Here is a 57,671-nt window from a genome sequence, read left to right as displayed (position 1 = left end):
CAGCGAGTCGCATATCAGCTTCTGACCGGCCGCTACCGGAACCGAAGTATGGGGGAGTTCCACTACCGCCGGTCCGGGCACCTCGTTACCGGGTTGGAGAAGCCTGCCGTCATACACCTGGGTTTCCAACCAGGTCAGGCTCTCCGGCCAAAGCACCGGCCGCGATTCCCGCCGGGCCTGCTCCGGTATTCCGGCCTCCGTCTCCTCCCGACCCGCCAGCAGCGGACGGCCCAGTCGCGCCCGGGCCCGCACCCGGACGGTAAACATTTCTATACCCTGGGAAACCAGGCCCGCGCCCTTTCCGTAAAGGCGGTCGTAGGTGGTGCGAAAGTCTTCCACCACTTTGTCCGCCTCGTCGGGCCCCAGGTATCCCCCGGGCAGGTGTATCAGTAAGTGGTGCAGCCACTGGCCCCGGTAGCGCATCAGGCCGAAGCGCTCCAGTTCCACCCCCCCGGGGTCCTGGCCTATTTGGGCCATGGCCGCCAGGGCCTCGGCCTCCAGGCGGCTCAAGACCCGGTTCAGCCCGTCTAGGTCAAAGGGATGGGAGAACAGCTCCTCGGCCTCCAGCACCCGCACCAGGTCCGAGGTGGCGCACCCGTAGGCGGAAAGGGTAGAGGCGCCGTTGCCCAGGGGGATCACTACCTCCTTAACCCCCAGTTCCGGCGCGAAGGCGAAGGCGTGCAGCGGACCTGCACCCCCATAGGCGTAGACTACAAAGTCGCGGGGATCGTAACCGCGAACCACGGTCCGCTGCCGGATCAGCTCCGCCGCCTTGGTGTTGTTTATCCGCAGGATGCCGGCGGCAGCTTCTTCCGGCTCCAGTCCCACCTGCCGGCCCAGGGCGGCCAGGGCCCGCACGGCGGCATCCTTGTCCAAGGGCATGCGCCCTCCCAGGAAGCTCTCCGCCGAGAGCAGGCCCACCACCAGGTCGGCGTCGGTGACCGTGGGCTCGCTCCCGCCCCGGCCGTAGCAGACCGGCCCGGGGTTGGAGCCCGCACTCTCCGGCCCCACGCGCAGGGAACGGCTGTAAGGGTCCACCCGGGCTATGCTTCCGCCCCCGCAGGCAATAGAGGTCACCTGCAACTGGGCCAAGCGGTAGCGGTACCGGTTGATTACGTTGTCCTCGGTGCCCAGCGGCTCGCCCTGGACGATCAGGCCCACGTCGAAGGAGGTGCCGCCCATGTCGGTGGCCACCACGTAGTCGTGGCCCAGCCGCCGCGCCAGGGCCGCCGCCCCCATTAGGCCGCCCACCGGACCCGATCCCAAGGAGGTAAGGGGAACCGAGGCCGCCGCCTCTGCCGGCACCACCCCGCCCGAAACCTGCATCACCAGCGGCGGGGATTTCAGGCCGGCTTGTTTCAGGCGCTCGGCAGCGCCGGCCAGGTAGGCGGCCGAGGGCGGGTCAATGTAGGAATTGATGACCGTGGCCACCGTGCGCTCGTACTCGCCCAGCCGCGGTGCCACCTCGTGCGAGCAGGACACGTACACCTGCGGGGCTACGCGGCGGACGATTTCCGCCGCCTGCCGCTCGTGTACCGGGTTCTTGAAGGACCATAGGAAAGCGATGGCGATGGCGGTTACTCCGCCCTCTTCGACCAGGCTCCGCACCGCCGCCTCTACTTCCTCCGGGTTCAGAGGCACTATTACCCGGCCGGCGTAGTCGATGCGCTCGTTGATCTCCCGGATGAGGTTACGCGGTACCAGCGGCTCCGGCTTGTCCGTGGTCTGGGGGTGAAAGTACATTTCCGGCTCCAGCCCCACCGTGCGGCCCGAGCCCCGCATCATAAGGATGGCGTCGCCATGACCGGCGGTAGCCAGGAGCCCGGTGCGGGCGCCCTTGCGCTCCACGATGAGGTTGGTGCCGATGGTGGTGCCCAGGCTGAGCCGAACGGTTGAGGCTAGAAACTCCTCGCGGCTCAGGCCGCACTCGGCGGCCAGTACCGCCAGAGTGTTGAGCATGCCCGCCACTGGGTCCTCCCGGGTGGTAGGAGACTTGGCGTGGTAGAGCCTTCCGGCATCATCCAGGGCCACGCCGTCGGTGAAGGTCCCGCCTACGTCCACTCCTACGTAGAAGCCCATTCTCGCGCCCCCTTTGGCGTACCAGGTATTCCCACCGCCGAAACGCGCTATATCGGCACCAGGTACTTTCGCATCAGCCGCGCCGCCTTGAGCGGTTCGGCCTGAGCCAGCAACCCCAGGGCGAACATTATATAGTGGTGGTCCACCAAGAACCGGGGGGCCTTGGGCTTGAGCAGCATGGGCTCCTCCGGCCGGAAGAGCGCCCCTTCCAGCACCCGCCGGGGTGCCGCCGAGAAGGCCACCGGACCGCCGGTGCCCACCACCCAGCCCACCCCGGTTAGGTCCTTGCCCCGCTGCAGCAGAAACTCGCCCTGAGGCGAAACCCGCGCCTCCAGCCGGCCAGCGTGGCGGTCCACCGCCGTCTTTACCGCGGCGCGGGCCAGCATTATCTGAGTCTCTACCTCTCTCTCCGTCCGGGGAATGCCGCTCCGGGCCGCCAGATCGCCGAGAGCCTCGGCAAAGCCCTCCGGCTCTTCCCCCGCGCCCACGATTTCCCTTAAGGTTTCGAGATTATGCACCATTCCGAGGTCGCCTTCTACGGTGCGCTTGACGTAGGGCTCGGCCAGACCCACGGTAACCACCGCCGGGTTGGTGGGCAGCCCCCTGGCCACAGAGTAGACGTCGGTGGTGGCGCCGCCCACATCCACTACCAGCAGTTCCCCCAGGCCGGGGCAGTCGCCCGCGCCCTCCGCCAGAAGCCGGGCCGCCTCCAGCACCGCCGCCGGGGTGGGCATGACCACGCCCCGGATCAGGCTTCGCACCCGGGCTATACCCTTGGCCTCGGTAATGCGGCTTAAGAAGAGTTCCCGGATGGTGCGGTTACAGGGCTCTACCTCCAGCCGGCCGAATTCCGGCATCACGTTGCGGGTGAGAATGACGTTTTTTCCCGCCCCGCCGAGGATCTGCCTGACCTCGTCGTGGGCCGCCTTGTTGCCCGCCACCACGATATTCTTTATCCGGTCGCCTGTCCGGGCCAGGAGGCGGGCGTTGTGCAGGATGACCTTCCGGTTGCCGCCGTCCGTGCCCCCGGTCAGGAGGACGATGTCCGGAACCAGCTCCTCCACCTCCGCCGCTTCCGCCTCCGAAAGCTCGTAGGAGTACACGCCCACGATCTTCGCTCCGGCGCCCAGGGCGGCCAGGCGGGCGGCCTCGGTGGTGTATTCCGGGACCAGACCCACGCAGGCCACCCGCAGGCCTCCGGCGGCGCTGCTGCAGGCCACGGCCTGCCTTAGCTCTTCTTCGCCCAGGCCCACCTCGGCGCGGACCAGTCTCCAGGCCTCCTCCAGCCCGATGGTGATGTCCCGGTCCACGGTAGAGGGAACCTGAACCCGCGCCAGCAGCTCTTCTTTGCTCAGGTCAAAGACCACTACCTTGGTGAAGGTGCTGCCGAAGTCGATGAATACCCGAACTTCGCCCATACCGGGCTCCCCTTTAAAGCTTGCCCCTGGCCTTGAGATCCCGGCGCAGGTCTTCTATGGCCGCCTGGATGTCCACGTCCGGCGGGTAAACCCGGTCGAAGCCCAGCTTTTTGAACTTTTCTTCGTCTTCCTTGAAGTCGTGCCGGGAAATCCCCAGGATGCCGCCGATGTAGAGAATCACATCCTCCAGCCCCGCCTCTATGCACTTCTCCTTAAAACCCTGGAGGTCGAGTTCGGCCATGCCGTACAGGGAACTCATCAGGATGGCGTCGGCGTCCGTCTCCTGGGCGGCCTTGATGAACTCCTCCGGCGGAGTCTGGGCCCCCAGTTCCACCACGTTGAACCCGGCCTCCCTAAGAGCGCGGGAGAGGATCTTGGTTCCGATTACGTGGGCGTCTACTCCTACCGTGCCGGTCACTACCGTGGGCCGATCTTTCACCGTTGCGCACCTCCCCTACCGCCGGGGCTACTTGCGGGCCGGTACCCCGAGGATCCTTCCCTGGCTGAAGGCCCAGAAGTCTTCTACGGCTACGTAAAAGTCCATCTTCCTACCCTCCGCCCGCTCCCTTTCCGCCACCTTCTGCCGGTGAAAGTCCTTGATCTCCTCCGGGATCGGCAGGTTGCCGAACTCCACGTAACGGCAGGCGCCGCGTAGGTCTCGCACGCCCAGCACCCGGTCCCTGGCATGCACGTTCAGCGGGAAGGGCGAGTCTAAGACCCCGGCCTCTACCGCCTTTATCGCGCCCACCACTATGTCCCCGTCGCCCAGGTCCAGCACCCGGTCCAGGATGGCGGTGATCTCGGCCTCGGTGATCTTTTCTTCCAGCCGGATGTCCTCGTCGTCTAGATCGGCCAGCTTCTGGGTCCGCACCACCTCGAATATCCAGTTGGCCGCCCGGTAGCTGCTCTCGTGGGCCTCCTTGGTGGGCACGCCCACCCCCTCGTCCACCGTCCGCACCGAAACCGCTTCCACTTTGGCCAGGGCGCCTACCAGGGCCGTGTAGGTGAGATAGCCGAAGGCCATGCCCAGGTCCTGGGGCACGGCGTACAAGGGCACCTGGCAGGCGATGGTGCCCGGGATCATTACCTCAGTGTACCCGAGCCGGTCCAGATAGGTTCTAAGCAGTCGCGGCACGGCCCGGATCCAGGCCAGGTCCTGGGGCAGGTAACCGTGACACTCCACCAGGGGGATAACGCTTTTTGCCCCCTGCTCCGCCGCCACCAGGGCCTCGATTATCAGGCAGGCGGCGTTCACGCTTATGGGGAAAACGCCGTTGGGTAGCCAGCCGTGGCAGTCGGTAGAGATGATTACCCCCCGGTCGGCGTAATAGCCCATGAGGCGGAAGGCGTACTGAGCGGTCTGGATACACTCCTCGATGGTGGCCTTTTTCTCGTAGCTGCCGAACCAGGCGAAAAAGCTAGAGGGCATGGCGGTCATGCCCGAGGCGAAGGCGATTTCCGCCACCAGGCTGTTTGCCTTCATGGAGCAGCGGGGATTGAAGGCGCCGTCGCAAGCCCCTACCACCCTGCGTGTAGTCTTAACCCCGTGGTTAATAATGGGGTAACCGTTGAGCATGGGCTTGCCCCGCTTCTTGCTCTCTTCCAGGGCCTGCTCCACTTTCTCAAACTGCAGGTTCCGGGTGTAGCTGTCGGTGGTCACAGGTATGAGCGGCACCCCGGAGGCCACCAGGGCCTGAACCAGCTCGATTTCGTCTTCCACCAGCGGCGTGCCCGCCCGGGGGAAAACCACCGTCTTTCCTTGCGCCCGCAGCCGCTCCAGCACCTTGTGAAACCGCTTGCTGTCCGGAAGGGACTTCTGGTACTCCACCGCCTCGTCCAGGTCCACTTCCTTGCCGGTAGGCCACAAGGAGAGCACACTTTCCCGCATCTTCAAGAATTCATCTTCGTCGATGCGCTTTTGCCTTACCCTTACTTCCATATGCTTCCTCCCTGCTTCGGCTCTGGTTAATATCCGCGGTCCCTCGTGGTCAAGCGCCGGCCGCCGCTCGTGGCAGGATAAATTGTAATGCAAGAATATTAAGGCGTCTATTACAGCTTGCTCTAACGAAGTAGTAACCGATTGCTTACCTTTTGCGCTGCCGTCAGCCTTCCGTATCGGGGCCCTTCCCCAGGGACCGGCCCCCTAAACGCTCACGGAGAAACCGGCAGAACTCCTGGACGGGCACTCGAAAACGGGTGCGGGGGCGTACCACTTTGTATTCGTACGCAGGAAGAGGAGCGGGAGGCTCCACTTTAACCAGGCCCCCTAGCGCCAGTTCCTCCTCCACTACTACAGCATGCGTTACCGTGGCCGCGGCGCGGCCTTTCACCGCCTTGCGTGCGTCTTCGGGGTGACTTACCTCGGCCACCAGGCGGGGCTCTATGCCCAGCGAAGCCAAGTAGGCGTCCAGTATCTGTCGCAGCGCGGTTCCCCGGGACGGCAACACCATGGGCAGGCGCGACCAATCAAGGACCCCTTCGGAGCCCACCAACCGCGGGTTGGCCACGGCCACAAGCTCTAGGCTAAGGCTGCCTTCCACGGCACAGCCAGGGGTAGAAAGGTCCGCGGGAACCACGCCCAGGTCGCATCCTCCCCGGCGCAAGACTCCCCAGACGGCCTCCAGGTCGGTATCGGTCAGCACCCGCACCTCTACGCCCGGATGACAACGGCGGAACTCCGCGCCCAGCCGAGGAAGGAGATACAGCCCCACCAAGGGATCGGCCGCCACTGCAATCCGCTCTCCCGGCAGTTCCTTCGTTATTCCGGTCTCCAGTCCCTTGAGCTGAGTTGCCAGACCACCGACTACCCTGACCACTGTGGCCGCCGCCTTGTAGGTCAGCCTTCCCGCCGGAGTCAACTTGGGTTTACCTACCCCCGCCCTCCTTGCCAGCAGAACCTGCCCCAATTCCTTCTCCAGGGCCTTGATTTGGGCGCTCACAGCAGCCTGGGATATGTTCAGCCTACGGGCGGCATTCGAGAAACTACCTTCGTCCACCACGGTGAGAAAGACCAGGAATTGGTGAAGCGTCACCGTCTACCACCTCTTTCTTAAGCCGGGCATTCCCGGTCTGGGCAGGGTAGAGCAAAGTGGCAGCCGTCCCGGGCACTGGGCCGTAGAGTAGACCGTCCGCCGCCTCATGCCCCGCTATGGCAGTTCCTTGTTTAAACAGGATGTTAATTCAGGAATATTGAAGCGTCTATTGCAATTTGTTATAATGGGATCGGTAACCAAAAAGTTACCTTTGTAGAGGTAGCCGACATGACCCTGCACCAGCTGGCCGTATTCTGCGAAATTGTGCGCACTGCGAGTTTTGGCCGCGCCGCCGATAACCTGCACATCTCGCGGCCCGCCATAAGCGCCCAGATTAAGGCTCTTGAAGAAGAGCTAGGCCATCCGCTGTTCGCGCGCCACCGCGGCACCAAAGGAGTAGAGCTGACTGGCGCCGGAAAACTGGTGTACCAGGTAGCCACCAAAGTGCTGAACAGCCTGGAGCAGCTCACTACCGATCTCCGCTACCTGAACGCCGTGGGCGAGGCGGGCGGCCGCACCATTACCGTAGCCAGCAATACCACCATAGGCATCTACCTCCTGCCCAAGCTTTTGGGCGAGTTTCAGGCCCGCTTTCCCAGCCTATCCGTCCGGGTGATAGTGGAAACCGACGCCGCCACTATGATGACCGCGTTCCGCCAGCACCGGTACGACGTCGCCGTGTTCCCTACCCAGGTGGCGGTTCCGGACGTGATCCAGGACTTCGTGTTCACCCAGGCGCTCACCGTGGTGGCCAACCCGGCCCTGGCCGATTCCGATCCCTTCCTGTCCCCCCACTGGGAGCAGCTTCCCCTGGTGCTCCCCATCGAGAACACCTTCGTTCGCCGGGTAATCGACGCCTATTTTGACGGCCTGGGGGTAAGGCCCAAGGTGCTCCTGGAGGCCAGCCACCCGGAGGCGGTGAAGGCCACGGCGAAGACCTCCAAAGTGGCGGCGGTGACCCACCGTATCGCCGTGGAAGAGGACATCCGCCATGGCCACCTGGTAGAGTTGCGCCCACCCGTAGATCTCCCCTTGCTGGCCTACCAGGTGGTTCGGCCCCGGTCCCGACAAAGCGAGGAGGGGCGCCTTTTGAGCATGTTCCTTCAGGAGGAAATCGGTAGGGAGACCACGCAGGAGCGCTGAGCCAGCCGGCCCTGCCTGTTGACTTGATGACGGCGGGAAGGAGCCAAGGGTTCGTCTGCCCCGTGACGGTGGTAGGCGGGGTGAGGGCGTGCTATAATGCCCTGGGGTGAGACTAGGGGAAGTTCCGCGCGAACACGTCAAAGCCCTTATTGATCGGCTAGCCGATGAGCAGGTGCAGGCTCTGTGGATCATCCTGGAATCCATGGTCTGGCCGCTTGAAGAGATCAGTCCCGAAGAGGCAGCAGAACTAGCAGAAGCACGGGCTCAGATAGAAGCAATGCATCAGACCAGGATCGTTCCCTTAGACTTTCGGCTAAGCCTGGCCGCCACCGAAACCTCGATCCGGTGGAAACTGCCTCTGGCCGACGCGGTGGTGTACGCCACCGCCCAGGCTCACCAAGCCCAGGTCATAACTAGCGACTCTCACTTTGAGGGGCTTCCGAGCGTGTTGTTCGTTTCCAAGGGGGCAAGCTAGGCGGACGGGTTGCCCTTCCAGGCCGGAGAGGCTAGAATAGCTTTGGAGGTGACGCCATGGGTCGGTTTGTGCTGAAAACCGATCTGGCGCCCCGGGGGGACCAGCCCAAGGCCATTGCCCAACTGGTGGAGGGGTTAAGAAAGGGTTACCGCATGCAGACCCTTCTGGGCGTCACCGGCTCGGGCAAGACCTTTACCATGGCCCACGTCATCGCCGAGATGCGGCGGCCCACCCTGGTAATCGCGCCCAACAAGACCCTGGCCGCCCAGCTCTGCGGCGAGTTCAAGGAGTTCTTCCCCGACAGCGCGGTGGAGTACTTCGTGAGCTACTACGATTACTACCAGCCCGAAGCCTACATCCCCCAGACCGACACCTACATCGAGAAAGACTCCTCCATCAACGAGGAGATAGACAAGCTGCGGCATTCGGCCACGGCAGCGCTTTTCGAGCGCCGCGACGTGATCATCGTGGCCAGCGTGTCCTGCATCTACGGCCTGGGTTCGCCGGAGGACTACCGCGACCTGATGCTCTCGCTGCGGGAGGGCCAAAGCTACGACCGGGACGCGGTCCTAAGGCGGCTGGTGGACATCCAGTACCACCGCAACGATTATGACTTCAAACGGGGCACCTTCCGGGTGCGGGGGGACGTGCTGGAGATTTACCCGGCTTCCTTTAGCGAGCGGGCCCTGCGGATCGAGTTCTTCGACGACGAAGTGGAGCGCATCCTGGAGTTCGACCCCCTCACCGGCGAGGTGCTGTGCGCGCTTCGACACGCGGTGGTTTTCCCGGCCAGCCACTACGTCACTCCTCAGGACAAGATGGAGCGGGCTCTGGCGGCCATAGAAGAGGAACTGGAGGAGCGTCTGGCCGAGCTTCGTGCCCAGGGCAAGCTGCTTGAGGCCCAGAGGCTGGAGCAGCGCACCCGCTACGACCTGGAAATGATGCGGGAGATAGGCTTCTGCAAGGGCATCGAGAACTACTCCCGCCACCTCACCGGCCGGCTGCCGGGGGAGCCGCCCTACACCCTGCTGGACTACTTCCCCGAGGACATGCTGCTGTTCATCGACGAGTCCCACATCACCGTGCCCCAAATCGGCGGCATGTACGAGGGCGACTACTCCCGCAAGAAAACCCTGGTGGACTACGGCTTTCGCCTGCCCTCGGCCTTAGATAACCGGCCTCTAAAGTTCGCAGAGTTCGAGGCCCGCATCAACCAGGTAGTCTTCGTTTCCGCCACCCCGGGCCCTTATGAGCTCGCCCACAGCCGGCAGATCGTGGAGCAGATCGTGCGGCCCACCGGCCTGGTGGACCCGGAGATCCACGTGCGGCCGGTCCGGGGCCAGATAGACGACCTCATAGGCGAAATCCGCAAGCGGGTGGCCAAGAAGCAGCGGGTGCTGGTCACCACCCTGACCAAGCGCATGGCCGAGGACCTGACCGAGTACCTGCAGGAGGCCGGCATCCGCGTGCGCTACCTGCACTCGGAGATCAACGCCCTGGAGCGCATGGTGATTATCCGGGACCTGCGGCTGGGAGAATTCGACGTGCTGGTGGGCATCAACCTCTTGCGGGAGGGGCTGGACCTGCCCGAGGTAGGCCTGGTGGCCATACTGGATGCGGACAAAGAAGGCTACCTCCGCTCCGAGCGCTCTCTGATCCAGACCATGGGCCGCGCCGCCCGCAACGCCGAGGGCACGGTGATCATGTACGCGGACACGGTTACCGAGTCCATGCGCCGGGCCATAGAGGAGACCGAACGCCGGCGCCGGCTGCAAATGGAATACAACCGCCGGCACGGCATTACCCCCCAAACGGTGCAGAAGGGCATCCGGGACCTGTTGGAGATCTCCAAGGTGGCCGAGCCCCGGGTGCACTATCTTACCGAGGCCCGGGAGGCTAAGGGCCGGCAGGAGTTGCTGGCCCTAATCAAGAAATTGGAGCAGGAGATGCGCCAGGCGGCAAAGAACTTAGAGTTTGAGCGCGCCGCAGAGCTGCGCGATGCCATCATCGAGCTGCGGCATCAGGCCGAGGAAGCCGGCCGGGCGCAAAGAAAAAGCGGGGGTCAGGCCCGCAGGGCCGCCGGTGGCCGGCGACGCTAGCAGGGCTTCGGCGGGTGGGAGACCGGGCCGACGCTCCTAAGTTTTCCCGGTTTTGGGTCGGCGGGCGGTTACGGGTCTCCCCGGAGTACATTGGAACCTCGCCGGGTGCCGAGCTTGGCGAGGGCAAGCTCAGAGGCGGGCCGTAGGCCATGGATGGCCGTAGCGGCGCGGCGCTACGGACGGCGCCTGCGCCGGAAGCCCGCCGGAGGGCGAAGACCGAGCGCTAGCTTGGCCGGCGGGGTGACAGTACGAACGGGGAGCACCCGTAACCGCCCCAGGCGAGACGGTGACCCGCCAGTGAGCCAGGAGCGCCGGCCGGGCAAACTCAAGGAGCGCGTGCGAACCGACCTTGAGAATCGGCAGGGGAAAGAGGGGGAACCGGGGTGAGCCTGGCCATTGGCTTTTTCACCGACAGCTACCGGCCTTATACCAGCGGCGTGGTTCGCTCCATCGAAACCTTCACCGCCCACCTGCGTCGCCTGGGTCACCGGGTGTATATCTTCGCCCCCCGCTACCCCAACGCGCCGCCGGAAGAAGGAGTGTTCCGGTTCGCCAGTGTGCCCGCAGTCACCCAGCGCGACTTCCGCCTGGCCCTGCCCCTATCCCTGAGCCTGGGAAACACGGTGCGCCGGCTGAAACTAGACCTAATTCACGTGCACTCGCCTTTTCTTCTGGGCTCCCTGGGAGCGGACGCCGCCCGGCGGCACGGTCTTCCCCTGGTCTTTACCTATCATACCCTTTACGATCAGTACGTTCACTACGTGCCTTTCTTCCCCGAACTATCCCGGCGAGTGGTGCGTCAGTATACCCGCCGCTTCTGCAACCGCTGCGACCTGGTGATCACCCCCACTACCCAGATTGCCGACCTGCTGCGCCGCCAAGGAGTAACCGCGCCGTTGGCGGTAGTGCCTACCGGGATCGAGTTGGAACGCTTCCGCCGGGGCGACCGCAATCGACTGCGGCAACGCTACACCCTGCCGCCGGAGGCCAAGATCCTGCTCTACGTGGGTCGCCTGGGCAGGGAGAAAAACCTGCCCTTCCTGCTGAAAAGCTTCGCCCGTCTGCGGCGCCTGGCCGGCCTTCCGCCCTTGCGGCTGGTGCTGGTGGGAGGTGGCAACGCCGAGGAGGAAACCAAGCGGCTGGCGGCGGAGCTGGGAGTGGCGGAGGAGACCGTTTTCACCGGCACCCTTCCGCCGGAAGAGGTGGTGCACTGCTACGCCGGCGCCGATCTATTCGTCTTTGCTTCCGTCACCGAAACCCAGGGGGTGGTCCTGGCCGAGGCCAAGGCCGCCGGTTTGCCGGTGGTGGCGGTGGACGCCGCCGGGGTAAGAGACATGGTGAACTCGGGGGTGGACGGCTACCTTACCGCCCTCAACCTAGAAGAATTTACCGCCCGAGTGGCAGAGCTAGTAAGCGACGAATCCCGGCGCGCGGCCATGGCCCGGCAGACGCAGGTCACGGTAGAAGAATTCTCCGCCGAACGCACGGCGCAGCGCCTGGCCGAGCACTACCAGCGCCTGATTTCGGGTGCCTCGGTCGCCCTTCTCCGGCGGCCGGGTTAGGTTCAGCCCCTGACGAGCTGAAGAGTGTCGGCCACCGCTATCCGGCTCTTTTGGCGCTTGGCCCGGGTGCAGGCCAGGCTGGCCAGATTGAGCAGCTCTTTTACCCCGAAGCGCCAGTTTCCGTCCGGCCGTGCCGCGGCGCGCCTTCCGCCGACAATGCCCACGGACAAGCTGATCCTTATTCCCAGCGGCCACTCGGCTTCCTCCACCCGGGCCACCGCCCGCAGGCCCAGCTCCCGAGCCTGATCCAGCGTAGCGCCGAGCACAGCGGCGAACTCGTCCCCGCCGTAACGGCAGAGGCCGGCCTCCGGGGGCATCAGAGCCTGCAGGAGCCCGCCGGTCTGGCGGATGACCTCATCCCCCACGGCGTGGCCGTACAGCTTGTTCACCCGGCCGAAATCGTCCAGGTCGAAAAACAGGACCGCTATCTCCCGTCCCTGAAGCAAGAAGCACCTGGCCCTTTCCAGGAGGTACTCGCTCTTGCTCAGGCCGGTGAGGGCGTCCCAATACTTGCCCAGCTCCGCGTAAAGGGCAGCCTTGGTGACGATGCCCACCAGCCGGCCGCCCTCGACCACGGGGAGCCTTTCGATCCGGTTCTTTTCCAGCACTTCCTTGGCTTCCCAAAGGGAGAGTTGGGGGGAAACGACGACGGGATTGCGGGTCATGGCATCCGTCACCAGGCGGTTGGGGTGGGAAGCGCGGACGTCCCGGGAGGTGATGATGCCGACCAACCGGCCGTCTTCCAGCACCGGAAGCCCGCCGATCCGGTGGGCGCGCATCAGGCCCTCCGCCCGGGCCACGCTCTCCAGGGGGCCTACGGTAATGACTTCCCGGCACATGATATCGGCTACCGAGGCGCTCATAGCTCCACCGTCCTAGTGGCCTCGACGGTTACGGTCACCTGGGCCTTGACTATGGCGCTTTCGTGGGCGATCTTCCCCCCTTCTTCCAGCAGGAAGGGCAGGAGCTTCTCCGCCGGCACCATGCGCAACAGATTCTTGCGGATAACCGCCGCCTCGAGCACGGCGTGATCCAGGGGCAGAACCTCGTACTGCTCGGGCGAGAGGGCGTCTACCATGCGTCTGGCCGCCTCCGGCCCGATGGGCGCCCGTTTGCCCACCAGAAGCACGTCCTGCATGGGCGGGAACTCGAATTCCGAGAGCCGAAGGGTGATCTCCGCCCGGCGCTCGGATGCGCTGGCTTTCATCAGGTTGACTCCTTCCAAAATTTGATGCCGTACCAGCCCTAAATATATCCACAAAATGCCTCGGCTTCAACCCCTGCCCAGACCGGTCCGACCTCGGCCGGCGGCCTCTGGCCCCCGCAGCGCCGTATGCGGGGCGGGAAGGCGGTGCCAGTGCCGAAACCGCCTGCTGCTGCCGATAGCCCCGCCTGTTCGACACCGCACCCTTAGAAAAAGGGGGGGCCGTATTGAAAACGGCCCCAGGATCTAGAGGCATGAGAGGGGTGAGGTTTACTGTAAGGCCTTCTTGAACTCCTCGGTCAGCAGGGGCACGATCGTGAAGAGGTCGCCGACGATGCCGTAGTTGGCCACCTGGAAGATCGGCGCCTCCGGGTCCTTGTTGATGGCCACGATATACTTGGAGGACTGCATTCCCGCCAGGTGCTGGATGGCACCGGAGATCCCGCAGGCGATATACAGGGTGGGAGAAACCGTCTTGCCCGTCTGGCCCACCTGGTCATCGTGATCCCGCCAGCCAGCGTCCACTGCGGCGCGGGAAGCTCCCACCGCGGCGCCCAGCACGTCGGCCAGTTCCTCCAGGATCTTGAAGTTTTCCGGACCCTTCATGCCCCGGCCGCCCGAGACTATAATGTCGGCCTCGGTCAGCTCGACCCGCCCGGTGGCCTTCTTGACGATGTCCTTGACCAGCTGCCGCAGGCTGCCCGGATCGAGCTGTACCGGCTGGCTCACCACTTCCGGAGTGCGGGCACCCACTTCGGCCACGCCCAGCACGTTCGGCCGTACCGTAACCATGGCCGGAGGACCCGAAACCTCACCCTGGGTAATGGCCTTGCCGGCGTAAATGGGGCGCACGAAACGCACCTTGCCGCCGGCCAGTTCCAGCCCGGTGCAGTCGGTTACCAGGCCGGCGCCCAGCCGCTGGGCCACCCTGGGAGCCAGGTCCTTGGCCAGGGCGGTATGACCGAAGAGTACCAGCTGCGGCTGCAGGGACTTTATCAGGTCGGCCACCACCGAGGTATAGGCGTCGGTGGTATAGTTGGCCAGGCGCTCGTCGTCCGCCAGGTAGACCTTGTCCACGCCGTACTGACCCAGGCTCCCGGCCATGCCGGCCACGCCCTGGCCCAGAAGCACGGCCCCCAGTTCGCCGCCCAGCTGGTCGGCGAACGCCCGGCCCCGGGTGAGCAGCTCGGCGGTGACTTTCCGCCACTGTCCTTCCTTGTGCTCTGCGAAGACTAATACTGCCGTTGCCAAGCTCCCCTACCCCCTTTTAGATAACCTTCGCTTCTTCGCGCAGCAGGCGCACCAGTTCCCGAGCCTGATCCTGCGGCTCTCCCTCCAGCAGCCGGCCGCCCGCCCGCTTGGGCGGCAGGGAGTAAGAAGTAACGGTGACCTTGGCCGCCGCGGCTCCCACGGCGTCGGCGGAAAGACCCAGATCGGCCAGGCTGAGCTGCTGGATGGGCTTCTTTTTGGCCTGCATGATGCCTTTCATGGAAGGATAGCGCGGCTCGTTGAGCCCTTTCTGAGCGGTGATGAGGGCGGGCAGGGGAACCTCCAGGATCTCGGTAGCCCCCTCTCCCTCGCGGTGCACCGTGGCCCGGTTGCCGTCCACCTCTACCTTGACCGCCAGGTTGACCTGGGGAAGGTTAAGGATTTCCGCCACCCGGCCGGGAACCTGGGCGGCATTGTCGTCTATGGCCACCCAGCCGGTCAGGATGAGGTCGTAGGAGAGGGTGGAAACCGCCTTGGCCAGGGCCTGGGCCACCCCGGCATGGTCGGCGCCTTCCAGGGCGGGGTCCTGCACCAGCACCCCGCGGTCCGCGCCCATGGCCAGCGCCTGGCGGATGGCGTCTTGGGCCTGGGCACCGCCCACGCTGACTACCACTACTTCCCCTCCGAACTTCTCCTTAAGCTTGAGGGCTTCTTCCACCGCGAATTCGTCGTAGGGGTTTATGATGAGGTTTACTCCCGCGCTGCTGATCTTTCCGTCGGCGGTTAGTTCGATTTTGGCTTCGGTGTCGAAGGTCTGCTTGAGTAGTACTACGATATTCAATACCCTTCCCTCCTTTTGTGAGAAGAATACCGCCCGAAACTAATGCAAGAAATATACCACCGGACAAAGGCGATCAGTGCACGTCTACCCGGACCTGCTACCTCCTTTCCCATGTTTACTTCCTGAACAACCGCCGCAATAGTGAACCCGTCCCCCACTCCACCAGGGGAGGATCCCCCGGCTCCGGAACCGGAATTATGCCCAGCGGCCGCCTGGCGTCGCCGCGCACGTGCAACCGCTGCCATTTGCCCCGGGCGTCCGTGTACTCCAGTTCCAGATACGGGCCGGAGACCGCCAGGGCCGCGGCCAGGTCCGCACGCGAGCTTACCGGCCGGCCGTTAACGCCCCTCAGCACGCTGCCCGCCTCCAGCCCCCAGCGCCGGGCCTGGGAACCCCACACCGTGTCCAGCACCATTACTCCGCCGGGCCGGGGCGCGAACCTTGGCCGGCCGAGCATCTCCGCCCGCCGGCCGAGGACTATGGTAAGCTCGTGTCCGAGGGGGGTGAACACGGCGGCCGGGAAGGCCCAGAACGGCGAACGGGAGGCAGCCACGGCCAGGACCAGGACCGCGAGACTGTAACCGCACAGTATCAGTGCGGAACGCCGGCTCTTGCCCCGGGGCAGCGAGGACACCGCTATATCCCCGTACCCCAGGGCGGCCACCACCGGCAGCAGCACGTACACCGCCTGGTCCGGAGAGGCTATGCCCTCGGGCCGGATGAGGGGCCACCAATCGGGCATGGCCACGCCGTAGGGCACCAGTTCGGGCAGTTCCAAAAGGGCTCCTGCCACCAGGGGAATGGGCCAAAAACGTTGGAGGTTAAAAGCGCCTACCACCTCGCCCCGAGGGAGGCGCAGGTACACGGGCATGCCTCCAAGGTGCCCGCTCAGCAGGATAAGCAGGCTTTCTACCAGGTGGAGGGCCCCCACCAGGGCCACCAGCTGCGCCACTTCCAGGCGCGGAAAGCCAAAGAGCAGGGAACTCAGGGCCAGCAGGCCCCCGGCGTAAGAGAAGCACAGGAGGTGGGGGCTGATCAGCATCAGGAGAATGGCCAGCGGCCACAGATAGGCCAGCCCGGTATTGCTGAGGGAGACACCCAGCAGCACCAGCAGAACGCTGCCTACCAGTCCCCCCACTATTCCCAAGAGGGCGGAATACAGGGTCGGCAGCCAGAAAGGCTCGGTCGGCACCCCCAGGAGACGGCTCTTGGTGCGCGCCAGCCGGAAATGCTGGGCGGCTACCAGCAGCATCACCAGCCAGAAGAAGGGGTTGGCCAGGGCACGGAGCAAGGTCAGCAGCACCAGGGACACCAAACTGAGCCAGGACAAGGGAGGCGCTCCTTCCCCTAGGATTTGGCACCCTCGAGGATTTGCACCGCCTTCAGCAGCTGCCGGTCGCGCGCCGGATCCGGCGCGGCAAGAAGGGCCTGGGCGGTTTCCTCCGCCGTCATGGTTACCACCAGGTCGGGCTCGATGCCCTTCCCGTCGATATCCCGCCGGGCGGGGGTAAGATACTTTTCGGTAGTGAGCTTCAGGCCCGCCCCCCCGTCCAACCGGAACACCTTCTGCACCCGTCCCTTACCGAAGGTCTTCTCTCCCACCAGAAGGCCGGCTCCGGTATCCTTCACCGCCCCGGCCACGATCTCCGCCGCGCTGGCCGTACCGCCGTTGACCAGCACCACCAGCGGCAGGTCCAGCTTGCGGCCGGAGGCAGGGTAGGGGGTGGACTTCTGGCGGCTCACGGTGTACACCACCGGCCCGGCGGGAACGAAGTACCCCGCTACTTCTACCGCCGCCGTGAGTTCTCCCCCGGGGTTGTTGCGCAGGTCCAGTACGATCCCCCGCAGGTTTTCGGTACCTATCTCCTTCAAGGCGGCGGCCAGAGCCTGCGGTGTCTGCTCGCTGAAGGTAGTGATGTTGAGGTAGGCGATGCCGGGGTGCCCGTCCAGCACCCGCGCTTCCACGGTGGGGATGACGATTCTTTCCCGGACTATCCTGAACTCTCGTATGCCGTCGCCCGGCCGCTGGACGGCCAGGGAGACCGGCGTGCCGGGCTCACCCTGTAAGAGGCGGGCCGCTTCCTCCAGGTTAAGGGTGCGGGCATCGCGATCCTCTATCCGCACTATCAGGTCCCCGCTCTGAATGCCGGCCCGGTGGGCGGGCGTACCCTTGAAGGGAGTAATTACCTTGATTCGGCCCTCCTCGTCCACCCCGATCACCAGGCCCACCCCGCCGTAACTACCGGTTATCTGCTGGGTCAGGCTGCGGTACTGCTCCCGGTCCAGGTAGACCGAGTAAGGGTCGTCCAGAGCTTCCACCAGCCCCCGGGTGGCCCCCTGGAGCAGCCGACCGGTATCGGCCGGCTCCAGGGCCTGGGTCTGTATCAGGGAAACCACCCGCAGCAACTGGGTTACTTCCCCGTAGTGGGCAAAGACAAAAAAAGTCAGGCCCGCCGCCACCAACACGCACCAGGCCAGGACGATGGCCAAAACGATCTTACCCGCTCGCCGCCACTTCTCCAGAGCCGCCTCACCATCCCGTACTTTAGGAATACCCTTGCCACCTTATGGTACTTATGCCCCTTGCGCCGCGCTTATGAGCCTTTACACCTGAAGAAAACGCCGAATGGAAATCAGGCTGCCCAGAGAGCCCAGGACCAAGCCCCCCAGAACCAGGGCGGCCACCAGTTCCCACACCTGGCCCGGGTTGGTGAGCAAGGGCAGGAAGGCGAGACTTACCTTCAGCCGGGCGATGAGCACCGAGTAGGCGGCGTGCAGGCTCAAGCCGGCGATCCCCGCCCCGATAATCCCCAGGAACATTCCCTCCAGAAAGAAGGGCCAGCGGATGAACCAGTCGGTTGCGCCCACGTACTTCATGATGCTGATCTCCCGCCTCCGGGCGAACACGTTCATGCGAATGGCTATGGCTATCAGGCCCACCGCCGCCGCACCCAGCAGCACGATTACCGAGGTGCCCAGCACCCGCACCCAGCCGGTCAGCTGGAACAGGCGCTCTACCAGGCCCTGACCGTAGCGTACCTCTTCTACGTGGCGCAGCTTCTCCGCCGCCCGCGCCACCGTGGGCACGTCCTCCGGCCGGGTGGTGCGAACCCGGAAGTAGTCGGGCAGGGGATTATTGCCGCCTAAGGCCTTAATCAGGTCGTGCTGCGGCCCGAACTGCTCGGCCAGGCGCCGCAAGCCCTCCTCCTTGGGGACCAGTATGACTTCCTTCACGCCCGGCAGCCGTCGCAGGGCCGCCTCCAGTTCCGGCAGCACCTCCCTCGGCGCATCCGGGCGGATGAACACCGCCGCCTCCACTTCCGATTCCAGTGAACTGACGATCAGGTTAAGATTCAGGACCAGGAGCACGAAAAGCCCCAGCAGGAAGAGGGAAATACTCACGGTGGCGACGGCCGCCACGGTGAGCCAGCCGCTCCGGCGCAGCCCCAAACCGGCCTGACGGAGATAGTAGCCCAGGGTGCTAAGCCTCAAGGCGTACCGCTCCCCTCGGCTCGTCCCGGACCACCCGACCGCGCTCCAGGGTTATGACCCGGCGCTGCATGGCGCCCGCAATCTCCCGATTGTGGGTGGCCACCACTACCGTGGCTCCCCGCTTATTTATCTTGTCCAGCAGGCCCATCACTTCCCACGCCGTCTTGGCATCCAGATTGCCCGTAGGCTCGTCCGCCAGGACTATGGGCGGGTTGTTGGCGATGGCCCGGGCGATGGCCACGCGCTGCTGCTCGCCGCCGGAAAGCTGGCGGGGAAAGGCCCGGCCTCGCTCGGCCAGGCCCACCATTTCCAGCAGGGCCGGCACCCGGCGCCTGACCTCCTCCCGGGGATACTCCAGTACTTCCAGGGCGAAGGCCACGTTCTCGTACACCGTGCGCTCCTCCAGCAGGCGGAAGTCTTGAAAGACCATGCCTATACTCCGCCGCAGAAGCGGCACCTCGCGCGGCTTGAGCCGGGCCAGGCTGCGTCCTCCCACCAGTACCTGGCCCCGCGTGGGCGTCTCCTCCCGCAGCAGCAGACGCAGCAGGGTGGACTTGCCCGCACCGCTGGGTCCCATCAGAAACACGAACTCGCCCTTGTCTATGTGCACGGTGACGTCCAGTAACGCCTGGATTCCGCCCGGATAGATCTTGGAAACGTTGTAAAGCTGGATCAAGGCGCCATTCCTCCCGTGTTCCTCCCCGGTTTAGGTCTGTTTTCGACACCCGGCTCCAGAATCCTTTTCCCTGCCCGACAAGAAAGGCGGACCCTGCCGCCGCCTTCCGGCGATCGCGCAGGGTCCGCCTGACAACCCGCCGGCGCCCCGAGATCTCCCGGGTCGCGCCCCGGCGGGCACGTCCACTCGTTCCGCTTCCCGGCGATCCCGACCTGTTCCCCGGCAGCCCTGGTTCCCCCTCGTACCGGTCGCTTCGTCGACCGAACTAGGGCTCGAGCTTCGGGCTCCGGCGGGCTCCCGGCGGAGGCGCCGTCCGTGGCGCCCCGCCGCTTCGGCCGTCCATGGCCTCCGGCCCGCCTCCACCCTTGCTCTCGCCAAGTTCGGTGCCCGGCGAGACTTTAGGTTCTCGGTGAAACCAGGGCTGCCGGGGTACCAAAAAGCACACCGTTTGGTCCCGGGTCCGGGTTTTGCTCACCGGCCCGCCTTGCGCGCCAACACCCGGCGCACCGCCTCTACCAGGTGTCGGGCGGATAGACCGTACTTCTCCAGCAGTTCCTCGGGACGGCCGGACTCCCCGAAGACGTCGGGCAGCCCCACCCGGAGCAACGGAGCCGGGCAGTGCTCCGCCAGAGCCTCGGCCACCGCGCTGCCCAGGCCGCCGATTATGCTGTGCTCCTCGGCGGTTACCACCGCGCCGGTGCGGAGGGCCGCCTCTACCAGGGTAGGGACGTCCAGGGGCTTGATCGTGGCCATGTTGAGCACGGTGACTTCAATGCCTTCTCGGGCCAGGGTCTCGGCCGCCTCCAGGGCGGCGGCCACCATCAGCCCGCAGGCGACCACGGTGGCCTGTCCGCCTTCTCGCAGCACGTCCGCCTGGCCCCACCGAAAGCGGTAGCCTTCTTCGTATACCTGGGGAACCGCCATCCGCCCCAGGCGCAGGTACACCGGCCCCTGGTAGGCGGCCACCGCCCGCACCGCCTGGGCGGTCTGAACCGCGTCCGCGGGCACGATCACCGTCATGTGCGGCAGGGCGCGCATGAGGGCGATGTCTTCTACGGCCTGGTGGGAGGCGCCGTCTTCTCCGACGGTGATGCCGGCGTGGCTGGCCACTATCTTTACGTTGAGGCGGGCGTGGCAGATGGAGTTGCGGACCTGCTCGAAAGCCCTTCCCGTGGCGAATACGGCAAAGGTGCTGGCAAAGGGGATCTTGCCCGCCAGGGCCAGGCCGGCGGCCGTGCCCATGAGGTTCTGCTCGGCAATGCCCACATTAAAAAAGCGCTCGGGAAACCGAGCGGCAAAAATCTCCGTACGCGTAGATTTGGAGAGGTCGGCGTCCAGCACCACTACATCCGGGTTTTCCGCCCCCAGCTCGGCCAGGGCCAGCCCGTAAGCCTCGCGCGTGGTCATCGCCGGGCTCACTCGTACAGCCACTCCTCGCCGGCGCGACGGTACTCCACCAGTTCCTCCGGCCGGAAGTAAATGGCGATCTCCCTTTCCGCGCTGGCCACCGAGTCCGAGCCGTGCACCACGTTGCGGCCCACGTCAACCGCCAGATCGCCCCGCATGGTCCCGGCCGCGGCCTTGGCCGGATCGGTGCTCCCCATGAGCTGCCGCACCCCGGCTACCACGCCCCTGCCTTCCCAGACCATGGCCACCACCGGACCGGAACCGATGTAGCGCACCAGGCCTTCGAAGAAGGACTTGCCCCGGTGCTCGGCATAGTGCTCTTCCGCCATCTCCCGGCTGAGCCGGAGCATCTTGATGCCCACCAGCCGGTAACCGCGACGTTCCAGGCGCGAGATTATCTCCCCGACCAGGCCGCGCTGCACGCCGTCGGGCTTGACCATTACCAGCGTCCTCTCCACCTTTCTTCCCTCCGTGTTCGGGATTATGCGTAGTCGAAGCCGGGTTCGTAGCTGAACCAGAGCTTGAGGAAGCGCTTGGGCGTCTCCCGCGATTCCAGGGCCACCGGCGCCGGACAGAAGGCCGCGGTTTCCTTGGTGCGCTCCGCCGGCTCCGCCTTCTCCGCCTTCTCCGCCTTCTCGGGGAGGGAACTGGTCTCGATTAGGGCCTCGAATTCCTCCGCCTCCAGAGTCTCCTTCTCCATCAGGGTCTGGGCCACCAGGTGGAGCTTATCCATGTGTTCCTCCAGAATCTGCTTGGCCCGGTTATAACACTCGTCCATAATGCGCCGGGCCTCGCGGTCGATGGAGAAAGCCACGGCCTCGCTGTAATTGCGGTCCCGGGCGATGTCTTTGCCCAGGAATACCTGATCGTTCCGGTGGCCGAAGGTCAGGGGGCCCAACTCCTCGGACATGCCGAATTCGGTAATGAGCTTGCGAACCAGCTCGGTGGCCCGCTCCAGGTCGTTCTGGGCGCCGGTGCTGATCTCTTTCAGCACCAGAGCCTCGGCCACCCGTCCGCCCAGGAGCATGGTTACCTGATCCAGGATCTGGGACTTGGTCATGTAACGCCGGTCCTCTTTGGGCAGGAGCAGGGTGTAGCCTCCCGCCCGGCCCCGCGGAATTATCGATACCTTGTGCAGGGGATCGGTGTGGGGCAGGTAGTGGCCCAATAGGGCATGCCCGGCCTCGTGGTAGGCCACCAGCTTCTTTTCGAACTCGCTGATCACCCGCGATTTCTTCTCCGGTCCGGCTATGACCCGTTCGATGGCGTCTTCCAGCTCCTCCATCCCTACGCGCTTGTGACCCCGGCGCGCGGCCAACAGCGCCGCCTCGTTAAAGAGGTTGGCCAGGTCCGCGCCGGTAAACCCGGGCGTACGCCGGGCCAGCACGTTGAGGTCCACGTTGCTCTCCAGGGGCTTGCCCCGGGCGTGTACCTTCAGGATCTCCTCCCGGCCGTGAACGTCCGGAACGTCTACCACTATCTGCCGGTCAAAACGACCGGGACGCAACAGGGCCGGGTCCAGAATGTCCGGCCGGTTGGTTGCGGCCATGATAATGATGCCTTCGTTGGGATTGAAACCGTCCATCTCCACCAGGAGCTGGTTGAGCGTCTGCTCCCGCTCGTCGTGACCCCCGCCCAGTCCTGCGCCCCGGTGGCGGCCCACGGCGTCGATCTCGTCGATGAATACGATGCAGGGGGCGTTGCGCTTGGCCTGTTCGAAGAGGTCTCGCACCCGGGCCGCGCCTACGCCCACGAACATTTCCACGAAGTCCGAACCGCTAATGCTGAAAAAGGGCACCCCCGCTTCCCCGGCCACCGCCTTGGCCAGCAGGGTCTTGCCCGTGCCCGGCGGGCCGAAGAGCAGCACTCCTTTGGGAATCCGGGCCCCCAGTTCGGCGTACTTGCGGGGACTGCGCAGGAATTCCACTACCTCCTCCAGCTCTTCCTTGGCCTCGTCTACCCCGGCCACGTCGGCAAAGGTTACGCGGCGCTTATCCTCGCTCAGAAGGCGAGCCCGGCTGCGGCCGAACTGCATCACCCGGCTACCGCCTCCCTGCGTCTGCTGCAGCATGAATACGAACAGACCCACCAGGAGCAGCACCGGCAGGAGGGTACCCAGAAGACTGCTCCACCACGGCGTGCCTCCCGCCTTCGCGGAAGTTACCTGCACGTTGTGGTCCACCAGATCGCGGACGAAACCCTCTTCTCGGGGAACGTTGACCGTAAAGGGTTTGCCGTCGGTCATGGCGCCTTCCAGGTGATAAATCCCTTCCTGGGCGGTAATGGTAACCTCGCGGATCCGGCCCTGAGTCACCGCCTGGTAGAAGTCGCTGACGCTCAGTTCCTGAACCGCAGGCACTACCGGAGTGCCCATCATCCGCATTGCCGATACCGCCATTAGTACCAGCAGCAGGTAGATGGCGACGTTCTTAAAGACGCGGTTCAAACATATCCTCCTCTCGCCTTATGGCGCTTCTCGCTCCCCATTGGGAGATTATTATAGCACAATTCGAGCCCGTTTTCAAAAACTGCCGCTCCCTGAGTTATACGCCGTTTGCCTCCTTGGGTGGCACCGGGTGCTCCCCGTTCGTACTGTCACCTCGCCGACCGACCTAGGGCTCCGGCTTCGCCCTCCGGCGGGCACCCGGCGGAGGCGCCGTCCATGGCGCCCCGCCGCTTCGGCCGTCCGTGGCCTCCGGCCCGCCTTCGCGCTCGCCCTCGCCAAGCTCGATATCCGGCGAGGTGCCAATGTACTCAGGGGAGCACCCGGTACCACCCGAAGCAAGATGGGAATACACCGCCTACCGTTCCGCCTCCTCCACCTGCCGGGCATACAGGCGCAGCACCTTGACGGTAGCCGGTCCTACCTTCCAGCGTTCGTCCGGCCGCAAACCCACCACCCATACGATTCCCTCCGGGCAGACCACCAGGGGTATCCGGTGGCGCTCGGGCCGGGGAACCTTGGCGTCCACGAAGAAATCCTGAAGCTTCTTCCTCCCGCCCAGGCCGAGGGGCCAGAAGTAGTCGCCCGGCTGCCAGTAACGCACGAACAGCGGCCGGGGAAGGCGCTCGAAATCGCATTCTACCTGCCACCGGCCCCCGCCGGTCCCGCCCTCTTTCCCCCTCTCCGGTATTTCCGCCCCTATCTCCCACGTTCCCATCTGCACCCTTCCCGGTACCGGCAGCCGCCGGCAGGGCGGCCAAGGGGGGTCCTCCCGTAGAGGCGAGGGCCGCTCCCGGCTCAGCACCAGGCGCTCTCCCTCGCTCTGGGCGGTGACTCCTTGGGGTAGGGAAAGCTGCTTGCCCGCACAAGGCAGCAGGACGGCAAGCACCTCCTCCACCTGGCGGTAGGTGAGAAAGTTGTTTTCCCGGCCCACCAGGAGGAAAAAGGCACGCCGCACCGCCCGCCGCTGCAGGGCTTGGGGAAGCGCTGCCAGCGCCGGCCGCCCCAGTGCCACCCGCCCGGGCTCCACCTCCGGAGACAGATCCGGCCAGATGCGATCCAGTTCGGCCTCCAGAAAACGATCTTCCTCGGCCAGTACCTGTGCCGTCTGGCCCAGAGCCTCGACTATCCGCGGATTGAACCGGTTGCGGAGCAGGGGGAGAAGCTCCCGGCGGATGCGGTTCCGCCAAAAGGAAGGATCGAGATTGGAAGGGTCCCGAACGAAAGGGAGACGGTGCCGCAAGCAGTAGCCGTCGATTTCCGCCCGCGTTACCTCCAGCAGCGGCCGGACGAAAGCCCCCTGCTGCCAGGCCATTCCGGCCAAACCGGTAACACCGCCGCCACGCAGGAGATGCAGCAACACGGTCTCCGCCTGATCCTCGGCGTGGTGGCCCAGGAGCACCTTTTCCGCACCCACGGCCCGGGCCACCCGGAGCAGGAACTCCCGCCTTACCCGGCGGGCCACGTCCTCGACCGAATCGCCCGGTTGCACCCGGGCCCGGACCTCTTCCCGGCCCAGGCTGATCCCCAGGCCCCAATCGCGGGCCAGACTCCACACGAACCGGGCCTCCTCCTCTGCCTCCGGCCGCAGGCCGTGATTGAGGTGACCCACGTGCAGCCGCCAGCCCCACTCCTCCCGGAGACGGCAAAAAAGGTGGAGCAAGGCCACCGAGTCCGGTCCCCCGGACACGGCCACCACCAGCCTCTCTCCACCCCTAAACAGCCGGTGCCTGGCGAGCGCCGCCCTGACCTTTTCTTCCATGAAGCAACTTTTCTACGCCGCTTACGTTCCTCCTCCCGCCTAGGCCACCCTTTCCAGTCGGGCGGCAAGTATGCTCATATCGTCCCGGAGCCGGTTGCCGGCCAGGGCCACGGCCTGGTGCAGCAGGAGGTCGGCCACCGCCTGGGGCTCGGTCATCCTCAGCTCGGCCAGGGCCTGGCGCAGCCATTCCTCACCCTTTACCAGCACCCCGTCGGTGACCAGCAGCAACAGATCTCCGGGCTCCAGCCAGCGCGTGAGCACGGAAAAGTTCACCTCGGGCAGGATCCCCGCCGGCGGCGTGCCCCCTTCCAGGACCCACACCTGTTCCCCGCGCTTGAGGAAGCTGGGTGCCGCACCCACCTTCACCAGTCGCCCCTCACCGGTGTAGAGATTGATGAAGGCCAGATCCATGGTGGCGTACTTGTCTGCCTCACCCGGTTGCAGAAGCAGGCTGTTCACCGTTCGCACCGCAATTTCCGGGGAAAAGCCCAGGCCCAGCAGCCGGGTTACCAGGGACATGGCCTTGCCGCTCTCCAGGGCCGCCTGACGGCCCGAACCCATGCCGTCACTCAGTCCCAGGAAGTAGTAGCCGCCGGGAAGCGCCATGGCCGCCCAGGTATCGCCGCAGAAGGCGCAGCCGTCGCGCGCGGCCTGCGCCAGGCCGGTACCCAGTCTGAGGGCTCCCGCCGGCAGAAGGCGGAGGTAACAGGTCTTGCCCCCCACCTTCCAAGGGCACTGGGCATCGTCTACCGCCAGCCTCTGCTCCAGCACCCGGCTTAGGAGTTCCCGTAACCGCTGCCGGCACAGCCCCCGCGTTTCGCAGCGGGGTAGGACCAGGCGCAACTCCGGGCGTCCGTCACGCCCCAACAACACCTCTACCTCCTGGACGGCAATACCTTCCCGGCGCAGGATTTGGTTAACGGCCACGGCCGTCTGGCGGTCGCCTTCGCCGGGCAGGGTGACGCGCCTTTCCAGTTCGCCGATCAGACCCGCCACCTGAAAGAGTTGTTCGGAGACCAGGTCCCGGGTCTGCTCCATTTGCCTCTGCCACCCCAGGTAGCGGCAGTACGTTTCCCAGGTCCGGTTCAAGCCCGCCACCAGTTCTCTCGGCCGGATGCACTTCCCGCGCAGCACCGGCGAAAGGTCCTCCACCTCTACCCGCTGCTTGTCCCGCAGTACGGGCAGAACCTCCTGAAGGGCCTGGTGGGTAGCCGCCCCCTCCCGCTCCATACACAGTTCCTGCGCCGGACAGCTGGCGCAGACCTTGGCGACCATTTCCGACCACTGGGGAATCGGCTCGACCGCCTCCTTGCCGCCCCGGCGCTGAGCCTGGCGGAAGCTTTCGCCCAGGTCCCGGAACATCACCTTGAGCTGACCCAACTGCTCCCGTACCAATTCCTGCCCCCGCCGCAGCCGCCGCCGCCAGTAGTCCTCCGCCCGCTCTCCCGCCAAAGGCAACCAATCGACTTTCTCGATCAAAGATTCCGGCAACAGACAAAAGATCGCCGCCGCCGCCAGAGCCGCTTCCAGGCTTTCCACGATGGCCGGCCGCTCGAAGAAGTATACCGACATGATCAGCACTCCGGAGAGGAAGCCCAGGACTACTCCTGCCCGCCGAAAGGAGGCCAGCACTCCTCCCAGCAGACCGCTCACCGCGTACAGAGAGATCCAGGTCGGCGGTTCCAGGAGGGTCAGAAAGGGTACCACTCCTACCGCAACCCCGGCAACCGTGCCTCCACCCGCACCCCCGCTCAGTGCCGCCAGGAGCACCAGTACCCCGGCGCCCACCTTGGTCACCGGCACGCCCAACAACTTCAGCTCGTCCAAGCCCACCAGAAGTCCCAGCAGGAAAAGCAGCCAGCAGGCCACCTCTTCGCCTATAGGCGCACCGACCTCGCGGCGGGCGCCGCTGGCCAGCACCACCCCGAAGGCCAGGCTGAGGAGGCCGGCCAGCACCGCTTCGGTACCCAGGGCCAGGACCTGCTCCAGTTCCGCTCCCGCTGCGGCCAGGTATATACCCCTGGGCACCAGGATCCCGGCCGCGGCCACGCCCACAGTGGCGCCGGCGGAGACCCCCTTCTCCCGCCGCCCGAGGCGGCCCAAGGCCAGTCCTATCGCCGCCAGTCCCACCACGCCGCACCACCAATCCGGACCCCGGACGGCAGTGGCCAGTCCGAGTGCCACCGCCACACCCAGGCCCCAATGGCCGGGCCGGGCGGCCATCAGGGCAGCGTAAAAGGCGGAACCGAAAGGATGAAGCTCGCCGAACACCGTGGCCCGGCCGAGCAGAAAGGCGGCACCGCACCAGAAGAGCGCGGTCAGGCCGGGCATTACCGCCACCGGCCCCACCCGGCGCCTTCGGGAACGCGATCTGCCCGTCAAACGCCGATAGGGATAGACCTCTATGCCCTCCGCCACCGTTTCTCCTCCTCCAACGTAGGACCGTTTCTCCCCGAAAGACATTATAAGCCGGTCCCGAGGACGGTGGCTGTCGAGGGGAGCCGAAGGCCGAACAACAGAGTGCGACAAGAAACAAGAAATAAGTAAGCCCGGCCGCTCGCCGGGCCCGTCTTCGTTTGGTAGCGGTGGCAGGATTCGAACCTGCGACACCACGGGTATGAACCGTGCGCTCTAACCAACTGAGCTACACCGCCACGTTTCCATACAAGATTATGTGCGACCTCGGCCGCTTTGTCAAGCGCATTTGCCACCCGCATCAACCGAGCAGCAGACGCGCCCCGGCGGCCAGCAGGGCCAGGCCGCCGAGCTTAACCCAGGTGAAGGGCACCTTCTGTAACCCGAAAAACCCGCAGTGGTCTATGATTGCCGCCAGCCCGACCTGGCCGACGATTATGGCCGTGGTGGCCGTGGCCACTCCCAGCCTTGGTATACTGGCCACCACGGCGTACACTATCAGCACCCCTAAAAGCCCGCCCAGGTAGGTATACCAGGGAGCCTGCGGCAGGCGGCCGAGGTTGCCCCCTCCCACCGGAAGCAACAGCAGCAGGCCGGCGCTGACCGCGCCCACCGCATGCACCACCAGCGTGGCCTGCTTCGGCCCGATCACCTTGCCCAACACGCTGTTGATCGAGCCCTGCAGGGCCATGGCCGCACCGGCCAGGCCGGCCAGAACCAGGAACATCATCCGGACACTCATCTCGTGGCTGCCTCTCCTTTCGCTCCTAGTATTACCCGGAGGCGGGCGGCTCACCCGGGCCCGGCATAATCTGCTCGGCGTAGGGTTATCTTAGGTACCGGGGTGGTAACCGCTTGCACTTCAGTCGGGTTCGCAGCCTGGCCATTTCCGGCCTTATCCTTATGATTGCAGGTTTCAACTTCCTTGCGGCCCCTGCGGCTGCGGCCACCGGGCTTTTCACCTTCGGCGGCTGCCCGGAAGTCCAGCAGTTCCTGACCCCCCCTTCGGCGCTTTCCCCTGCCGGCCAGGCCACCGGGGAACCAAAAAGCGGCGCGGAAAAACCGGCCGCCAAAGGCCCGCAGGGCGAGATCAGTCTGCTTATCGACATCAGCCGCCACACCCTGACCGTACTGGCCGACGGCAGGCCCTTCAAGACCTATCCGGTTTGCGTAGGCAAACCGAGCACCCCCACTCCGGTAGGAGAGTGGCGCATCGTGCATAAGAGCCTGAGCTGGGGAGGAGGCTTCGGAAGCCGCTGGCTGGGCCTGAACGTACCCTGGGGAATCTACGGCATCCACGGAACCAACCGTCCGCAGTCGATCGGCCGCGCCGAATCCCACGGATGCGTACGTATGCATAACCGGGACGTAGAACAATTGTATTCCTGGGTCGCCCTGGGCACACCGGTAAGAATAGTGGGCGAGCCCAAGCTGCCGCCGCGTTTCTCTCCCCGCCGCCTCAAGAACGGCTCGGTGGGGCCGGACGTGGTGCAGGTACAGACGGCGCTAAAGGCCCTGGGGCTCTACTGGGCATACGCGGACGGTCGCTACGGCGCCCAAACCGCACGGGCGGTGTCCTACTGGCAGCTGCTGCGGGGCCTGGAAGCCAACGGGGAACTCACCCCGGAGTTGCAGCGTCAACTCCGATCCGATGCCGAGGCGGCCGCTTCCGGCTCCAAGAGTAGTGCGTAGAGCAGGTCGGCCTCGCTCACTATTACTTCCTCTCGGGACAGCAGGGCCAGTACCTCCTGCAAGATGGCGATTCCCGCCAGAATGATGTCTGCGCGCTCCGGTTGCAGCCCCGGCACCCGCCGGCGTTGGGCGAGATCCAGGGCGGCCAGCCGCGCGTAGAGCCGGTCTATCTGCCGGACGCTGAGGCGGTGGCCGTGCACCCTATCCGGGTCGTAAGGCGTGAGGGACATTTCTACCGCCGCCAGGGTGGTCGCCGTGCCCCCTACCGCTATCAGGGGAAGCCCCTGGGGGACTCCGGCGGTCAGGAGTTCGAGCTCCCGGGTAATGTCTGCCCGCGAGGACCGCGCCTGCGTACAGCGTACCGCCCCCACGGGACGGGAACGCGATACCAGCGTATCCCCGGCCGGATAGGTCAGCTCGGTACTGCCACCGCCGATGTCCACCACCACCGCCCGCTCCCAGCCCAGGCCGCGCACCGCGCCCAGGTAGCTCAGCCGGGCTTCCTCCTCCCCGGTCAGCACCTTTACCGGCGCCCCCAGGACCCGTCCGGCCGCGGCCGCAAACTCGCTACCGTTGGCCGCCTCGCGGACCGCACTGGTGGCCACCGCGGTTACCTCGTCCGGAAGGTAGGCGGAGATGATGCGGGCGAAACCCCCAAGGGCCTCCAGGGTGCGACGCCAGGCATCGGACTCCAGCCTGCCCGAGACCTGTATTCCCTCGCCCAGCCGGGTGCTGGCCAGTTGCCGGCAAAGAGGGGTCAGGGCATCCTTTTCCACCCGGGCCACGAGCAGGCGAACGGAATTGGTGCCTATATCCACCGAGGCCCGGATCTCGCTACCCACCAGCATTCCCGCTCCATTACACCTTGCTCCGGAAAAACTGAAGCCCTCCTTATCCAGGAGGGCCGATCGGCTATCGCGCGCCGCGACCGCCGCGTTTGGCGTCCACGCTTCTCTTCAGGTCCTGCAACCGATCTTCGCTTTCCTTGAGGAACCGCGCCAGCTTCTCCTCAAAGGAAGCATTGTAACTGGGACGTTGGCGCCGCGGTCGGGCCTCGTAGGCCGGGTCGGCCTGCTTGATGGAAAGGCCTATACGGCCGCGCTCGTCAATGTGGATGATCTTCACCTTTACGCGATCCTGCTCTTTCAGGTAGTCCTTTACGTCCTTGACGTAGGTGTTGGCTACCTCGGAAATGTGGACCAGTCCGGTTTCTCCCGTGGGGAGTTGTACGAAGGCGCCAAACTTGGTAATTCCGGTTACCACTCCCTCAACCACCGAGCCGACTGCCAGGGCCATGTTGCCGAAGATTCCCCCTAACCAAAATCGAGCTAGCAGCTTGATTATACGGGGCCGGTCCCCGGCTGTCAATACGGCGCAACGGGTAGCCGCCTCTCATGTCCTCCGGAGCGGCAGTCCTGGTTCCACCGTGTACCTAAAGCGTGCCGGGCACCGAACTGGGTGAGAGCGAGCGTGGAGGCGGGCCGGAGGCCAAGGACGGCCGAAGCGGCGGGGCGCCACGGACGGCGCCTCCGCCGGGAGCCCGCCGGAGCGCGAAGATCGAACCCTAGTTCGGTCGGCTAAGCGACCGGTACAAGGGGGAACCAGGACTGCCCGTCCGCAGGCGCACCACGTTTGCACCGCAGTGCTGGCCCGCTGGTACTTTGGCGGCTACGGTCTTCAGGAGTTGCTCAGGCGGCCCGGGACGAGGAAAACCGCCCTCACCTCCGCCCTTATGGTAAGCATCCCCGGTTCCAGCACCGTCTCCGGCGTTTCCGTTCCTACCGTCAGAGTCTGGATGGGCCGGGGGAACTCCGCCACCTCTTCTTCCAGGCTCTCCAGGGCTATCGGTTCCCTGCCCAGGGCCGAAGCCGCAGCCCGGGCCTTTTCCCAGGCTTCCTTCACGGCCAGTCTGAGAGCCTTCCGGCGCCACCGCCCCTCCTCGGACAATCCGAAGCGTACCGAGTACACCCGGTTGGCTCCCGCCTCTACCACGGCATCCAGAATGCGACCCGCCCGCTTGAGGTCCCTTAGACACAGGCCGAGGACCTGCTCTACCCGGTGCCCGATCGGCCTGGCGACCCTGCTTTCCGGGGCCACACGCGGCTCGTAAACCGGGGCCACCTGGAAGCTCACGGTGCGGTGATCCGACCTCTCCACCCCGTGAGCCCTAAGCGCCGAAAGCACCCTGGCCAACTGTTGCCGCTGTTTCTCTTGGGCCCCTTCCAGCTTCTTGTCCTCGGCTACCACGCCGATCTCCGCCTGCAGCAGGTCGGGCTCAACCGAGACTTCCCCGACCCCGCGAACCCGAATGCGCCCCAGATCCCCCCGCGCCTCCACCGCCACCCACCTTCTCACGGGCTTCCCGTTTCAGGGGTTCAACCGGTCTCCGGGAACCACCAGCACTTCTCCCGGCCGGACCAGACCCAATTCCTCCCGGGCTACCTGCTCCAAATAGGCGGGATCGTTCAGGCGCCGCTTCTCCGTTTCCAGGCTTTCCCGCAACTGCAACAACTCCTTCCGGGTGGCCTCCTCCCGGGCCAGTTCCCTATTTAGAGTATGTATTTGCCACTCCGCGCGCAGGCTCAGAACCGCACAATAGCCTATGATCAGCATGACCAGCAGGGTACGTCCCCGCAACCACCGGCGCCGCTTCCGCCTCTCCCCGGCGGTGGCAGCGGAGGAGACCACCGGAAAAACGTGGCCCGCGCCTTCTGACGGTCGAGCTTTCACCGCCATCTGTCCGCGCCTCATGTCGGCTCCTCCGTTTCCTCCTCGAACAGCCCCAGGCGTTCTCCGGGCAATACCAGAACCACCTCGTAGCCCTTGGTTCTGGCCCGGCGGTACAGGGTGGCCACCGAGGCCGCGCCTATGCCCAGGCGCCGGGAGATCTCCTCGTTACTCAAACCCATCTCCTTCAGCGCCACCACCTGCCGCTCGCGGAAGCTCAGCCTTTCCAGTCCGCGTATTTCCAGGCGCAGAAGGCCACCCCCAGCAAAGTGATTACAAATTGAGTACAAAATACGGACAGAATATATCCTTCGACCTTCGGTCCGGTTCTCCTTCCGACCGCCGGCTCATCCCGCACTTTTTCTCCCTGCCGGGAACCGGGCGGCCACGCACCGGCGGTAGAGCCACCAGCCCAAAGCAAGACCCAGGAGGAGGGAAAAGCGCACCTGGCTGGCCCCCAGCAGGAACAGAATCGTCAGGGTACCTGCGGTCAGCAACACCCAAAAGAAAAAATCGGCCGCCGCCCGGGCGCCTCGGCGCCAGCGCCGGGTCAGCCGCCGCCCTACTTCGAACAGCCCGCCTGCGATCAGACCCCAGGCGCAGGTTACCGCCAACAGCAGAAGTCCGTCACCCATGGCGCTAGCGCCAGAGCTTGCGCCAGACGCTTTGGGAGCGGGCCGTGCTCTTTTCCTGTTCGGTATAGGCCAGACCGGTGATCAGTCCCTTCAGTTTCAGGAGACCTTCCTCCAGGCTGAGGTGGTCGATGCTCAGTTCTTCCCCGGTTACCACCAGGAAGCCCATGCCGGTAGCCACCACCACCTCGCGGCCGTGGTAGTGATCCACATGGGTAACGCCGGTAACGGTCAGCTCCCGCCGGGCGCTAAGGGTAAGCTCGTGCCTGCCCTCCACCCCATCCACCCCCCGATCGCCCGACAACATTATATGTCGCCGCCCTCCGGTAAATACCGGCGCCGGGATAGGCCTGTGTTATAATGAGGCAAAGGAGAAGGCCATGCCGGTGAAAATCGTGAAGAGAAGGGTCCTTTCAGCACTCTGGGGAACGGCGGTGGCGGCGGCGGTCGTCATTTACAGCCTGGCTCGGACCTCCTCGGCCCTGGTGGTAGAAAGAGTGGATCTGCACCTTCCCGGGCTTCCGCCTGGCCTGGAGGGATTGACGATAGTACACCTGAGCGACCTCCATTACGGTTTCGGGCATTTCCGCCGGCAGGAGGCGGTTTCGCGCCTGCTTGAGATGGTCGGGTCTCTGCGGCCCGAACTGATAGTGTTCACCGGCGATCTGCTGGACCGTACTGCCGATCCCCGCCTGCCCGCAACCCGGCCTTTCGCCGGACTCTCGGCTCCCCTGGGAGTGTATGCGGTGCTGGGTAACCACGACCATCGTTTCGGCCCGGACGTAATCTCCCGCTCGCTGGAAACCTCGGGGGTGAGAGTGCTGACCAATCGGAGTTTGAGACTGGAAAGAAACGGCACCGGCTTCTGGCTGGCGGGCATAGATGATCCTCTCACCGGGCATCCCGACCTTTCTTCCGCCTTGGCCGGCGTTCCCGAGGGCGAGTTCACCATACTCCTGGTTCACGCCCCGGACGTTGCGCCCCGGGCGGCCCAGGCGGGTATCGACCTTCAGCTTTCGGGCCACAGCCACGGCGGGCAGATCCGCCTGCCGGGCGAACGCCCGGTCTACACCCCGCCGCTCAGCCGCCGGTACCCGTGCGGCCTGCGCCGGGTTCCCGGAACCGACACTCAGGTTTACACCAGCCGAGGCCTGGGCACCACTGCCCTTCCCTTCCGCCTCTTCTGCCCGCCGGAAATAGCTTTGCTCATCCTGCACCGCGGGAGCGGTCAATCCGGATCGGTCACCGGGCCGTGAGACCCGCCAGGACCGCAGGAGCAAGCCCGCCCCCGCACGGCTACTTCCAGGCTCTCTCTACCTTTACGTCCCGGAAGAAGTAGCGGATGATTTCCTCCGGGCTCCTGCCCTGCTCGGCCAGGACTTTCGCGCCCCACTGGCTCATGCCCACCCCGTGGCCGAAACCCCGGCCTTCCGCCACCAGGCTGCCGTCGCTCACCGCCAGGCGGGTCAGCAAGGTGGACCGCATTCTCTCGCTGCCCAGGGCCAGGCGCAGGGAAGGACCGCTAAGGGCCACCTTCCCTATCCGGACGCGGGTCGCCCGCCCCGACGGCCCGCGCGCGACCACCTCGGCCGAAGGCTCGGCCCCGGGGTCCCGCCCGGTTGCGGCCCTGACCGCCGCCCTAACCTCTGCCCAGGGAAACGACGTTTTCCAGGCCCGGTTTTCCGGGGGAGAGGCGGAATAGCCGGGATCGGGCACGCTCTGCACGTAGGGTGTGGGTTCCTGATCGTAATCCAGACCTTCGGCGGCACTGGCCGCGGTACGGCCGCCGGAGTCGGCGTGAAACCACCCGTTAATGTATCGACCGCGATAAGTACATACCAGACCCCGGGTCATACTCACCGCCCGGCGGACCGCCTCGGAAGCCTTCTCCGGCGCGTAGGCCTGGAACTCCTTCTCGTCCGTGGAGGCATCCGTGCCGTGGGCCTCGACCCCGCCCTCCGCCATCTTCTTCAGGGTAAAGGTGCGCGCCAGGATGGCCTGGGCGGCCAGGGCGTTGACCGGCCAGTTCGGGTCCATCTCGCCCGCCACCACCCCTACCAGGTAGTCCTCCAGCCTGATCTTCTCTACCGCGTCCCTTTCCTTCACGTAAAGGGTGATCAGCGGTTCTTCGGTCGGCAGACCGGGGCGACGGGCATAGTACCAGATCAGTCCCGCGGCCGCTGCCGCCGCCAGGCACAAAATAAGCAGGACTCGCCGTTTCACGCTTTCCTACCTCCCCTTCTAGTTTGGCGGGCGAGATAAGAAAACTATGACGACAAATCCTGCCTGCTGTCGCGCAAGACACGATACAGGGAAGAGGCCTCGGCCTTGGAAGCCGGGCCCGCCCTGACTACCTCTATCTCCAGGACCCTGTGGCCCCAGTCGATGACTACCACATCTCCGGCCTTTATCTCCGTGCCCGGCTTGGCGGTCCGGCCGTTAACCCGAACCCTCCCCGCCAGGCACGCCTCCTTGGCCAGGGCCCTCCGCCGGAGGAGGCGTGCTATCTGGAGAAACTTGTCCAGACGCAATTAGGCCCCTACGGTATCCCGCAGCGTCTTGCCCGGCTTGAAAGTGGGCACCCGGGTGGCGGGTATGGAGATCTCTTGGCCGGTACGCGGGTTGCGTCCGGTGCGGGCGGCCCTTTCTCTGACCTCAAAGGTGCCAAACCCCACCAACTGCACCTTCTCACCGCTGGCCAGGGCTTCGCCGATGCTGTCGAAGACGGCATTGATGACCTTTTCGGCGTCTTTCTTGGTCATTTCTGTCTTCTCGGCCACGCTGTTAACCAGATCCATCTTGTTCATCAACCCATCACTCCTTTGGCGGAGTCTGGTAAGAACTAAGCTATATGCTTCGCTACCGGCGAGGATTCTCCTTCTGTCGCGGTCTCGCCCTGGAAAAATTTTTGTCTCCGCGGGCCTTGGCCTCTTCCCAAAGCTCGTCCAATTCGTCTAGGCTAAGCTCTTCCGGTTTCCGGCCGGCCTGCCGGCACCGCTCCTCCAGGTAGCCGAAGCGGCGGGCAAACCGGGCGGTGCTGGTCCGCAGGGCGCTCTCCGCATCCACGCCCAGGAACCGGGCCAGGTTCACCACCGCAAAGAGCAAATCGCCCAGTTCGGCCTCCACCTGCCGTTTCTCCCCGGTGGCGACCGCCGCCGCCACTTCCTGCTCTTCCTCGCGCACCTTGGCCCATACTCCCGACACCTCGGGCCAGTCAAACCCTACCGCCGCCGCCCGCTCCTGGATCTTCTGGGCCCGGGCCAGAGCCGGCAGCTCCAGGGGAACTCCGTCCAACAGCGAACGCCGCCGGCCCCCCTTTTCGGCCTCCTTGATCTTCTGCCAGTTTTCCTGGACCTCTTCGGCGGTGTCGGCCCTTCCCTTCCCGAAAACGTGCGGGTGACGGCGGTACAGCTTCTCCACCAGGCCGGCCACCACCTCGCGGAGGTCAAAATGTCCTGCCTCCTGGGCGATCCGGGCGTGAAACACTATCTGCAGCAACAGATCCCCCAGTTCTTCCCGCAGGCGGTGCGGGTCCTGCTCGTCCAGGGCTTCCAGGACCTCGTAGCATTCCTCTAAGAGATAGCGCCGCAGGCTGGCGTGGGTTTGGGCCCGATCCCAGGGGCATCCCTCCGGTCCCCGCAGGCGGGCCATGACCGCCTCCAGGGTGGAAAAGGAACCGGGAGGGCCCAGGCCGTGAGCGGCATGTTGGGGCGGCACGTACAGAGTGGTGAGGTGATCAAGCCAGGGCTGGCGGTCTATTTCGTGTAGGAGGAGGGAGCAGACTTTCTCCTCTTTGGGCACTCCGGCTGCCCGCACCAGACAGACCGGCCATTCGTCGCCGTAGACCGGGAGCAGGGCCAGCTTTACCTGTGACGCTACCAGACGATTGTATACCTGAAGTACCACCAGACCTAACTCCGGCCGGACATCGGCCTGCTCCAACCTGCCGGCTTCCAGTACGGCCAGCCCGCCTGCCGGGTCCACTTCCAGGGCGGCAAAGACGGCGTCCAGACAACTCATGGCCGGGAGGAGATTTACCCTTACCTCTCCCTGCCGAGAACGCTCCAGGATCAGGCGCACCGTTTCCTCGGCCACCAAAGGATGACCGGGCACGGCGTAAGCCACCTCTCCCCGGCACCGGGCTTCCTCGAGGAGGGTGTCCACGATCGCCCGGTAAACCGCTTCAAAGGTGGGCTGCTCTTCGTAATAGACGTCGAAGCTGGCAAAGGCGATTCCCTGGGCTTCCAGCCAGGGAACCAGCGGGTGCCGGGCAGTGCGCAGAAATACCGGCCGAATCTTCTGCAGCAAGGAAAAATTGGCCGGCGGCAGCAGGCGCTCATCCCCCGGACCCAGCCCTACGACCCATATTGTGCCCAACAAGATCCCCTCCGGCCCCTATTTGTCCACCTCCTCGATTCTAGCATATACGGCCGATCTAGGGGGCTTCGGGCCGCCTACTGTTCCATCTGCTTGGCCAGGAACCCGGCCGCGGTTTCCGCCAGCTTCAGCTCCAGTTCGCCCATCTTGACCCCCGGCTCCCGAGAGCAGAGGATTACCGCTCCTATGGGATCGCCTTCGGCCACGATGGGGGCGATCACCTCGGCGCTGAAGGGGCAGCCCTCTTCCTCTTCCGCGCGTACGGCGCAGTCTCTACACAGCAGGTGTTCGCCCGGAGTGTTTATCAGCACGGGTTTACGCTCTTCCATCACCTTCTCCACCGCGGGACCGACGGGTTTGTTGAGAAACTCCTTCTTTGGGGCCCCGGCCACGGCAATGATGTTGTCGCGGTCGGCGATACAGGCGATGTGACCCACGGCCTCGTGCAGGGAATCCGCGTACTCCTTGGCGAAATCACCCAACTCGCCGATGGGTGAGTACTTCTTAAGAATGACCTCCCCTTCGCGATCCACGAAGATCTCCAGCGGGTCTCCCTCGCGGATGCGCAGGGTGCGGCGGATCTCCTTGGGTATCACCACGCGGCCGAGATCGTCTATCCTCCTGACGATACCCGTGGCCTTCACGTCCAATCTGCCCTCCCTTTCTCCGTTTTTCATGGTTAGTATATAGCCCCTTTCCCACGGTTATTCATTTTTTTCCATTATCCAACCCCTGGACCGACTGGGGCTTGTCAAGTCGTCCGGGCTTATCCTTTCTCTCCCCGGCGACGTATTTCTATTGCTTATCCACCTCGACGCCTTGCCGCTTCCTCTCTGCCCCGGACCTCCAAGGATGTCACCTTAAATATGCCTCACTTGGCGCCGACTTACTCGCCCATGATTTTCCCGGTCCCGGCGACGGAAGCGGTTTGCCGGGTTCCCTGGGGGCTTCCGGCCAGGGTATGCAGGGTAGTGAATACCCCGCGCAGGAGTTCCAGCAGACCCTGCTGGTCCAGATCCTGAACCCTTACCCGCATGGTCAGTCCCCCGGTAACGGAAAAGGCCAGCCGGCGGGGGAAACGCTGGGCCAGCCGCAGCAGCACCTCGCCCTGATAGGGGACATTGGCTTCAAACCGAACCAGCACTTCCTTACCCTGCTGCTGCACGCCCGTCACCCCCACCCGGCGGGCCAGGGCCCGCAAGTAGGCCAGGGAAAGCAGGCGGGCGGTCGGTTCGGGAGGTTCGCCGAAGCGGTCCAGCAGTTCGGCTTCCATCTCTGCCACTTCCTCCGGCGTTTCGGCCGAAAGCAGCCGCCGGTAGAACTCCATTTTCAGCCCCGCGGCCCGGATGTAATCGTCCGCCAGGTAGGCGTCCACCGACAGCTCGAGGGAGGGGGCCTCGGGCGCGGCTTCGGCCTTGGCGCCGGCCTTCTGCTCCCGAACGGCTTCCTCCAGCAGCTGGCAGTAGAGGTGGAAGCCTACCGCCTGAATGTGGCCGTGCTGCTCGGGACCGAGCAGGTTGCCGGCCCCCCGGATTTCCAGATCGCGCAAGGCGATCTTGAAACCGGAGCCCAGGGCGGTAAACTCCCGGATGGCGGCCAGCCGCTTCTCCGCCAGGGGATTGATGACCCGATCGCGGCGATAGGTAAAATAGGCATAGGCGATCCGGTTGGAGCGGCCGACCCTGCCCCGCAGCTGGTAGAGCTGCGCCAGTCCGAAGTTGTCCGCCTCGTCCACAATCAGCGTGTTTACGTTGGGGATGTCCAGGCCGTTTTCCACGATGGTGGTGCAGACCAGTACGTCGTAACCCCCCTCTACGAAGTCCACCATCACCTGTTCCAGATCCTCTTCGGGCAGGCGGCCGTGGCCCACCGCCACCCGGGCTTCGGGTACCAACTCCTTGATGCGCGCCGCCACCCGCTCGATGTCCGCAATGCGGTTGTGCACAAAATAGACCTGCCCGCCCCGCCCCAGTTCCCGGCGAATGGCCTCCCGGACCAACTCATCGCTGTACTCCACCACGTAGGTCTGCACCGGGTAACGATCCTCGGGAGCGGTTTCGATCAGGCTCATGTCCCGCACCCCCACCAGCGACATGTGCAGGGTCCGGGGAATGGGGGTGGCGCTCAGGGTGAGCACGTCTACCGAATGCCGCAGCTGCTTAATCTTTTCCTTATGAGTGACGCCAAAGCGCTGCTCCTCGTCGATGATCAACAGGCCCAGGTCCTTGAATTTTACGTCCCGCGAAAGCAGGCGGTGGGTGCCGATAACGATGTCGATCTGCCCCAAGGCCAGGCCGCGCACGATCTCCCGCTGCTCCTTGGGGGTGCGGAAACGGCTCAGCACTTCCACCCGTACCGGATAAGGGGCAAAGCGTTCGCCGAAGGTACGATAGTGCTGCTGGGCCAAGACCGTAGTAGGCACCAGCACCGCCACCTGTCTGTTCTCCATGACCGCCTTGAAGGCGGCCCGGAGGGCTACCTCGGTCTTGCCGTAGCCCACGTCCCCGCACAACAAACGATCCATGGGTTTGGAGCGCTCCATGTCGGCCTTGACCTCGGCGATGGCCCGCAACTGATCCGGGGTCTCGCGGTAGGGAAAGGCCTCTTCGAATTCCTGCTGCCATACGGTATCCGGACCGAAGGCGTGACCGGCCACCGTCTCCCGCGCCGCGTAGAGCTCCAGCAACTCCTTGGCCAGGTCCCGCACCGTACTCTTGACCCGGCTCTTTACCTTGGCCCACTCGCCGCTGGCAAGCCGGCTGAGCTTCGGGGGCTGCCCGTCGGGACTGCCGATATACTTGTGTACCAAGGAGATCTGGTCCACCGGCACGTAGAGCCGGTCCTCGCCGGCGTACTGGATAAGCAGGTAGTCCTTGTCCACCCCGCCCACGGTCAGGCGTTTGATCCCCTGGTAGCGGCCGATCCCGTGGTGAATGTGCACCACGTAGTCGCCTTCCGCCAGGTCGGTGAGGCCGGAAAGCTTCGTGCCCTCCCGGAAAACCTTCAGCGGCCGGGGGCGGCGCTGCTGGCCGTAGACCTCGGCCTCGGTAAGCACCACCAGCCTGAGATCCGAAAGCTCCACGCCCTGGCTCAGCCCTCCCCAGGCAACCACCAGTTGCCCCGGCAAAAGCGCCGGCTCGGCGTCCCGCCCGTCTGCGACCACCGGGGCAAAACCCTCCTCCCGCAACAGCTCCGCCAGGTGACGCGCCCGCTGCGGCCCGCCAAGCATGATCAGCAGGGCGTAGCCCTCGGCCTGCCATCGGCGCAACATATCGGTCAGCAGGCCGGGCTTGGCGGCCAATTCTCGGGGGGGCTGCTTGCTTCTTACCCCGGTGGCCATTTGCCAGCTCAGCCCCGAAACCGTGCGCGGCAGGGAGGAGAACCCCAGCACCGGCCCCCGCTGCCAGTCCCCGGCCAGCTGCTCAAAAGCGGGTTCGGGCTCGGCCTGCCCGGGTAAGGCGCGACCCTGGGCCAGGAACTCCCGGAAGAGCCCCAGACGCTCGCGCCGGATAAAGTCGAGGCTTTCCAGAAGCCGGGCCGGCTCCACCAGTACCACCAGGGGTGGAGAAGAAAAATAATGCCAGAGGAAGCACGGGTGGGGATAGAAATACATCCACAGGTCATCCAGACGCAGGTTCTTCAACCCCTGCCGGGCCCGTTCCAGCCGCTCGGCCATGTAACGGGTAAGGTTTTGGGCCGCCGTCCGGTCCCGGGAGGCAAGGCGCTCGAGGGCGGCCTGGAAATCGGCCTCCCAGGCGGCCAGTCCCCTTTCCCACACCGGCCCGGGAAGCAGCATTTCCCGGGCGGGGCCGAACTCCACCTCCTCCAACTCGCCGGTGGAACGCTGGGTTTCGGGATTGAAGGGCCGTAAGGACACCACCTGGTCTCCGAAAAACTCTACCCGCACCGGATATTCGGCCGAGCGGGGAAAGACGTCTATCAGGCCGCCCCGGACGCTGTAGTGGCCGGGAACCTCCACCAGATCTACCCGCTCGTAACCCAGGTATTCCAGCCGGGCAAGCAGCTCTTCCCAATCCGTCTCCTGTTCCCGGCGCAGCACCACCCGGGCCGGGCGGAGTATCTCGGGTGGAACCAGGCGCTGGCCGACCGCCTCGACCGGCGCTACCACCAGCGTGCGGCCGGAGAGGACCCGCTCCAGAACCGCCAGGCGGGAGCACTCCAGCTCCGGGCTCTGGGCGATTATCTCGCCGGGAATTGTTTCCCGGGCGGGGAAAAGCTGGGCGTCGGATCCGATCAGCGCCTGGAGGTCTTGTGCCAGGCGCTGGGCCTCGCCGATGTTGGGAACCACCACCAGGAAGGGAAAACCGGTCTTCCGGTACAGGGCGGCCAGCCACAGGCTGAGGCCGCCGGCACCGAGCCCGTAGACCAACTGGCGCCGCTTCCGCCCGAAAAACCCGGCCAGGACCTGGCGGAATTCTTCACTTTTACTTATAATTTCTAGAAACCCCGCCAACGGCAAGGAAACACCACCTCGGCAAGAAATGGGCACACGCCACCCCGTGTCCGCCGGGGAAGCCGTCCGTCGTGTCCCCATTATAGTGTACCCGGACGCACGGGTCAAGGAACGGCCCGCCTGACGTATCCTTTACCCTGGCGGCAGTCCTGGTTTCGCCGAGTACCTAAAGCGTGTCGGGTCGACCGGTACGAGGGGGAACCAGGACTGCCGGCAAGGCAAAGTGGGGATCCACCAGACCGGTACCCGAGGGTCTGGCGTCATCCTAATTCCGACCGTCCTTCTTTGTCTAGAGCCGAATCCAACCCTTTTCGGTAGCCCAGGCCAGGAAGATGCCCAGGGCAAAAGCAACCCCGGCATTCCAAACGGTTAAGGCCGCAGTAATCAGGGCAATACCCGTCTCGCTGCGCCCTTCACCCGGGCGCCAGGCGGTAAGGGCGAGTTCCAGCCCGGCAAAAAACAGCACCGTGCCGAGTATCGCTCGGGGGAAGAGGGCGAACAGAACGGTTATGGCCCCTCCGAAGAAAAGGGCCAGCACCACCAGCAGGGAACCGAGAATTACCAGCGCTCCACCGGTTCGCGCGCCGAAGCGCACGTGACCCGCCATGCCTCCGGCGCCGTGGCACATGGGAACGCCTCCCCAGAAAGGCGCCACCAGGTTGATGATACCGGTAGAGATGGCCACCTCCCTTTCGGCAAGTCGCCGGTGGGGAAAGAGCATATTGTTCTCGGCTACAATCCCGATGACGGCGTTGCCCAGGGTCAACGGCAACTGGGGAAGCGCCAGGAGCAATATGCCCTGGGCTGCGGCGGGGTCGTCAATGTGAAGAAGCAGCAGGCGGGGGAAGTGCAGGCCCACGTTAGCCCCCACCTCCTGCCAGTCAGGTGGTGAAGCCGCGACGCCCCACGTCACCCCCAGAACCAGCAGTGCCAGCATGGCCGGAATCTTTCCGTTGCCGAGCAGGAACAGAGCCAGAAGAAAACCGGCACCTGCCAGGAGCCAGTCGGCCTGCATGCAACGCAGGCCTTCGAGCATGAAGCTGAAGCCCAATCCCAGCATGATACCCTGAGTGACCGGTTTGCGGGCCAGTCGCGCCACCAGACCGATGGCGCCGCTTGCCCCCAGGAGCAACCACACCGCCCCGGAGAAAAGCCCCGCGGCCCACACTGCCTCGGGCGAGAAAGCGCCTGCCTGGGCCGTGGCGGCGGCGCCGACCAGCTTCTGGGGCTGGACGGGCACCGGGGTGCGGTAGTAAAGGCCCACGGCTATCTTGGCCGCGCCGAACACAAAAATTATGCCCACGGGGTCCAGCTTGACAATGTTAGCATAGGCCAGCACAAAGGGAATAAGCGTACCCAGGTCGCCAAAGGCGCCCGCCCACTCCCACCTGTCGTAGCGGTTAGCTGTTTTCACCGCAACCCTCAACCCCGGCCCTTCCTGCGATCCAACCCGGCTTCCCGGCCCCGATTACCGGTTTCGTCTCCGAGTCCTGATTTCCTGTACCCGGTTACACCCTCCCTCGTCTTGGGCGTCCGGCCCTGGCTCACCGACCTACCGAAAAAGTCTCGGGGCAAAGCTTCACTCACCCGTTAAAACGGTTCATGACCTCTGCCCAGGAGCCGCCCCGCAGCAGGAACTCCAGGGCGTCTGACGCCTGCTCCAACGGCAGAGAAAAAACCTCCCACTCCTGCCCGGAGAGAGGCTCCAGCACGTAGTCTGCCGGATCTACTCCCGGCGGGGGGCGTCCGATTCCGAGCTTTACCCGGCCGACGCGGTCCGTGCCCAAAGACTCCAGCACCGATGCCACCCCCCGGTGACCGCCGGCGCTCCCCTGCGGCCGCACCCGGATCTTTCCCGCCGGCAAGTCCAGGTCGTCGTGGACCAGCACTACCTCCTCCGGCGCCGCTCCCAGCCGGGACACCAGCGGGACCACGGCCTCGCCGCTCAGGTTCATGAAGGTGATCGGCTTGGCCAGGACTATTTCCCGTCCGGCCAGAACCAGACCCGCGACCTCGGCCCGGCCCTCACGGCGCCAGGACCCGGCCCCCAGGCGCGCGGCCAGAAGCTCCACCGCGGCAAAGCCCAGGTTGTGCCGGGTGCGCCGGTAACGACGGCCGGGGTTGCCCAGACCCACGACCAGCCGCAGCACGCTTGCCTCCCCCGTCGCATGCTCAAGAGCCCGTGCCGGCCGCCAGCGGCTCTAGCCGAGGGCAGCCCGGCAAAGGCCCTCCAGCTTCAGGCAGCTTTAAGCATACCACAACCGGGCCCTGCCTCCAAGAAGCCCCGCCGTGCAGTTGGTACCGGCTGACCCGGCGGGCCTGGTTCCCCCTCGTACCGGTCGCTTAGCCGACCGAACTACGGCTCGAGCGTCGCGCTCCGGCGGGCTCCCGGCGGAGGCGCCGTCCGTGGCGCCCCGCCGCTTCGGCCGTCCGTGGCCTCCGGCCCGCCTCCGCCCTCGCCCTCACCGAGTTCGGTGCCCGGCACGCTTCAGGTACGCGGTGAAACCAGGCCCGCCGGGGCCATAAAACGGCCCCAGCACCCCAAACGCGCCGTGTCTAACTGAGGTCGGGTCCGGCTTATGCCCTCGAAGCCGGGCCCCGGACAGAACCGGGTGCGCCCAAGGGGTACCGGGCGGTCCGGGCCGGTCCCGACCGGGCGCGGCCGCCCTGAACCCCCTACATCGGCCGGAAGTAACCCAGAAGCTGGAGCAGCAGGAAGAACAGCACCGAACCGGCCAGCGTGAGCAGCCCTCCCCAGGCCGCCAGGCGGGCCTCGGCCGGGAAGCCGCGCTCGGCCAGGGCCGGACCCACGAACCAGAAATTCCAGGCTCCGGCAGCCGCAGCCACCAGAGTAACGGCCCAGTCAAAATTGTCTTCCAGCCACGCCAAGACTCCCCAGAGCATTGCACCCCTCCCGGGGGAAACCCCCGCTGTTCTCGCGCCGGTGAGCCCGCCAGCCGGCAACCGCGGAACACCGTACTTACCGTCCTAGCGGTAAAGACCGACCTGGCGTATGCGGACCTGCGCCTCCACCTGCACGGGAACGGTGGGAAAAATCTCCTCTTCCCACCGTTGCTTGAGCCGCTCCCACATAAGGGGGTGGTGCCTCTCTATCTCCTGCCCGAAGCCGGCGGCATCGGCCCTCAGACGCTTTAGCTCTCTAAGTGCTGCCTGAACCCGCCGGGCTATGGTCCGTCCCACCTCTTCTTCCGCCACTGCCAGGTGTGCCGCTTGCGCCACCGAACCGGTCCCGGCGTGCTCGGAGATTCCGCCCTCGGCCTGAATCACCACCCTTACGGAGACGCGGCCTCCGGTTACCTGGGGAACGATCCGGGTACGTGCGTGCCAGACCTCAAAGGCATCCACCGCTCCCGTACCGGGCAGACGCGCGCCCACTATGATCCCCCGGGGCTCACCCTGCAGCCAGCGAAAGCCTTCGGCCTCGGTTTCTCCGAGCCAGCCCACCAGGCGGCCCTGCCGCAGCACCGCTCCCCCGGCCACCTTCACTTCCTTCTCGGCCGCCTCTATGCGGGGCAGCACCATGGACGCTCCGGAGGCCAACCGGGAGAACACGTGGATCAGATCCTGAGCGGCCACCTGGTGGCCGGTGCGGCGCTGGCCGGTGCGGAGCACGTCTGCCAGGTACAGCGCGGGCAAGGGCTGAAGCCGGGGTGCCACCTCCAGCACCTTTCCGGCCTCTCCCGCAGCGATGGCCACCTCCACCCGGCCGTGCATTTCGGAGTTGCGCCGGAAGAAGTCCAGCACCGGCTCCAGGCCCTCGCGGGCCAGCTCCTCCCCGACCAGAACCAGCTGCAGGTGCTCGAAGTACGGCACGCGGTCCAATCGGGTACACACTTCCCTCGCCCCGAGGAATACCCCCGAGGCCACGGTGGCCAGATTCCAGAAGGCCGGCTCCGTGCCGCCGCCCTTCCCCGAGGCCTCCTGCCCCCCGCCCGCGAGCTTGCTGGGATTCGCAATCTGGAAGGCCAGGCGCAGCCTGGGCGGATCGGTTGCCGCCCCGCCGGGCTTCTCCTCTGCCCGATCTACGGCGATGGCCATCACAAAGGCCCGGTGCTCCACCTCCAGCCGATCCCAGCAGCCTCCCAGGAAAATGCCGGCGAGCACCAGCCCTGCCACCCACCGCCCCGGCCGCCTAACCACCGCTGCCACCCCGGCCGCGCAGCCGGGCCGTCACCGGCAAGATTACCGCGTAGGTGACAGTCAGCAGCACGAAGCTTACCCGTACCAAGCGGTTGAGCGCTTCCTGGGCGGCCAGGTCCTCGGGGAGCCGGGCCAGGAAGTAGAAGACCGGTATAAGCAGAAATACCACGGGGTCGTGCTTTTCCAGGTGCAGCAACTGGGTGGCGCCCAGGGACACCAGGTAGAAGGCCAGGCTGAAGGCCAGGCAGGCGGCCAGCATCCACACCACCAGCATCAGCACCTCTACCCGCTCGAACAGCAGCGCAGGAAAGTCCAGCGCCCGGGTCAGGTCTAGCGGCGGGTAAAGCAGGTGCGCCAGCAGATCCGGCCCCAGCACGGCAACGGCCACGGCGTAGGTAAAAGCGTATAGGCCGGTGACCAGTGCCAGTCCCCGCCAGACCGCCCCTACCGCCTGCTGCGGCCGGTGCAGGAAGGCCGTGGTAAAGACCAGGTGCCCGAAGCCCTGATAGAGCGTGGCCCCGCTCAACGCCGCCAGGGCCAGCGGTTTGATCCCCTGCGCGGCCACCGGCAGCAGGTTGCGGTAGTCGGCGGTAACCTGCAGGAGCAGGAAGATCACCAGCAGGAACCCCACCACCAGGGGGAAGAACACCTCGCTGAGTCGGGCCAGGATGTTCAGGCCGTGCCGCACCGCGTAGGCGGAGGTGAAGAGCAAGGCGGCCAGGGTGACCTCCAGCGGAGTATGGGGGAGCAGGTAGAGTTTCAGACTGTCCAGAAGCAGGCGCACCTGATAGCTGCCGGCGAGGGTGAAGTGGGCCAGGAGCCAGAGGCTTAAGATCCGGCCCAGCACCGGACCCAGCAATACCCGGTTGTAGCTCACCGCCGTTTGGCCGGGAAAACGCAGCTGCAGCCGGACTACGGAGCCGGCGGCCAGAGTGATCACTGCCCCGGCCAACAGCAGGGCCAGCCACCCGTCGCGGCCGGCCAGCACCACTACCCCGCGGGGCATGATAAGATAGTTGCCCCCCATGATCACGAAGAGGGTCAGGAAGCTCAATTGCAGGTCGGTAATGCGATCGGCAAAACCCCGGTCCTGCACCTACCAGCCCCCCCGCTTGCGGTTGACCTGCCGCCGCCGGTCGACGGGCCGCAACATCACCGGCCGGCTCACCATCACCCGCAGCGGCGCCCGGAAAACGGCGTCTTTCCAGTCCTGGCGCCGGTAGGGCACCAGGGGGGACAGATAGACCACCCCGAAGCTCTTGAGGCAGACCAGGTGCACGTTTAGCAGGATGAAACTGAGCACCACCCCGTAAAGCCCCAGCACGCCCGCGGCCAGGGTAATGGGAAAGCGCAGGATCCGGAAGGCGATGGCCATGTTGTAGGAGGGGATGGTGAAGGAGGCGATGGCGGTGAGGGCCACCACCACCACCATTATAGGACTTACCAGCTTGGACCGCACCGCCGCGTCGCCGATGATGATGCCGCCCACGATGCCGATGGTGGCGCCGATGGGCCGGGGCAGGCGGGCCCCGGCCTCGCGCAGCAGCTCGAAGGCCAGCTCCATGAGCAGGGCCTCCACCACCGAAGGAAAAGGTATGCCCTCGCGGCCCGCGGCAATGGCCAAAGCCAGGGGAGTGGGCCAGAGACCGGGGTGAAAGCTGGTAAGGGCCACGTAGGTGGCCGGCAGGAAGGTGGCCACGAAGGAGGCCAGGTAGCGCAGCAAACGCAGGAGCGACCCGATCACCCAGCGCTCGTAGTAGTCTTCGGGACTGGTAAAGAAGTGGCCGAAGACCGCGGGCACCATGATGACAAACGGGGTCCCGTCCACCAGCACCGCCACCCGGCCCTCCAGGAGCCCCGCCACCACCTTATCCGGTCGTTCGCTGTACTGAACCTGGGGAAAAACCGAAAAGGGGCTGTCCTCGATAAACTGCTCCACCTCGCCGGTTTCCAGCAGGCAGTCGATGTCTATGGTCTGGAGGCGCTTCCCGACCTCTTCCACTACTTCCGGCCGGACCACCCCTTCCAGGTAGGCCAGGGCGCAATCGGTCTGGCCCCGGCGGCCCAACCGGAACTGCCGGATCCTGAGGTGGGGATCGCGCAGGTGGCGCCGCAGCAAGGCGGTATTGGTGCGCAGGGTCTCGGTGAAGCCCTCCCGGGGGCCACGTACCAGGGACTCGGTCACCGGCTCTTCTATCGCCCGGCCGGCCCACCCGCGGGTGTTGACTATCAAGGCCGCAGCGGCGCCGTCCACCAGAAAGGCCGTATCCCCGGAAAGCACCGCCACCACGATCTCCATGACCCCGGCGGTACGGCGCACCTCCCCCACGCTCAGCACCCGCCGCTCCAGGAACTCCAACAGTTCCCCTCCGGAAGCCGGGGTCTGGCGCGGTTCGGCCATGGCCAGCTCCAGCATGAGCGGCTTCAGCACCTGCTCCTCTATGGTTTCCCGCCGCACCAGGCCGTCGGCGTACACCGCCAGGGCCTTTACCGGGGTTCGGGCCACCTCCAGGGGGCGAAAGACCACGTCGTCGCTGCCCCCGAGGTAGGTCCCCAATAGTTCCCGGTTCCGCGAAAGCTCAGGAGCCAGCTCCGGCTCCGGAGGCTGCTTCCCGTTTTCCTCGCTCTTCTTCGGGTTGAGGGGAAGGGGCTTCTTCAGGGGCCTAGGCGCCATCTCTCGGTACCGCCTTCCGGTGGGGCTAGAAATTAGTGTAGGCGGCCGCCAGTCTCCTTATGCGCTTTAGGTACTCGGGCGAAACCAGCTCTGCCCTCGAAAAGGCGGCGATACCCCAGCCTTCGTGCCGCCTGCTTCGCCGTCTGCGGCATATTTGCCCGCCGCCGGCATAATATGGCCAGTGGAGGTGGGAGACCGTGCTCATACGGAGTCGCAGACTCCTGGGCCTGCCGGTGGTGAGCCTGGCCGACGGCCAGCAGGTCGGCCGCGTCCGCCTGCCGGTGGTGGATCCCAGGAACCTGACCGTAGTGGCGCTGGCCCTGGATGCGGGCGGGTTCTTTCGGGAGCAGCGCGTGATTCCCTTTGCCGCAGTGCGGAGCATAGGCGAGGACGCGGTGACCGTGGAGCACGCCGAGGCGGTAAGGCGCCTCTCGGAAGCTCCGGAACTGGCGCCGCTGGTGCGTCAACCGCTAAGTCTGCTGGGCTCGAAGGTAATCAGCGAGGACGGCCGTTTCTGGGGCCATACCGAGGAGTACTTCTTGGACCAGCGGGGAAACATCGATCATTTCCTGGTGCACCCCGGGACCTGGCGCTCCCTGGCAAGAGGAAAAGGAATTCTGCCCGCCCACGCGGTACGCAGCGCCGGGCCGGCGAGCCTCATCGTGCGGGCAGAAGCGGCAGAAGCAATCCGGTGGGAAGGAGGAGCCGGCAAGAATATTCAGGAGGCTTGGCGCAGGTTCCTGGGCTCGGGGAAGGACCGGCCGGGCCCGCCCCCCGAAGCCCAAGACTGACCTAGTCGAAAAGCTGGGAGACCGAAAGGTCGCGGTGGATGCGCACTATGGCCTCCCCCAGCAGGGGAGCTACCGAGAGTACCCGCACCTTGGGCCAGAGCTTCTCCGGCGGCAGGGGAATGGTGTTGGTAACCACCAATTCCTCCAGGCAGGACTCCTTAAGCCGCTCCACCGCCGGCCCGGAAAGCACCGGGTGGGTACAGCAGGCGTACACCGTCTTGGCGCCCCGCTCCTTCAAGGCCTGGGCGGCCTGGGTGATGGTGCCGGCGGTGTCGATTATGTCGTCGATCAGGATGGCGGTCTTGCCGCTCACCTGACCGATGAGGTTCATGATCTCCGCCACGTTGGGCGCCGGCCGCCGCTTATCGATGATGGCGATCTCCGCCCCGATGCGGGCCGCCAGGTCCCGCGCCCGGGTCACCCCGCCCACGTCGGGCGAAACCACCACCACGTTGTTCAGCCCCAGGCCCCGGTAGTAGTCGGCCAGTATGGGCACCCCGGGCAGGTGATCCACCGGGATGTCGAAGAAGCCCTGGATGGCGCCGGCGTGCAGGTCCACCGCCAACACCCTCCTGGCACCGGCCTGAACCAGAAGGTTGGCCACCAGCTTGGCCGAGATGGGCTCCCGTCCCCTGGTCTTGCGTTCCTGTCGGGCATATCCGTAGTAGGGAATCACCGCGGTTATCCGCCTGGCCGAAGCCCGGCGGACGGCGTCGATCATTATCAGCAGCTCCATTAGATTCTCGTTGACCGGGTAGCAGGTGGGCTGGATTACGAACACATCCGCGCCGCGCACGCTTTCCTCAATGGCCACGCTGATCTCGCCGTCGCTGAACCGCCTTATTTCGGCCAGGCCCAAGGAGGTCCCCACGTAGGCGGCGATCTCCTCGGCCAGGGGCCGGTTGGCGTTACCGGCAAAGACCTTAAGGCGATCGTACATGTTTCTACCCTCCTGGAGCCGGCGGCCCGCCTGGGGCAGGCCCCGGAGCTAAGCTTCCTTTTCGCGCTCCCGGCGTCTTATCCTTCCCCTCCGCACCGGCCAACCCTCGATGACCGTCTGCCGACTGCGGGCCACCCCCAGGGCGCCCGGGGGGACGTCCCGGGTGATGGTGGAACCGGCGCCCACGTAGGCTCCCCGGCCCACCCGCACCGGCGCCACCAGGTTGGTGTTGCTGCCGATGAAGGCGCCGTCCTCTATGTAGGTGGGCCACTTGCGCTCACCGTCGTAGTTGCAGGTAATGGTACCGGCGCCGATGTTCACCTCCTTACCCACCACGGCATCTCCGACGTAGGAAAGGTGGGGCACCTTGCTGCCCTCACCGATCTCGGACTTCTTTATCTCCACGAAACCCCCTACCTTTACCCGCGCCGCAAGGCGCGTACCGGGCCGGAGGTAGGCAAAGGGACCGATGCGGCAACCGTCCCCGATTTCGCTTTCCTCCACTACGGCGTAGCGCACCTCCGCCTCCCGGCCTATCCGCGAGTCTCGCACCGTTACGTACGGGCCGACGCGGCAGGCCTCGCCGATGCGCGTACGGCCCTGCAGCATGGTGCCCGGATAGATTATGGTATCCGGGCCCACCTCCACCGTGGCCTCTACGTAGGTACTCTCCGGATCGACCAGGGTCACCCCCTGCTCCATCAGGCGACGGTTCAGGCGCCGGCGCAGCAGGTCCTCGGCCGCCGCCAACTCCACCCGGCTGTTGATCCCCAAGGCTTCCTCCGGCGGGGCTTGAACGGCCGCGACCACGGCTCCCCGCCGGGCCAATAGCCCCAGCACGTCCGGAAGGTAGTACTCCCCCTGGGCATTGGCCGCCCCCACCTCCCGGAGGGCGGAAAAGAGGGCCTGCCGGTCGAAGCAGTAGGTGCCGGTGTTGACTTCCCGGATGGCCCTTGTCTCCGTTCCGGCGTCCCTCTCCTCTACCACTGCCAGTACTTCTCCCTGCTGGCCCCGCACCACCCGGCCGTAGCCGGAAGGGTCCGCCACCACGGCGGTGAGCACCGTGGCCCGGGCGCGGCGGGCCCGGTGCTCGGATAGCAGCCGGCGCAGGGTGTCCGCCGTAAGCAAGGGGGTGTCGCCGCAAACCACCAGCAGGGTAGCCGCCTCCGGCGGCAACAGGGCTTCGGCCTGGAGCACGGCATGCCCCGTGCCCAGAGGCGGGTCCTGGTACGCATACCGGAAACCGTCGCCCAGGGCCTCGCGGACCGCTTCCGCCCGGTGCCCCACCACTATTATCTGCTCTTCTATACCTATCTCTCTCAGTGCCTCCAGCACATACCCTATCAACGGCCGCCCCGCCAGGGGATGTAAGACCTTCGGCAGGCGAGAGCGCATACGCTTGCCCTGGCCGGCGGCCAGCACTACCGCCACCGTCTCTGCCAACGGCCACCCCTCCTTACCTTTGAGAGGACGTCGCTCGGTTCCGTTCGGCCAAAAGCTTCTCCGCCAGGGCGAAATCCTCGGGATGATCCAGGTCAAAGGCCACCTCGGGATAGGGAACGCTGACCGTGATGCCTTTCAGGCCCAGCAGGGCGGAGAAGCGCTCCTCCGCCTCGGCCAGCGGCAGCCGCCGCAAGAGAAACCGCAGCAGAAACCAAGGCCCGATCAGCCGGGCCATACGCAGCGGGCTCTTGCGCAACCGCATGATCTCCTGGCCGCGGCGGCAGGCCGGAATGGCGATCTCCGGCCGCACCAAGAAAAGATTGCCTCCGGTGAGGCTGGCTTCGCGCAGGCGGGCATAGGTACGCCGGCTGCCCGGGCAGAAGGTCTGGTACGTCTCCTCCCGCACCACGCTGTAGAAGAAGTTATACCGACTCAACAGGGGTTCGCAGCGGCCCAGGAAATCCTCGACTGCTTGCGTGGTAATGAGAGGTGCGTCGGCCGTGGCCACCAGCAGCCACTCTCGGGGGGAGTATTCGGCCAGGGCGTTCTCCAGGGTGGCAATCAGGTTCTCCCCCGAGGATACCAGGAGCACCTCCGGCGGCAGGATGCCGTCCAGTTCCTCCTTGGACCCGGCCACCGCCAGCCGCTTGACCGCCCGACACCCCTGCAGAGCCTGCACCACGTAGGCGACCATAGGCCTGCCGGCCAACGGTTTCGTCGGCCGATACTCACCGCCGGATCGGTCCCCTCCCGCCATGACCAGGGCTTCCACCGGAAAACCCACGGGTCCTTCCTCCTAGCGGCCCCCTACCTCGGCCGGGTACTGGAACAGACGGTTTTCCGCGTTCTCGATGTGGCGCTCTGCCAGCCGCCGCGCCAGGACGCCGTTCCGCTTGGCCAGAGCCTCCACGATTTTCTTGTGCTCTTCCAGGGCCTCGTGCATGCGCCCCGGGGTAGCCAGGGAGGTGGTCCGAAAACGCTGGATCTGTTCCCGCAGGTGGCCGATTATCTGCCTCAGCCGCTGGTTGCGGCTGGCGCGGTAGAGGACCTCGTGAAATGCGGTATCCGCCTCCACCAGGGCGGCCAGGTCTCCCTGCTCCACGCAGAGCGCCACCCGGTGCAGGCGCCGCTCCAATTCTTCCAGTTCTTCCTCGGTGATCCGCTGCGCCGCCAGTTCGGCCGCCAGGCCCTCCAGGGCGGCGCGGATCTCGAAGACGTCGGCCGCGTCCTTGGCGGACATGCCGGCCACGTAGGCACCCTTGCGGGGGACGGTCACCACGTACCCTTCCAGCTCCAGCCGGCGGATGGCCTCCCTTATGGGGGTGCGGGAAACGCCCAGTTCCTCGGCGAGTTGCACCTCCATGAGCCGCTCCCCCGGGGCCAGGGTGCCGTTGAGTATCGCCTCCCGCAAAGCCTCGAACACCAGCTCCCGCAGAGGTCGAACACTTTCCACCTCGATAGGCTCCAGTCTACCCATCGGCGCTCACTCCCTCTGCTAGTATCTCTTAAACCAGAGTGCGCGTCAACCAGGTTTGGTAACCCGCCGCCTCTGACCGCCGGGCGATTTCGCTGGCCGCCTCGTAGCCGGCGGCCAGAGCCGCCAGGGTGGGACCGCTGCCGCAAAGCCATACCTTGAGCGCCCCCCAACCCGCAAGTGTCTCCTTCAGGGCGGCTACCTGGGGATAGAGCTGAAGCACCACCGGTTCCAGTTGATTGCCCAGAACCGCCACCATCCCGGCGAAGTCCTGGCGATTGAGGGCGGCAACCAGGCGCGGGCTGGCGGGTGGCCCGGGCCGGCCGTGCCGGTCCCAGGCCTCGTATACCGCGACGGTAGCCACGGCCAGGGAAGGTCGGGCCAGGACCAGCCACATGGAGGGCGCGGAAGGGAGAAGACTCAGCCGCTCACCCCGGCCCGTGACCAGGGCCGTGCCCCCGACCAGGCAAAAGGGCACGTCCGAGCCCACCTCCGCGGCCAGAACCGCGAGCCGGTGGCTGGTAAGCCCCAGTCCCAGGAGGTGGTTCACTGCCGCCAGGGCGGCAGCCGCATCCGCGCTCCCGCCGCCCAGCCCGGCGGCCACCGGAATGCGCTTTTCGATCTCCACCCGTACCCCGGCCCGAAAACCGGTCTTCTCCCGCAGCACCTCCACCGCCCGGTAGGCCAGGTTCTCGCGCGGAGGCGGCAGATCCGGCCCGCCCGCCACCTCGATCCCGTCCGAAGTCAGGCTCACTACCAGCCGGTCGGCCAGCTCCAGGGATTGCATCACGCTGAGCAGTTCGTGATAACCGTCGGCCCGCCGGCCGAGCACGTCCAGGGTGAGATTGAGCTTGGCACGCGCCCACGCGGTCACGCTTTCCGGCAAGGCCCTCACCTCCTGAGGTGGATCAGATTAAAATTCAGTTAAAACTTACAGGAGCCGACCCCACATATGATATAATTTCTTCGGAAAGGAGGGAAGAGAATTGCCGGCCAGACTCGGGTTCGACAATGCCCTGCGCGAGCTACAGCAGGACATCCTGCGCATGGGCAGCCTGGTGGAGGAGGCCATCGCCCTGAGCATCCAGTCCTTGGTGCGCCAGGATCAGGAACTGGCCCAGCAGGTGCTGGACGCCGACGAGGCGGTGGATGAGCTGGAGATTCAGATCGAGGAGAAATGCGTGCGGCTGATCGCCACGCAGCAGCCCATGGCCAAGGATCTGCGCAAGATCAGCACCGCCTTCAAGATCGTGGGAGATCTGGAGCGCATGGCCGATCACGCCTGCGATATCGCCCGCACTACCCTCCGCATCGGCAACGAGCCCTTCATCAAGCCCCTTATCGACATTCCCCGCATGGCGGAGATCACCCAGAAGATGGTCAAGGACTGTCTGGATGCCTACGTGGAGGAAAACGTGGACCTTGCCCACGCCCTCACCCGGGACGACGACCTGGTGGACCACCTGCACTCCCAGATATTCCGGGAACTGCTGACCTACATGATGGAAGACCCCCACACCATCCGGCAGTCCACCTACCTCTTATTCATCAGCCGGTATTTGGAGCGCATTGCCGACCACGCGACCAATATTGCCGAGCGGGTGATCTATCAGGTAACCGGCGAACGCAAGCCCACCGGCGATTAGGCCGGCAGCAGGTGCACCCTTTCCGGCGGCACCCGCAGGCACACCTCTGACCCCGGCTCCAAGGCCATCTGCCGGACCACATGGTGGGGACAGAGCACGGTCAAGTCGTGCCCCCCGCAACTCAGTATGACCCGGTCTTCTGCCCCCAGAGGCAGGATTCTCTTCACCACCGCCGGCCAGGCATTGGGCATCGAGTCGGCCGCGCCCCTCAGCAGGCTGCCTTCTTCCGGACGCCACAGGGCGGTAACCGCCTTCCCGGGGAGGGAAGAGGCCGCGGCCCCGGCCCAAACTTCAAGCCCTCCCGGCGCCCGCAACCGGTAAAACCCGTCCTGCCGCTCCAGCATCTCGGCCGGCAGGCGGTTGGAAACGCCCACGAAGGCAGCCAGCTCCAGGCTGGCCGGCCGGTACAGCACCTCTTCCGGCGTTCCCGTCTGCAGGATGCGGCCTTCCAGCAGGGCTGCCGCCCGGTGGGCCAGCGCCGGCAGTTCGCGAAAATCGTGGGTAACGAAAACGGCGGTAAGACCGGTAGAGGTGAGGATGGCACTGAGTTCCTCCAGCAGGCCGCCGCGCGTGGGGGCGTCCAGAGAGGCAAAGGGCTCGTCCAGCAGCAGGATCTCCGGCTCCAGAACCAGGGCCCGGGCCAGGCTTACCCGCTGGGCCTCGCCGCCGGAAAGGGCGCGCGCCGGACGCCGCGCCAGGTCGGCAATGCCCAGGCGCGCCAGCCACCGGTGCACCCGGGACCGGATCTCTGTCCCTGTCATCCCCCGGAAGCGCAGCCCCGCGGCCACGTTGTTGTAAACCGTGGTGTTGAGCAGCAGGGGTTCTTGAAATACCACCGCCAGGCGTCGCCGCAGGGCCTGGCGCTCCCGTTCGCCGCGGATCTCCCGGCCGCGAAAGACGAGCCGGCCCCGGTGGGGCACCTCCAAACCGGCCAGGACCAGCAGCAGGGTGGTCTTGCCGGCGCCGTTGGGACCGATCAATCCCAGCACCTCTCCTTCGGCCAGGCTGAGCTCCGGCACCTGAAGCACGCAACGGCCGGCTTTCCAGACCTCTATTTCTTCCAACCGGAAGACTTCCGCCATCGAGTTTCTCTCCTCCGGTCCTCTATTCCAGCAACGGCTTGCCCTGGCAGGTCAGGGTCTTCAGCTCCTTCTCCAGGCGGGCCACCACCGCTTCCGGCAGGGGCGTATAGAGCAGTTCCTCGGCGTAGCGCTGCCCCTCGTGCACCGCCCACCACAGGAATTCGGCCAGAGCCTTTCCCTTCACCGGATCCGCCTGTTCCCGGTAGACCAGGAGATAAGAAAAGGTGGACAGGGGATAGGCTTCCGCACCCGGGGCGTTCACCAGGGAAAGGCACAGGTCCGGGGGCAGGTCTCGGGCGGCGTCGGCGGCGGCCGCGGCTATGGAGGCGGTAGCGGGGCCCACAAAGCGGCCCGCCCGGTTCTTCAGCCGCGCGCAGGGCAGGTTGTTCTTGACCGCATAGGCCAGCTCCACGTAACCGATGGATCCTTCTATAAGTTTGAGCTGACCGGTAACCCCCTCGTTACCCTTGCCCCCTATACCCAGCGGCCAGGAAACGGACTTGCCCGTGCCCGGCCCGTTCCTCCAGGCCGAGCTGGTGCCGCTGAGGTAATCGGTAAAGACGAAAGTGGTGCCGCTGCCGTCCGAGCGGTGGATCATGGCGATATCCTGATCGGGGAGGGCCACCCCGGGGTTGAGAGCCTGCAGGCGCGGGTGGTTCCACTTGATGATCCTGCCCAGATAAATGTCGGCCAGGGTTTCCCCGTCGAGATTGAGCACCGGGTTGCCGGGCAGGTTGTAGGTTACCGCCACCGCCCCCAGTACCACGGGCAGGTGCACTATCTCCCGCGGTGCCCTGGCCCGCTCCTCGGGGGTCATGGGGGCATCGCTGCCGGCAAAATCCAGGGTGCCCTCGGTTATGCCGCGAATTCCCCCGCCGCTACCGATGGACTGGTAGTCCACCACCACCCCGGCGCCTACTTGCTTGTATTCCTCGATCCACTTGGAGTAGAGAGGGTAAGGGAAACTGGCTCCTCCGCCGCTGAGTTTAACCCGGCCGGCCGACTCGTTCTGAGAGGGCGGAACCGGCCGGGCGCAGCCGGCGGCAAGAAAGAGCATTGCTACTGCCACTAAGCCCAAGATCAACCGGCGCCACTTATTCATCCCCGGCATGCTCGCCGCCTCCCTCCGCCCCCGGCCAGGCGTCCACCCGAGGCCTGGCCCTGCGCGCGGAACCCGTCCGGGCCATCCCGCTCCTCGAATTCGTCTCCCGGACATAACATATTACGCCTCAGCCGGCGTATTCCCTTCTTCGCGCTTTCGCCCGCCCGACAACGAGGAGATATTCTGGCCGCCACACCGCCGCTACGTCCCGGACCCGGGGGGGATGGGATTTGCCCCGCCGATTCCGGACTTCAGCTCCCGGGACTCCGATACGGCTGCTGGGCCCGGGCCAGAAGCGCCACCACCGCGTATACCAGGGCGAGCAGGATGAAGCTCAGGGCGATGGCCAGGTCGAAGTTGCCGCGGGAGACCTCCAGCATGATGGCCGTGGTGAGCACCCGGGTCTCGCCCACGATGTTCCCGCCCACCATGGCCGCCGCCCCCACCTCGGAAACCACGCCCCCGAATCCGGCGATCACCGCGGCCAGAATGCCCAGACGCGCCTCCCGCAGCAGCTGGAAGATCAACTGCCAGCGCGAGGCGCCCAGGGCCAGTATCTGCAACCGCAGTTTGGGCGGCAGCTGCTGCAGGGCGGCGGCGGTGAGGCTCGCCACCAGCGGAGTGGCGATAACCGCCTGCGCGATCACCATGGCAGCAGGCGTATAGATTAATTTGAGATCGCCCAGCGGGCCCGAACGCCAGAGAAAGAGACTGACCCATAAGCCTACCACCGTGGGCGGCAGCCCCATGCCGCTGTAGACCAGGCTGAGCAGGGCTCCACGGCCCCAAAAGCGCTTTAGGGCAAGAAAAACGCCCAGCGGTACACCGAGGAGCACGCTCACCAGAGTGGCGCTACCGGTAACCTGTAACGTCCGGAGGGTGATGTCCACCACCTCCGGATCCAGGGAGAACAACAGGTGAAAGCCCCGGATCAGCCCCTGCAGAACGAATTCCATGCTAGTCCGCCGCCCCTCCCGCGGGCGGCTCCGTCGGGCGCGGCCCGGCCTGCGGTCCGGCCGCACCCGCCGCACCCGATGGCGCCCCGAATCTTGCTGCTGCTTTCCTGTGGCTCCCCGGCCGACTCTGACCTAAACGTTATGTTAATTCTAGCCGAACGAAGCCCAAAAAACAACCCCAAATGCTACTGAGTTATCCCCAGTTCGTCCCGGGGCAGTGCTGGTTTCCCCCTCGTACCGGTC

General features: G+C 65.5%; 54 protein-coding genes, 1 tRNA gene and 1 pseudogene (1 of these 56 running past the window's edge). 9 read left to right on the top strand and 47 right to left on the bottom strand.

Annotated elements, in window-relative coordinates:
- From NUV99_03045 to NUV99_03025, 5 genes are all read right to left on the bottom strand, one after another.
- Nucleotides 1-2,079: the 5' portion of a hydantoinase/oxoprolinase family protein gene (locus tag NUV99_03045; protein ID MCR4419108.1), read on the bottom strand. It extends 93 nt beyond the left edge of the window; only the first 2,079 of its 2,172 coding nucleotides appear in the window; it begins with the start codon at nt 2,077-2,079; its stop codon lies beyond the left edge, outside the window.
- Nucleotides 2,080-2,126: 47 nt separating this feature from the next.
- Complete coding sequence (gene glmL / locus NUV99_03040; protein MCR4419107.1) at nt 2,127-3,497, bottom strand: methylaspartate mutase accessory protein GlmL; 1,371 nt, start codon at nt 3,495-3,497, stop codon at nt 2,127-2,129.
- A gap of 13 nt (nt 3,498-3,510) precedes the next feature.
- Complete coding sequence (gene glmS, locus NUV99_03035; protein ID MCR4419106.1) at nt 3,511-3,936, bottom strand: methylaspartate mutase subunit S; 426 nt, start codon at nt 3,934-3,936, stop codon at nt 3,511-3,513.
- A gap of 27 nt (nt 3,937-3,963) precedes the next feature.
- Nucleotides 3,964-5,436: a hypothetical protein gene (locus NUV99_03030; GenBank protein MCR4419105.1), complete on the bottom strand. Its 1,473-nt coding sequence runs from the start codon at nt 5,434-5,436 to the stop codon at nt 3,964-3,966.
- A 163-nt stretch (nt 5,437-5,599) separates the two neighbouring features.
- Nucleotides 5,600-6,529 (bottom strand): LysR family transcriptional regulator, encoded by a 930-nt coding sequence (locus NUV99_03025; protein ID MCR4419104.1) that lies wholly within the window; start codon nt 6,527-6,529, stop codon nt 5,600-5,602.
- Nucleotides 6,530-6,757: 228 nt separating this feature from the next.
- Here NUV99_03025 and NUV99_03020 point away from each other — a divergent pair, with 228 nt between their 5' ends.
- From NUV99_03020 to NUV99_03005, 4 genes are all read left to right on the top strand, one after another.
- The gene (locus NUV99_03020; protein MCR4419103.1) at nt 6,758-7,672 is read left to right on the top strand and encodes a LysR family transcriptional regulator; all 915 of its coding nucleotides are present in this window, start codon (nt 6,758-6,760) and stop codon (nt 7,670-7,672) included.
- Between the two features lie 106 nt (nt 7,673-7,778).
- A complete protein-coding gene (locus NUV99_03015; protein MCR4419102.1) occupies nt 7,779-8,147 on the top strand; it encodes a PIN domain-containing protein in 369 nt (122 codons plus the stop codon).
- Nucleotides 8,148-8,203: 56 nt separating this feature from the next.
- Entirely contained in the window at nt 8,204-10,246 is a 2,043-nt protein-coding gene (uvrB, locus tag NUV99_03010; GenBank protein ID MCR4419101.1) for an excinuclease ABC subunit UvrB, read from the top strand.
- A 383-nt stretch (nt 10,247-10,629) separates the two neighbouring features.
- Entirely contained in the window at nt 10,630-11,808 is a 1,179-nt protein-coding gene (locus tag NUV99_03005; GenBank protein MCR4419100.1) for a glycosyltransferase family 4 protein, read from the top strand.
- A gap of 2 nt (nt 11,809-11,810) precedes the next feature.
- Here the strand turns inward: NUV99_03005 and NUV99_03000 are convergent, their stop codons facing one another.
- The 15 genes from NUV99_03000 to NUV99_02930 all read right to left on the bottom strand — a co-directional run bounded on the left by NUV99_03000 (nt 11,811) and on the right by NUV99_02930 (nt 27,999).
- Nucleotides 11,811-12,671, bottom strand: a complete 861-nt coding sequence (locus tag NUV99_03000; GenBank protein ID MCR4419099.1) for a CBS domain-containing protein — start codon at nt 12,669-12,671, stop codon at nt 11,811-11,813.
- Entirely contained in the window at nt 12,668-13,015 is a 348-nt protein-coding gene (locus NUV99_02995) for a hypothetical protein (GenBank protein ID MCR4419098.1), read from the bottom strand. Before NUV99_02995 ends, NUV99_03000 begins: the two co-directional genes overlap by 4 nt.
- Nucleotides 13,016-13,282: 267 nt before the next feature.
- Nucleotides 13,283-14,263 (bottom strand): electron transfer flavoprotein subunit alpha/FixB family protein, encoded by a 981-nt coding sequence (locus NUV99_02990; protein ID MCR4419097.1) that lies wholly within the window; start codon nt 14,261-14,263, stop codon nt 13,283-13,285.
- Nucleotides 14,264-14,279: 16 nt separating this feature from the next.
- Entirely contained in the window at nt 14,280-15,062 is a 783-nt protein-coding gene (locus NUV99_02985; protein MCR4419096.1) for an electron transfer flavoprotein subunit beta/FixA family protein, read from the bottom strand.
- A gap of 115 nt (nt 15,063-15,177) precedes the next feature.
- Nucleotides 15,178-16,392 carry a PDZ domain-containing protein gene (locus tag NUV99_02980; protein MCR4419095.1) on the bottom strand — a complete coding sequence of 405 codons (1,215 nt, stop codon included), beginning with the start codon at nt 16,390-16,392 and terminating at the stop codon, nt 15,178-15,180.
- A 17-nt stretch (nt 16,393-16,409) separates the two neighbouring features.
- Nucleotides 16,410-17,552, bottom strand: coding sequence for a S41 family peptidase (locus tag NUV99_02975; GenBank protein MCR4419094.1), 1,143 nt, complete (start codon nt 17,550-17,552; stop codon nt 16,410-16,412).
- A 114-nt stretch (nt 17,553-17,666) separates the two neighbouring features.
- Nucleotides 17,667-18,554: a permease-like cell division protein FtsX gene (ftsX, locus tag NUV99_02970; protein ID MCR4419093.1), complete on the bottom strand. Its 888-nt coding sequence runs from the start codon at nt 18,552-18,554 to the stop codon at nt 17,667-17,669.
- Complete coding sequence (gene ftsE, locus NUV99_02965) at nt 18,544-19,230, bottom strand: cell division ATP-binding protein FtsE (protein ID MCR4419092.1); 687 nt, start codon at nt 19,228-19,230, stop codon at nt 18,544-18,546. Before ftsE ends, ftsX begins: the two co-directional genes overlap by 11 nt.
- A gap of 471 nt (nt 19,231-19,701) precedes the next feature.
- Nucleotides 19,702-20,637 (bottom strand): transketolase family protein, encoded by a 936-nt coding sequence (locus NUV99_02960; GenBank protein MCR4419091.1) that lies wholly within the window; start codon nt 20,635-20,637, stop codon nt 19,702-19,704.
- Between the two features lie 8 nt (nt 20,638-20,645).
- On the bottom strand, nt 20,646-21,095 hold the full coding sequence (gene ndk / locus NUV99_02955; protein ID MCR4419090.1) for a nucleoside-diphosphate kinase: 450 nt from the start codon (nt 21,093-21,095) through the stop codon (nt 20,646-20,648).
- A gap of 23 nt (nt 21,096-21,118) precedes the next feature.
- A complete protein-coding gene (gene ftsH / locus NUV99_02950; protein ID MCR4419089.1) occupies nt 21,119-23,083 on the bottom strand; it encodes an ATP-dependent zinc metalloprotease FtsH in 1,965 nt (654 codons plus the stop codon).
- Between the two features lie 355 nt (nt 23,084-23,438).
- Nucleotides 23,439-24,842 (bottom strand): tRNA lysidine(34) synthetase TilS, encoded by a 1,404-nt coding sequence (gene tilS, locus NUV99_02945; protein ID MCR4419088.1) that lies wholly within the window; start codon nt 24,840-24,842, stop codon nt 23,439-23,441.
- Between the two features lie 39 nt (nt 24,843-24,881).
- The gene (locus tag NUV99_02940) at nt 24,882-27,260 is read right to left on the bottom strand and encodes a SpoIIE family protein phosphatase (protein ID MCR4419087.1); all 2,379 of its coding nucleotides are present in this window, start codon (nt 27,258-27,260) and stop codon (nt 24,882-24,884) included.
- A 159-nt stretch (nt 27,261-27,419) separates the two neighbouring features.
- Nucleotides 27,420-27,496: transfer RNA gene (locus tag NUV99_02935), tRNA-Met, on the bottom strand.
- A 62-nt stretch (nt 27,497-27,558) separates the two neighbouring features.
- On the bottom strand, nt 27,559-27,999 hold the full coding sequence (locus NUV99_02930) for a DMT family transporter (protein ID MCR4419086.1): 441 nt from the start codon (nt 27,997-27,999) through the stop codon (nt 27,559-27,561).
- 113 nt (nt 28,000-28,112) lie between these two features.
- Here NUV99_02930 and NUV99_02925 point away from each other — a divergent pair, with 113 nt between their 5' ends.
- Nucleotides 28,113-28,949, top strand: coding sequence for a L,D-transpeptidase family protein (locus tag NUV99_02925; GenBank protein ID MCR4419085.1), 837 nt, complete (start codon nt 28,113-28,115; stop codon nt 28,947-28,949).
- Here the strand turns inward: NUV99_02925 and NUV99_02920 are convergent.
- The 7 genes from NUV99_02920 to yabP form a co-directional block, all read right to left on the bottom strand.
- The gene (locus NUV99_02920; protein MCR4419084.1) at nt 28,895-29,797 is read right to left on the bottom strand and encodes a Ppx/GppA family phosphatase; all 903 of its coding nucleotides are present in this window, start codon (nt 29,795-29,797) and stop codon (nt 28,895-28,897) included. The two genes, NUV99_02925 and NUV99_02920, sit on opposite strands and share 55 nt — an antisense overlap.
- 64 nt (nt 29,798-29,861) lie before the next feature.
- Complete coding sequence (locus tag NUV99_02915; protein ID MCR4419083.1) at nt 29,862-30,245, bottom strand: S1 RNA-binding domain-containing protein; 384 nt, start codon at nt 30,243-30,245, stop codon at nt 29,862-29,864.
- Nucleotides 30,246-30,626: 381 nt separating this feature from the next.
- The gene (locus NUV99_02910; GenBank protein MCR4419082.1) at nt 30,627-31,304 is read right to left on the bottom strand and encodes an SIMPL domain-containing protein; all 678 of its coding nucleotides are present in this window, start codon (nt 31,302-31,304) and stop codon (nt 30,627-30,629) included.
- A gap of 12 nt (nt 31,305-31,316) precedes the next feature.
- Complete coding sequence (locus NUV99_02905) at nt 31,317-31,700, bottom strand: septum formation initiator family protein (GenBank protein MCR4419081.1); 384 nt, start codon at nt 31,698-31,700, stop codon at nt 31,317-31,319.
- Nucleotides 31,697-31,927 (bottom strand): LuxR C-terminal-related transcriptional regulator, encoded by a 231-nt coding sequence (locus tag NUV99_02900; GenBank protein MCR4419080.1) that lies wholly within the window; start codon nt 31,925-31,927, stop codon nt 31,697-31,699. The genes NUV99_02905 and NUV99_02900 overlap by 4 nt, the downstream gene beginning before the upstream one ends.
- Nucleotides 31,928-32,023: 96 nt before the next feature.
- Nucleotides 32,024-32,311 (bottom strand): hypothetical protein, encoded by a 288-nt coding sequence (locus tag NUV99_02895; protein MCR4419079.1) that lies wholly within the window; start codon nt 32,309-32,311, stop codon nt 32,024-32,026.
- Nucleotides 32,312-32,315: 4 nt separating this feature from the next.
- A complete protein-coding gene (gene yabP, locus NUV99_02890; protein MCR4419078.1) occupies nt 32,316-32,615 on the bottom strand; it encodes a sporulation protein YabP in 300 nt (99 codons plus the stop codon).
- A gap of 79 nt (nt 32,616-32,694) precedes the next feature.
- On the opposite strand from yabP, the gene NUV99_02885 reads away from it, so the two are divergent.
- Complete coding sequence (locus NUV99_02885) at nt 32,695-33,564, top strand: metallophosphoesterase (protein ID MCR4419077.1); 870 nt, start codon at nt 32,695-32,697, stop codon at nt 33,562-33,564.
- 40 nt (nt 33,565-33,604) lie between these two features.
- Here NUV99_02885 and NUV99_02880 read toward each other — a convergent pair whose 3' ends face one another.
- The 6 genes from NUV99_02880 to mfd form a co-directional block, all read right to left on the bottom strand.
- On the bottom strand, nt 33,605-34,531 hold the full coding sequence (locus tag NUV99_02880; protein ID MCR4419076.1) for a SpoIID/LytB domain-containing protein: 927 nt from the start codon (nt 34,529-34,531) through the stop codon (nt 33,605-33,607).
- A 44-nt stretch (nt 34,532-34,575) separates the two neighbouring features.
- Entirely contained in the window at nt 34,576-34,839 is a 264-nt protein-coding gene (locus tag NUV99_02875) for a S4 domain-containing protein (GenBank protein ID MCR4419075.1), read from the bottom strand.
- Nucleotides 34,840-35,115 carry an HU family DNA-binding protein gene (locus NUV99_02870; GenBank protein MCR4419074.1) on the bottom strand — a complete coding sequence of 92 codons (276 nt, stop codon included), beginning with the start codon at nt 35,113-35,115 and terminating at the stop codon, nt 34,840-34,842. It lies immediately after the preceding gene.
- Between the two features lie 52 nt (nt 35,116-35,167).
- Nucleotides 35,168-36,685, bottom strand: coding sequence for a nucleoside triphosphate pyrophosphohydrolase (mazG, locus tag NUV99_02865; protein ID MCR4419073.1), 1,518 nt, complete (start codon nt 36,683-36,685; stop codon nt 35,168-35,170).
- Between the two features lie 77 nt (nt 36,686-36,762).
- On the bottom strand, nt 36,763-37,335 hold the full coding sequence (spoVT, locus tag NUV99_02860; GenBank protein MCR4419072.1) for a stage V sporulation protein T: 573 nt from the start codon (nt 37,333-37,335) through the stop codon (nt 36,763-36,765).
- A 236-nt stretch (nt 37,336-37,571) separates the two neighbouring features.
- Entirely contained in the window at nt 37,572-40,745 is a 3,174-nt protein-coding gene (gene mfd, locus NUV99_02855) for a transcription-repair coupling factor (GenBank protein MCR4419071.1), read from the bottom strand.
- On the opposite strand from mfd, the pseudogene NUV99_02850 reads away from it, so the two are divergent.
- Nucleotides 40,685-40,876, top strand: a pseudogene (locus NUV99_02850) (response regulator). The gene mfd and the pseudogene NUV99_02850 overlap by 61 nt on opposite strands.
- Nucleotides 40,877-41,448: 572 nt before the next feature.
- Here NUV99_02850 and NUV99_02845 read toward each other — a convergent pair.
- From NUV99_02845 to NUV99_02820, 6 genes are all read right to left on the bottom strand, one after another.
- On the bottom strand, nt 41,449-42,585 hold the full coding sequence (locus tag NUV99_02845; protein MCR4419070.1) for a putative sulfate/molybdate transporter: 1,137 nt from the start codon (nt 42,583-42,585) through the stop codon (nt 41,449-41,451).
- 157 nt (nt 42,586-42,742) lie between these two features.
- On the bottom strand, nt 42,743-43,309 hold the full coding sequence (gene pth, locus NUV99_02840; protein ID MCR4419069.1) for an aminoacyl-tRNA hydrolase: 567 nt from the start codon (nt 43,307-43,309) through the stop codon (nt 42,743-42,745).
- A 526-nt stretch (nt 43,310-43,835) separates the two neighbouring features.
- Nucleotides 43,836-44,063 (bottom strand): hypothetical protein, encoded by a 228-nt coding sequence (locus tag NUV99_02835; GenBank protein ID MCR4419068.1) that lies wholly within the window; start codon nt 44,061-44,063, stop codon nt 43,836-43,838.
- Nucleotides 44,064-44,147: 84 nt separating this feature from the next.
- Nucleotides 44,148-45,296, bottom strand: coding sequence for a Ger(x)C family spore germination protein (locus NUV99_02830; GenBank protein MCR4419067.1), 1,149 nt, complete (start codon nt 45,294-45,296; stop codon nt 44,148-44,150).
- A 16-nt stretch (nt 45,297-45,312) separates the two neighbouring features.
- Nucleotides 45,313-46,416 carry a spore germination protein gene (locus NUV99_02825; protein MCR4419066.1) on the bottom strand — a complete coding sequence of 368 codons (1,104 nt, stop codon included), beginning with the start codon at nt 46,414-46,416 and terminating at the stop codon, nt 45,313-45,315.
- Nucleotides 46,417-47,994 carry a spore germination protein gene (locus NUV99_02820; protein ID MCR4419065.1) on the bottom strand — a complete coding sequence of 526 codons (1,578 nt, stop codon included), beginning with the start codon at nt 47,992-47,994 and terminating at the stop codon, nt 46,417-46,419.
- A 197-nt stretch (nt 47,995-48,191) separates the two neighbouring features.
- Here NUV99_02820 and NUV99_02815 point away from each other — a divergent pair, with 197 nt between their 5' ends.
- Nucleotides 48,192-48,785 carry a PRC-barrel domain-containing protein gene (locus NUV99_02815; protein ID MCR4419064.1) on the top strand — a complete coding sequence of 198 codons (594 nt, stop codon included), beginning with the start codon at nt 48,192-48,194 and terminating at the stop codon, nt 48,783-48,785.
- A 1-nt stretch (nt 48,786) separates the two neighbouring features.
- On the opposite strand, the gene NUV99_02810 is transcribed toward NUV99_02815, so the two are convergent.
- Genes NUV99_02810 through ispE form a run of 5 tightly spaced genes read right to left on the bottom strand, consistent with a single transcriptional unit; the run spans nt 48,787 to nt 53,528 of the window.
- A complete protein-coding gene (locus NUV99_02810; GenBank protein MCR4419063.1) occupies nt 48,787-49,725 on the bottom strand; it encodes a ribose-phosphate pyrophosphokinase in 939 nt (312 codons plus the stop codon).
- 48 nt (nt 49,726-49,773) lie between these two features.
- On the bottom strand, nt 49,774-51,168 hold the full coding sequence (glmU, locus tag NUV99_02805; protein ID MCR4419062.1) for a bifunctional UDP-N-acetylglucosamine diphosphorylase/glucosamine-1-phosphate N-acetyltransferase GlmU: 1,395 nt from the start codon (nt 51,166-51,168) through the stop codon (nt 49,774-49,776).
- Between the two features lie 13 nt (nt 51,169-51,181).
- Nucleotides 51,182-51,952 carry a nucleotidyltransferase family protein gene (locus tag NUV99_02800; protein MCR4419061.1) on the bottom strand — a complete coding sequence of 257 codons (771 nt, stop codon included), beginning with the start codon at nt 51,950-51,952 and terminating at the stop codon, nt 51,182-51,184.
- 12 nt (nt 51,953-51,964) lie between these two features.
- Complete coding sequence (locus NUV99_02795) at nt 51,965-52,645, bottom strand: GntR family transcriptional regulator (protein ID MCR4419060.1); 681 nt, start codon at nt 52,643-52,645, stop codon at nt 51,965-51,967.
- Nucleotides 52,646-52,673: 28 nt separating this feature from the next.
- Entirely contained in the window at nt 52,674-53,528 is an 855-nt protein-coding gene (ispE, locus tag NUV99_02790) for a 4-(cytidine 5'-diphospho)-2-C-methyl-D-erythritol kinase (GenBank protein MCR4419059.1), read from the bottom strand.
- Nucleotides 53,529-53,628: 100 nt separating this feature from the next.
- Here ispE and phoU point away from each other — a divergent pair, with 100 nt between their 5' ends.
- Nucleotides 53,629-54,288, top strand: coding sequence for a phosphate signaling complex protein PhoU (gene phoU, locus NUV99_02785; protein ID MCR4419058.1), 660 nt, complete (start codon nt 53,629-53,631; stop codon nt 54,286-54,288).
- Here phoU and NUV99_02780 read toward each other — a convergent pair.
- The 3 genes from NUV99_02780 to NUV99_02770 form a co-directional block, all read right to left on the bottom strand.
- The gene (locus NUV99_02780; protein ID MCR4419057.1) at nt 54,285-55,370 is read right to left on the bottom strand and encodes an ABC transporter ATP-binding protein; all 1,086 of its coding nucleotides are present in this window, start codon (nt 55,368-55,370) and stop codon (nt 54,285-54,287) included. The two genes, phoU and NUV99_02780, sit on opposite strands and share 4 nt — an antisense overlap.
- Nucleotides 55,371-55,392: 22 nt before the next feature.
- On the bottom strand, nt 55,393-56,481 hold the full coding sequence (gene pstS, locus NUV99_02775; protein MCR4419056.1) for a phosphate ABC transporter substrate-binding protein PstS: 1,089 nt from the start codon (nt 56,479-56,481) through the stop codon (nt 55,393-55,395).
- A 242-nt stretch (nt 56,482-56,723) separates the two neighbouring features.
- Nucleotides 56,724-57,428: an ABC transporter permease gene (locus NUV99_02770; protein MCR4419055.1), complete on the bottom strand. Its 705-nt coding sequence runs from the start codon at nt 57,426-57,428 to the stop codon at nt 56,724-56,726.
- Between the last annotated feature and the right edge of the window lie 243 nt (nt 57,429-57,671).

Source organism: Clostridia bacterium (genome assembly GCA_024653205.1).
Lineage (GTDB): Bacteria > Bacillota > DSM-521 > Neomoorellales > SLTJ01 > JANLFO01.
This window is presented reverse-complemented; position numbering and strand designations above follow the sequence as displayed.

What these genes read in the sequence shown, in the direction of transcription:
- glmL (MCR4419107.1), bottom strand. Translation starts at nt 3,497, where the DNA reads ATGGGCGAAGTTCGGGTATTCATCGACTTCGGCAGCACCTTCACCAAG.
- NUV99_03030 (MCR4419105.1), bottom strand. Translation starts at nt 5,436, where the DNA reads ATGGAAGTAAGGGTAAGGCAAAAGCGCATCGACGAAGATGAATTCTTG.
- NUV99_03020 (MCR4419103.1), top strand. Translation starts at nt 6,758, where the DNA reads ATGACCCTGCACCAGCTGGCCGTATTCTGCGAAATTGTGCGCACTGCG.
- uvrB (MCR4419101.1), top strand. Translation starts at nt 8,204, where the DNA reads ATGGGTCGGTTTGTGCTGAAAACCGATCTGGCGCCCCGGGGGGACCAG.
- NUV99_03000 (MCR4419099.1), bottom strand. Translation starts at nt 12,671, where the DNA reads ATGAGCGCCTCGGTAGCCGATATCATGTGCCGGGAAGTCATTACCGTA.
- NUV99_02995 (MCR4419098.1), bottom strand. Translation starts at nt 13,015, where the DNA reads ATGAAAGCCAGCGCATCCGAGCGCCGGGCGGAGATCACCCTTCGGCTC.
- NUV99_02960 (MCR4419091.1), bottom strand. Translation starts at nt 20,637, where the DNA reads ATGACCACGCGCGAGGCTTACGGGCTGGCCCTGGCCGAGCTGGGGGCG.
- tilS (MCR4419088.1), bottom strand. Translation starts at nt 24,842, where the DNA reads ATGGAAGAAAAGGTCAGGGCGGCGCTCGCCAGGCACCGGCTGTTTAGG.
- NUV99_02930 (MCR4419086.1), bottom strand. Translation starts at nt 27,999, where the DNA reads ATGAGTGTCCGGATGATGTTCCTGGTTCTGGCCGGCCTGGCCGGTGCG.
- NUV99_02920 (MCR4419084.1), bottom strand. Translation starts at nt 29,797, where the DNA reads ATGCTGGTGGGTAGCGAGATCCGGGCCTCGGTGGATATAGGCACCAAT.
- NUV99_02915 (MCR4419083.1), bottom strand. Translation starts at nt 30,245, where the DNA reads ATGGCCCTGGCAGTCGGCTCGGTGGTTGAGGGAGTGGTAACCGGAATT.
- NUV99_02905 (MCR4419081.1), bottom strand. Translation starts at nt 31,700, where the DNA reads ATGAGGCGCGGACAGATGGCGGTGAAAGCTCGACCGTCAGAAGGCGCG.
- NUV99_02895 (MCR4419079.1), bottom strand. Translation starts at nt 32,311, where the DNA reads ATGGGTGACGGACTTCTGCTGTTGGCGGTAACCTGCGCCTGGGGTCTG.
- yabP (MCR4419078.1), bottom strand. Translation starts at nt 32,615, where the DNA reads ATGTTGTCGGGCGATCGGGGGGTGGATGGGGTGGAGGGCAGGCACGAG.
- NUV99_02870 (MCR4419074.1), bottom strand. Translation starts at nt 35,115, where the DNA reads ATGAACAAGATGGATCTGGTTAACAGCGTGGCCGAGAAGACAGAAATG.
- NUV99_02835 (MCR4419068.1), bottom strand. Translation starts at nt 44,063, where the DNA reads ATGCTCTGGGGAGTCTTGGCGTGGCTGGAAGACAATTTTGACTGGGCC.
- NUV99_02820 (MCR4419065.1), bottom strand. Translation starts at nt 47,994, where the DNA reads ATGGCGCCTAGGCCCCTGAAGAAGCCCCTTCCCCTCAACCCGAAGAAG.
- NUV99_02810 (MCR4419063.1), bottom strand. Translation starts at nt 49,725, where the DNA reads ATGTACGATCGCCTTAAGGTCTTTGCCGGTAACGCCAACCGGCCCCTG.
- NUV99_02795 (MCR4419060.1), bottom strand. Translation starts at nt 52,645, where the DNA reads ATGGGTAGACTGGAGCCTATCGAGGTGGAAAGTGTTCGACCTCTGCGG.
- NUV99_02780 (MCR4419057.1), bottom strand. Translation starts at nt 55,370, where the DNA reads ATGGCGGAAGTCTTCCGGTTGGAAGAAATAGAGGTCTGGAAAGCCGGC.
- pstS (MCR4419056.1), bottom strand. Translation starts at nt 56,481, where the DNA reads ATGCCGGGGATGAATAAGTGGCGCCGGTTGATCTTGGGCTTAGTGGCA.
- NUV99_02770 (MCR4419055.1), bottom strand. Translation starts at nt 57,428, where the DNA reads ATGGAATTCGTTCTGCAGGGGCTGATCCGGGGCTTTCACCTGTTGTTC.